Origin of the sequence: Pseudomonas sp. NPDC086112 (assembly GCF_044746425.1) — a bacterium.
GTDB lineage: Bacteria > Pseudomonadota > Gammaproteobacteria > Pseudomonadales > Pseudomonadaceae > Aquipseudomonas.
Window position 1 is genome coordinate 57,946 of record NZ_JBIVCD010000013.1, and the last position, 57,671, is coordinate 115,616.

The 57,671-nt window shown below is 58.7% G+C and carries 44 protein-coding genes and 1 pseudogene (2 of these 45 only partly in view); 22 read left to right on the forward strand and 23 right to left on the reverse strand.

From position 1 onward, the window contains the following. The 3 genes in view from ACIPLA_RS12135 to ACIPLA_RS12145 are tightly spaced (at most 57 nt apart) and all read left to right on the forward strand, a layout consistent with a single transcriptional unit that may run on beyond the window. A protein-coding gene (locus ACIPLA_RS12135; protein ID WP_218398996.1) for a DAHL domain-containing protein crosses the window boundary here: on the forward strand, positions 1-533 show its end. The gene continues 1,279 nt to the left of window position 1, outside the view; only the last 533 of its 1,812 coding nucleotides appear in the window; its start codon lies beyond the left edge, outside the window; it ends in the stop codon at positions 531-533. Then, complete coding sequence (locus tag ACIPLA_RS12140; RefSeq protein WP_401173260.1) at positions 530-1,933, forward strand: ATP-binding protein; 1,404 nt, start codon at positions 530-532, stop codon at positions 1,931-1,933. Before ACIPLA_RS12135 ends, ACIPLA_RS12140 begins: the two co-directional genes overlap by 4 nt. A 57-nt stretch (positions 1,934-1,990) precedes the next feature. Continuing rightward, the gene (locus ACIPLA_RS12145) at positions 1,991-2,275 is read left to right on the forward strand and encodes a putative quinol monooxygenase (protein WP_007905780.1); all 285 of its coding nucleotides are present in this window, start codon (positions 1,991-1,993) and stop codon (positions 2,273-2,275) included. An 8-nt stretch (positions 2,276-2,283) separates the two neighbouring features. Here ACIPLA_RS12145 and ACIPLA_RS12150 read toward each other — a convergent pair whose 3' ends face one another. The 3 genes from ACIPLA_RS12150 to ACIPLA_RS12160 are packed head-to-tail and all read right to left on the reverse strand — an operon-like array spanning position 2,284 to position 6,294. Beyond that, the gene (locus ACIPLA_RS12150) at positions 2,284-3,795 is read right to left on the reverse strand and encodes a glycosyltransferase family 39 protein (RefSeq protein WP_401173261.1); all 1,512 of its coding nucleotides are present in this window, start codon (positions 3,793-3,795) and stop codon (positions 2,284-2,286) included. 47 nt (positions 3,796-3,842) lie between these two features. Further along, entirely contained in the window at positions 3,843-5,351 is a 1,509-nt protein-coding gene (locus ACIPLA_RS12155) for a glucosyltransferase domain-containing protein (protein ID WP_401173262.1), read from the reverse strand. Position 5,352: 1 nt separating this feature from the next. Beyond that, a complete protein-coding gene (locus ACIPLA_RS12160; RefSeq protein ID WP_123500628.1) occupies positions 5,353-6,294 on the reverse strand; it encodes a glycosyltransferase family 2 protein in 942 nt (313 codons plus the stop codon). A gap of 221 nt (positions 6,295-6,515) precedes the next feature. On the opposite strand from ACIPLA_RS12160, the gene ACIPLA_RS12165 reads away from it, so the two are divergent. Beyond that, positions 6,516-7,640, forward strand: a complete 1,125-nt coding sequence (locus ACIPLA_RS12165) for an OpgC family protein (RefSeq protein ID WP_192345579.1) — start codon at positions 6,516-6,518, stop codon at positions 7,638-7,640. Between the two features lie 54 nt (positions 7,641-7,694). Here ACIPLA_RS12165 and ACIPLA_RS12170 read toward each other — a convergent pair whose 3' ends face one another. Next, on the reverse strand, positions 7,695-9,116 hold the full coding sequence (locus tag ACIPLA_RS12170) for an amino acid permease (protein WP_008072301.1): 1,422 nt from the start codon (positions 9,114-9,116) through the stop codon (positions 7,695-7,697). A 644-nt stretch (positions 9,117-9,760) separates the two neighbouring features. Here ACIPLA_RS12170 and ACIPLA_RS12175 point away from each other — a divergent pair. Beyond that, positions 9,761-12,910, forward strand: a complete 3,150-nt coding sequence (locus tag ACIPLA_RS12175; RefSeq protein ID WP_218398991.1) for a transglycosylase domain-containing protein — start codon at positions 9,761-9,763, stop codon at positions 12,908-12,910. A gap of 146 nt (positions 12,911-13,056) precedes the next feature. After that, positions 13,057-14,049 (forward strand): annotated as a pseudogene (locus ACIPLA_RS12180) (dermonecrotic toxin domain-containing protein); the annotation flags it as partial. A gap of 2,175 nt (positions 14,050-16,224) precedes the next feature. On the opposite strand, the gene ACIPLA_RS12185 reads toward ACIPLA_RS12180, so the two are convergent. Beyond that, positions 16,225-16,512, reverse strand: a complete 288-nt coding sequence (locus ACIPLA_RS12185; RefSeq protein ID WP_368731966.1) for a hypothetical protein — start codon at positions 16,510-16,512, stop codon at positions 16,225-16,227. 390 nt (positions 16,513-16,902) lie between these two features. Between ACIPLA_RS12185 and ACIPLA_RS12190 the strand changes: the two genes are divergently transcribed. Further along, the gene (locus ACIPLA_RS12190; protein WP_401173294.1) at positions 16,903-18,171 is read left to right on the forward strand and encodes an NEL-type E3 ubiquitin ligase domain-containing protein; all 1,269 of its coding nucleotides are present in this window, start codon (positions 16,903-16,905) and stop codon (positions 18,169-18,171) included. Between the two features lie 220 nt (positions 18,172-18,391). Here the strand turns inward: ACIPLA_RS12190 and ACIPLA_RS12195 are convergent, their stop codons facing one another. The 6 genes from ACIPLA_RS12195 to ACIPLA_RS12220 form a co-directional block, all read right to left on the reverse strand. After that, the gene (locus tag ACIPLA_RS12195; protein WP_401173263.1) at positions 18,392-19,678 is read right to left on the reverse strand and encodes a hypothetical protein; all 1,287 of its coding nucleotides are present in this window, start codon (positions 19,676-19,678) and stop codon (positions 18,392-18,394) included. Positions 19,679-19,728: 50 nt separating this feature from the next. After that, the gene (locus ACIPLA_RS12200; protein ID WP_218398988.1) at positions 19,729-20,223 is read right to left on the reverse strand and encodes a CS1 type fimbrial major subunit; all 495 of its coding nucleotides are present in this window, start codon (positions 20,221-20,223) and stop codon (positions 19,729-19,731) included. Between the two features lie 47 nt (positions 20,224-20,270). After that, positions 20,271-21,014, reverse strand: coding sequence for a molecular chaperone (locus tag ACIPLA_RS12205; RefSeq protein ID WP_218398987.1), 744 nt, complete (start codon positions 21,012-21,014; stop codon positions 20,271-20,273). 59 nt (positions 21,015-21,073) lie between these two features. Then, positions 21,074-22,336: a hypothetical protein gene (locus ACIPLA_RS12210; protein ID WP_218398986.1), complete on the reverse strand. Its 1,263-nt coding sequence runs from the start codon at positions 22,334-22,336 to the stop codon at positions 21,074-21,076. Positions 22,337-22,341: 5 nt separating this feature from the next. Continuing rightward, positions 22,342-24,864, reverse strand: coding sequence for a CS1-pili formation C-terminal domain-containing protein (locus ACIPLA_RS12215; RefSeq protein ID WP_401173264.1), 2,523 nt, complete (start codon positions 24,862-24,864; stop codon positions 22,342-22,344). Between the two features lie 108 nt (positions 24,865-24,972). Next, positions 24,973-25,464, reverse strand: a complete 492-nt coding sequence (locus ACIPLA_RS12220) for a CS1 type fimbrial major subunit (protein WP_218398984.1) — start codon at positions 25,462-25,464, stop codon at positions 24,973-24,975. Positions 25,465-25,977: 513 nt separating this feature from the next. Here ACIPLA_RS12220 and ACIPLA_RS12225 point away from each other — a divergent pair. Together ACIPLA_RS12225 and ACIPLA_RS12230 are read left to right on the forward strand one after the other, a co-directional pair. Further along, positions 25,978-26,559, forward strand: coding sequence for a PadR family transcriptional regulator (locus ACIPLA_RS12225; protein WP_008072292.1), 582 nt, complete (start codon positions 25,978-25,980; stop codon positions 26,557-26,559). Then, on the forward strand, positions 26,556-27,353 hold the full coding sequence (locus ACIPLA_RS12230) for a siderophore-interacting protein (RefSeq protein ID WP_218398983.1): 798 nt from the start codon (positions 26,556-26,558) through the stop codon (positions 27,351-27,353). The genes ACIPLA_RS12225 and ACIPLA_RS12230 overlap by 4 nt, the downstream gene beginning before the upstream one ends. Before the next feature lie 171 nt (positions 27,354-27,524). Here the strand turns inward: ACIPLA_RS12230 and ACIPLA_RS12235 are convergent, their stop codons facing one another. From ACIPLA_RS12235 to ACIPLA_RS12245, 3 genes are all read right to left on the reverse strand, one after another. Further along, entirely contained in the window at positions 27,525-28,175 is a 651-nt protein-coding gene (locus ACIPLA_RS12235; protein WP_218398982.1) for a Pr6Pr family membrane protein, read from the reverse strand. A gap of 2 nt (positions 28,176-28,177) precedes the next feature. Further along, entirely contained in the window at positions 28,178-28,408 is a 231-nt protein-coding gene (locus ACIPLA_RS12240; protein WP_007941719.1) for a VF530 family DNA-binding protein, read from the reverse strand. A 161-nt stretch (positions 28,409-28,569) separates the two neighbouring features. Then, positions 28,570-29,958 carry a PLP-dependent aminotransferase family protein gene (locus ACIPLA_RS12245; RefSeq protein ID WP_401173265.1) on the reverse strand — a complete coding sequence of 463 codons (1,389 nt, stop codon included), beginning with the start codon at positions 29,956-29,958 and terminating at the stop codon, positions 28,570-28,572. Between the two features lie 348 nt (positions 29,959-30,306). Here ACIPLA_RS12245 and ACIPLA_RS12250 point away from each other — a divergent pair, with 348 nt between their 5' ends. From ACIPLA_RS12250 to cmoB, 11 genes are all read left to right on the forward strand, one after another. Beyond that, on the forward strand, positions 30,307-31,512 hold the full coding sequence (locus ACIPLA_RS12250) for a benzoate/H(+) symporter BenE family transporter (RefSeq protein ID WP_123500600.1): 1,206 nt from the start codon (positions 30,307-30,309) through the stop codon (positions 31,510-31,512). 134 nt (positions 31,513-31,646) lie between these two features. Further along, positions 31,647-32,885: a serine hydroxymethyltransferase gene (gene glyA / locus ACIPLA_RS12255; RefSeq protein WP_401173266.1), complete on the forward strand. Its 1,239-nt coding sequence runs from the start codon at positions 31,647-31,649 to the stop codon at positions 32,883-32,885. Positions 32,886-33,127: 242 nt separating this feature from the next. Then, on the forward strand, positions 33,128-34,510 hold the full coding sequence (locus ACIPLA_RS12260; RefSeq protein WP_401173267.1) for a carbohydrate porin: 1,383 nt from the start codon (positions 33,128-33,130) through the stop codon (positions 34,508-34,510). Positions 34,511-34,727: 217 nt separating this feature from the next. Next, positions 34,728-37,136 carry a glucose/quinate/shikimate family membrane-bound PQQ-dependent dehydrogenase gene (locus tag ACIPLA_RS12265; protein WP_218398978.1) on the forward strand — a complete coding sequence of 803 codons (2,409 nt, stop codon included), beginning with the start codon at positions 34,728-34,730 and terminating at the stop codon, positions 37,134-37,136. Between the two features lie 573 nt (positions 37,137-37,709). After that, entirely contained in the window at positions 37,710-38,087 is a 378-nt protein-coding gene (locus ACIPLA_RS12270) for a DUF6124 family protein (RefSeq protein WP_401173268.1), read from the forward strand. 740 nt (positions 38,088-38,827) lie between these two features. Further along, the gene (gene lon / locus ACIPLA_RS12275) at positions 38,828-41,245 is read left to right on the forward strand and encodes an endopeptidase La (protein WP_401173269.1); all 2,418 of its coding nucleotides are present in this window, start codon (positions 38,828-38,830) and stop codon (positions 41,243-41,245) included. A gap of 217 nt (positions 41,246-41,462) precedes the next feature. Then, positions 41,463-41,855: a protease inhibitor I42 family protein gene (locus tag ACIPLA_RS12280; RefSeq protein WP_401173270.1), complete on the forward strand. Its 393-nt coding sequence runs from the start codon at positions 41,463-41,465 to the stop codon at positions 41,853-41,855. Between the two features lie 2 nt (positions 41,856-41,857). Further along, on the forward strand, positions 41,858-42,499 hold the full coding sequence (locus ACIPLA_RS12285; RefSeq protein ID WP_401173271.1) for a lysoplasmalogenase: 642 nt from the start codon (positions 41,858-41,860) through the stop codon (positions 42,497-42,499). 142 nt (positions 42,500-42,641) lie between these two features. Beyond that, positions 42,642-43,127 (forward strand): hypothetical protein, encoded by a 486-nt coding sequence (locus ACIPLA_RS12290; protein ID WP_401173272.1) that lies wholly within the window; start codon positions 42,642-42,644, stop codon positions 43,125-43,127. A 163-nt stretch (positions 43,128-43,290) separates the two neighbouring features. Continuing rightward, a complete protein-coding gene (gene cmoA, locus ACIPLA_RS12295; RefSeq protein WP_401173273.1) occupies positions 43,291-44,070 on the forward strand; it encodes a carboxy-S-adenosyl-L-methionine synthase CmoA in 780 nt (259 codons plus the stop codon). Continuing rightward, positions 44,067-45,023: a tRNA 5-methoxyuridine(34)/uridine 5-oxyacetic acid(34) synthase CmoB gene (cmoB, locus tag ACIPLA_RS12300; protein WP_401173274.1), complete on the forward strand. Its 957-nt coding sequence runs from the start codon at positions 44,067-44,069 to the stop codon at positions 45,021-45,023. Before cmoA ends, cmoB begins: the two co-directional genes overlap by 4 nt. 135 nt (positions 45,024-45,158) lie before the next feature. Here cmoB and tadA read toward each other — a convergent pair whose 3' ends face one another. Both tadA and ACIPLA_RS12310 read right to left on the reverse strand, forming a co-directional pair. Further along, positions 45,159-45,656, reverse strand: coding sequence for a tRNA adenosine(34) deaminase TadA (gene tadA, locus ACIPLA_RS12305; RefSeq protein ID WP_192345563.1), 498 nt, complete (start codon positions 45,654-45,656; stop codon positions 45,159-45,161). After that, positions 45,656-47,032, reverse strand: coding sequence for a multicopper oxidase family protein (locus ACIPLA_RS12310; protein ID WP_401173275.1), 1,377 nt, complete (start codon positions 47,030-47,032; stop codon positions 45,656-45,658). Before ACIPLA_RS12310 ends, tadA begins: the two co-directional genes overlap by 1 nt. Before the next feature lie 866 nt (positions 47,033-47,898). Between ACIPLA_RS12310 and ACIPLA_RS12315 the strand changes: the two genes are divergently transcribed. Further along, entirely contained in the window at positions 47,899-48,222 is a 324-nt protein-coding gene (locus ACIPLA_RS12315) for a hypothetical protein (protein WP_218398970.1), read from the forward strand. Positions 48,223-48,495: 273 nt separating this feature from the next. On the opposite strand, the gene ACIPLA_RS12320 is transcribed toward ACIPLA_RS12315, so the two are convergent. From ACIPLA_RS12320 to treP, 5 genes are all read right to left on the reverse strand, one after another. Continuing rightward, on the reverse strand, positions 48,496-48,786 hold the full coding sequence (locus tag ACIPLA_RS12320) for a PTS transporter subunit EIIB (RefSeq protein ID WP_218398969.1): 291 nt from the start codon (positions 48,784-48,786) through the stop codon (positions 48,496-48,498). 2 nt (positions 48,787-48,788) lie between these two features. Next, on the reverse strand, positions 48,789-51,323 hold the full coding sequence (gene ptsP / locus ACIPLA_RS12325; protein WP_218398968.1) for a phosphoenolpyruvate--protein phosphotransferase: 2,535 nt from the start codon (positions 51,321-51,323) through the stop codon (positions 48,789-48,791). A 62-nt stretch (positions 51,324-51,385) separates the two neighbouring features. Then, positions 51,386-52,609, reverse strand: coding sequence for a maltoporin (locus tag ACIPLA_RS12330; protein WP_401173276.1), 1,224 nt, complete (start codon positions 52,607-52,609; stop codon positions 51,386-51,388). Between the two features lie 94 nt (positions 52,610-52,703). Next, a complete protein-coding gene (treC, locus tag ACIPLA_RS12335) occupies positions 52,704-54,353 on the reverse strand; it encodes an alpha,alpha-phosphotrehalase (protein WP_401173277.1) in 1,650 nt (549 codons plus the stop codon). A gap of 118 nt (positions 54,354-54,471) precedes the next feature. Continuing rightward, positions 54,472-55,914 (reverse strand): PTS system trehalose-specific EIIBC component, encoded by a 1,443-nt coding sequence (treP, locus tag ACIPLA_RS12340; RefSeq protein WP_401173278.1) that lies wholly within the window; start codon positions 55,912-55,914, stop codon positions 54,472-54,474. Between the two features lie 237 nt (positions 55,915-56,151). Between treP and treR the strand changes: the two genes are divergently transcribed. Then, positions 56,152-56,856, forward strand: a complete 705-nt coding sequence (gene treR / locus ACIPLA_RS12345; protein WP_019647781.1) for a trehalose operon repressor — start codon at positions 56,152-56,154, stop codon at positions 56,854-56,856. 60 nt (positions 56,857-56,916) lie between these two features. On the opposite strand, the gene ACIPLA_RS12350 is transcribed toward treR, so the two are convergent. After that, the gene (locus ACIPLA_RS12350) at positions 56,917-57,213 is read right to left on the reverse strand and encodes a hypothetical protein (protein WP_401173279.1); all 297 of its coding nucleotides are present in this window, start codon (positions 57,211-57,213) and stop codon (positions 56,917-56,919) included. Next, positions 57,180-57,671, reverse strand: partial view of a class I SAM-dependent methyltransferase gene (locus ACIPLA_RS12355; RefSeq protein WP_218398963.1) — the 3' portion only. Its footprint extends 372 nt past the window's final position; only the last 492 of its 864 coding nucleotides appear in the window; its start codon lies beyond the right edge, outside the window — the gene reads right to left on this strand; the stop codon is at positions 57,180-57,182. Before ACIPLA_RS12355 ends, ACIPLA_RS12350 begins: the two co-directional genes overlap by 34 nt.

Sequence of the window (57,671 nt, forward strand, 5' to 3'; positions counted from 1 at the left end):
TCGATCACATCAAGGACATCGTCGCCACCCAGCAATCCTACGCGGGTGCCAACAGCCTGATGGAACCGTTGCACATCAACGAACTGCTGGAAGATGCCCTGCGGATGAACGCCGGCGCCCTGACCCGGCATCACGTCACGGTGGTCAAGGAGTACGGCGACGTACCGCAAGTGATGGGCGACAAACACCGGTTGTTGCTGATCCTGATCAACCTGATCAGCAACGCCAAATACGCCATGACTGACCTCAGCAATCGCCCGCGGCAAATGACCCTTGGGGTGAAAGTCGTCGAGGACACGATCCTGCAAATCAGCGTCAAGGATGACGGCGAAGGCATCGCGCCGGAGAACATGACGCGGATCTTTGCCCATGGCTTTACCACCCGCAAGGAAGGTCACGGCTTCGGCCTGCACAGCTGTGCCCTGGCCGCCATCGAGATGAACGGCCATCTCACCGCCCACAGCGACGGACCGGGCAAAGGTGCACTGTTCACTTTGCAGATCCCGTTGAAACCCGTCATGGAGGAAGCATGAGCGATCTTTCAAACCGACGCATTCTGCTGATCGACGACACACCGTCCATCCATGAAGATTTTCGCAAGATCCTCACCCCGACATCAGCGCAGCATGCAGAGCTGGACGAAATGGAGGCCGCGCTGTTCGGCAGCGAAGCGAAATCCACCAACCTGCTGTTCGAGCTGGATTCGGCCTATGGCGGTCAGGAGGGGCTAGGCAAACTCATCCAGGCATTACAGGAAAACCGCCCCTATGCGCTGGCCTTCGTCGACATGCGCATGCCCGAGGGTTGGGACGGCGCGCAGACCATCGAACACCTGTGGCAGAAAGATCCGTTACTGCAAGTGGTGGTGTGTACCGCCTATTCCGACTATTCCTGGGATGAACTGCTGGAACGCTTGCATGCCCATGATCGCCTGCTGATTCTGAAAAAACCGTTCGACAACATTGAAGTCCAGCAAATGGCCAACACCCTGCTCACCAAATGGGAGATGACCGAGCGGGCGTCTATTCAAATGAGCCATCTGGAGCATCTGGTGGATCAACGCACGGACCAGTTCAAGCAGGCCAGCGAGGCGTTGCAGCGGGAAATCGACGAGCGTAAACAGCTTGAATCCCAATTGGTGCAGTCGGAAAAACTCGCTTCGCTGGGGCAACTGGCGGCGGGCGTCGCCCACGAAATCAATAACCCCATCGGCTTCATTTCCTCCAACCTCGGCGCCCTCGATGGCTACTTCAAACAACTGCAGGACATGCTCGATGCCTATCGGGAGGCGGAAAACGCCATTGGCTCAAGCGAGGTCATCGAGCAACTCAGTCAGTTGCGTGAACGGGTGGAACTGGACTTTCTGCGTGAAGACATTCCCCTGCTGATCAAGGAATCCAAGGATGGCATCGGCCGGGTCGGGCGAATCGTCAAAGACCTGAAGGACTTCTCCCGCGTCGACTCCAATCAGGAATGGCAGTGGGCCAATCTGCAACAGGGCATCGAGTCGACCTTGAACATCGTCGCCAATGAACTCAAGTACAAGGCCGATGTGGTGAAGGAGTTTCAACAGCTGCCCGATATCGAATGCCTGCCGTCGCAAATCAATCAGGTGATCATGAACCTGATTGTCAACGCGTCTCAGGCAATGGGGCCGGAACGGGGCACCATCACGCTACGCACCGGGCTTGAAGGTGAAACGGTATCGATCGAGGTCGCGGACACGGGCATAGGTATCGAGCCGGACAACCTGCAGAAAATATTCGACCCGTTCTACACCACCAAACCGGTGGGCCAGGGGACAGGGCTCGGGTTGTCCCTGTCCTATGGCATCGTGAAAAAACACCAGGGCGATATTTCGGTTCGTAGCGAAGTCGGGGTGGGCAGCACCTTTCGGGTCGAGTTGCCGGTGCGGCAATCCTGGCCAGCATAAACACGTCGGCAGCTCCTACCTGGCTGTTCCAATACCCATGCACCAAGAAAGAACACCATGCTGAAAGTAATCGCTCAAGATTTCATCAAACCCGAATACATTGAAACCGTTCGCCCGTGGTACGCCGAACTGGTCGAGAAGACTCGACTGGAACCTGATTGCATTGCTTACGATCTGTTCATCGATCAAAAAGACCCGGGGCACTTTATCTTTGTCGAACAATGGCCGAATAAGGCGGCGCTGGATGCTCATTGCCAGTCTGAGCATTTTCGGCGTCTGGTGCCGCAGATCAATGGTTACCAGGCGAAGGATTGTATTGTTGTGCTGATGGATGCGTTCTGACGTCAACCTCAAGGGGGGGTTGCCGCTTCCCCCCGGATAAACAAACGGGCTTCGCTATCCCCTTCCTTTAGCACCTGCACCTGCTTCCAGTGCCTGGGAAACAAGGCGTCGTGTTCAGGACGAGCGTCGCCCGTGACCCACCAGATCCGCTTGGCATTCAGCTGCAAGGTTGAAAAATCGTCGAAGAGAATCGAATGCAGGTGACGGGGGATGAGTGCCCAACCACCGTATTCGGCGGCTCCCCAAAGGGTGCCTGTCGGTGGTTTGAAAGCGTATAGCCTCGGCTGAATACCGGTCGAGTTGTAGTACGTAAACGGCAAATACCAATACAGGTTATCCACAACGATCTCGTCACCCGGACGTACTTCGCGGCCAAGCCCTGCGACCACGGCGTCCAGTCTTGCGTCCTTGCGAACGCTCGTCCCGTTCATCTCATCGGTTTGCGCATAGACCGCCGAAAGCCCGTGTACCTCTGCCAATAAAACCAACGCCATGGCGACAGCGGCAAGAACGGCATGGCGTTGGCTGAAGGCGTCCAACGCGAGCGCAACAATAAGGGGCAACGCGGCGACAGCGAACACCAGGTATCTGGCATTGAAAACCGGCACGATCAGCGACACCAGAAACACGGTCAGTACCGGCACAAAGAAATAGCCCACCAGCAAGACGCTGAAAGGCCGCTCATGACGAGCCTTGAGCAGCACTGCAGCGGCGCAAACAACGATCAACACCGAGGGCATCACACGCCATAGGGATGAATAACTGGCCGAATCCCCCATCATCACCAATTGCCAAACGAAGGTCAGCGCTGTTTGCCAGGTGAGCGGCGGTATCCACTCGAGCCCGTCCATTCGCAGCAATTGATCGATGAAATGAGGAATCCACGGCAGGTACAGCACAACGATTGCGCTGTTGGCCACGACCCACGCACGAATCGGTATTGCCCTGGGCCGACCGCCCTCCCGCGCTCGCCACCAACAAAGCCAATGCACCAGCACGCACAGTGCGGCGAAGTAGTGCGTATAGAAAGCAGCCGACATCAGCAGCACGTAAAAAAACGGATAACGCTTTTGATCCGGTGCCTTGATCCAGTACACCAGCGCCACGGTCGCGCCCATCAGCCAAAAGCCGAGCAAGGTGTACATTCGCACTTCCTGGCTATAACGCACCGACATCGGCAGCAACGCCAACAACACGGCGGCTATCCAGGTCGCCTTTCGCGTCGTCACCTGACTCATCAATTTAATGCACAGCAACAGCGTGCCGACATCCGCCAGCGCACTCAGGGATCGCGCAGCCAACACGCCATTGCCGAACAGCAACATCCACAAATGCAGCAAGACATAGTAAAGCGGCGGATGAACATCCGGTGCCGTCGTAGCCCAGATATACGCAGGCGAGCCTTCGGCCAGCAAGATGCTGTAGGCCTCGTCGTACCAGATGACCGGCACGGTGATGGAGTGAAACCTTGCGAGCAACGCGAGGACGATTACCGCCACCAGACCTGCCCTGTCGGCCATCCGGGATGGAAAGCTTTCGGGAGGGATCGAAGAGGTAATCACCAGGCTCACCACTGAAGCGTGGTGATCGGGGTCGGCTCTTTCATGACGATGAACCCGTAATCGCCCAGCAGATAGATGCGATAGAACTTGCTCTCCACCAGTGGTGGGTAACCCTGGTAACCGGCCAGGGTCGCGTTGCGCCGCTCCCTCTCCGCGACCACATTGGTGATGCCCGCCTTCGGCAGGTTTTCGGCCAGCATGAAGAAGTTGATGTTCAGCAGATAATGTAAAACCGGCATCTGCTTGAACGACCCCGCGGCCCCCACCAGCCAGTGATCGGAATAACTCACCGCCAGATAAAGACGCTTGGCCTCGTGCAATTGCCGATGGGCCGCAATGTCATGCCCCAGGGAAAACAACGCGCTGGACGCAAAGGTGTTCTGCACTGTCAGTACGCGGCCATAGGCGTAAGACAACGAAAGCATGGCCAACAGAGGCACCGCCAATAGCAGCGGCAGCCGCTCATGGATGGGCGCCAGCGCCAGATGGCTCAAATAGAACACCAGCACCAGCAACACCGCGAAACCCATCAAGGTTCTGGCGCCTTCATTGAAGTCGCGGAAAAACAGCGCAGCACCCGACACCAGTAAAGTCACGACCGGTACCGTCAGCACGCACGCCAGGCCCATCATGATTTTTCTCAGCCCGGTGTCGTGGCGTTCCATCACGTTCCGGGCCAGCCGCACGCTGCCCGCCAGTGCACACAACAGCAGCGCGGCGAACACCCAAGTGAATCCACCGTGAAAAAGCAGCGCGACTTTTTCCAGCACCCGGCCGATGTTGATTTCAAGTTGCAGCAAGGGCGCCGCCGCCCAGTTCAGCAGCAAGGCGCGATCCTGGTTCATGTACGGATAAGCCGTGACGCTATAGATCAACCCGCCGAGCCCTGCCTGGGCGATTTTCCAGCCGATCAACTCGTACCACTGCCGCCATGCCCATTTGTCATTCGCGCCCCTGAGCAGTTCCAGGCAACACAGGCCCAGAAAAACATTCAGGCTCACCTGATAGAACCCCAGCGCCAGCGCAATCAGGAAGGCCGGCACCAGCCATTGCAGAATGCGCGAGGGATGACGAAAAGTGATCGCGTAGATCACTGCCACCAGACTCAAGGCATTGGCCGGCCCGTCGTATTGATAAGACAGGTTCTGCAGGAAGAACGGGTTGTACCAGAGCGGCAACAGCACCAGGCAGCAGGATATTGTCGGCCGTGGGTAGTAATGGAAGGTCAGGCTGGTCAACGCAAAAGCCATGGCCAGCGTGGCGATCAGCAGCGGCAATGGAAAGATGTTCGGTGCGCCATCGCTGAACGTCAGCAGGTTGTAGAACAGCTCGGTGAACAACCGCCCCTGCCCCGCCCAGGCCGTACCGGCCGACAGCGAACGCCAGTTGTCATCGATGTAGGGATAGTCCGCCAGGATCAGCGGAATGACATACACCAGCGTCGCGATCAAAAAAAACAGCCAGACCCGACGACGCCCGAGCTCTTTGCTGAAAAAGTCGCTCAGCCTGCCCATGCTAAAGCCCGGTCCGGTCTTTGCCGCCAATGACGTCTTTGACCACATAACGGGGTCGATGCTTGGCTTCGATATAGATGCGGCCGACATACTCGCCGAGGATGCCGATACCGATCAATTGGACGCCGCCAAGAAACAGAATGGCCGTCATCAGCGAGGGGTAACCGGGGACATTGTTGCCGAAGAAAATCTTGTCCAGCACCATGTACACCGCATACAGCACCGCGAAGATCGAAATGCCGCCGCCGATGTAAGTCCACAATCGCAACGGCACCGTGCTGAACGAGGTAATGCCTTCCAGCGCCAGGTTCCACAGCTTCCAGCCATTGAACTTGCTGCGTCCTGCCACTCGCCGGGCCCGCTCGTACTCCACCACCGCGGTGGTGAATCCGGCCCAGGACAGAACGCCCTTCATGAACAACTGATGCTCGGGAAGCGCGCGAATGACATTGACCACCTTGCGGTCCATGAGCCGGAAATCCCCGACGTTTTCTTCGATCCGGGTGTAGGAAATCCTGTTCAACAAATGATAGAAGAGCGATGCGCTGTGGCGTTTCAAATAACTGTCACTGTCACGATTTCGGCGTTTGGCGAGCACCACATCGGCGCCCTTTTGCCACTCGGCAATCAACTGCGGGATGACGCTGATCGGATCCTGCAGGTCCACGTCCATGGGGATCACTGCATCGCCGGTGGCGTATTCCAGGCCGGCAAACAACGCCGGTTCCTTGCCGAAATTGCGCGAGAAGTTGATCAGCAACACCTGTTCATCGACCTGTGCCAGCGCCTTGGCCTGCTCAGCCGTCCGGTCAGTACTGCCGTCGTTGATGAACACGATCTCGACCTCACACGGGTCAAGTTTCAATTCGCGACGCACCGCCTGATGGAACAGACTGATCGCCTGCTCTTCGTTGAATACCGGAACAATCAGCGAAACTTTCACGTTTCACACTCCTGAAAATCGAAGTGTAGATGTTCGGCAGACCGCCATCAGGGGGCGTTCTGGTGCGCGAACTGCCCGGCAGACCGACGGACACGCCATCCCGATCGTTCGCTATAGCCCCCTGAGACATTCGGTAATATCCAGCCTTTTGCAATTGGCGGCGAATCACGCCACCCTGCGCGCCGCTCGCTCCTACTCAACCCGTTCAAGAGCCCGCCATCATGACGTTTGAACGCGATCACCGAATCGACTTTTTTCGCGGCCTGGCCTTGATCTTCATCTTCTGGGATCACGTGCCACAGAACCCGCTCGCGCAGTTCACGGTGCGTAATTTCGGGTTCAGCGATGCGGCAGAGATTTTCGTGTTCCTGGCCGGGTACGCGGCCGTGCTGGCCTACGGCAAAATCGCCCGGCGCGACGGTTTCATGGTCGCCACGGTAAAAATCCTGCGACGCGCCTGGGTGCTGTATGTGGTGCATATCTTTTTGCTGGCACTGCTGATGGGTATCGTGTTTTTCGCCAACAGCCATGTTGAAACCCGTGATCTGGTGCAGGAAATGGGCTTGCAGTATTTCCTCAGCAATCCGCAGCAGGCGTTGATGGATGAGTTGTTGCTGCGCTTCAAGCCGAACCTGATGGACCCGCTGCCGCTGTATATTTTGTTGCTGCTCGGCCTGCCGTTGGTGCTGCCGATGCTGCTGCGCAAGCCAGAATACGTGGTGGGGTTGTCGGTGCTGGTGTATCTGCTGGCGCCATGGCTTCAATGGAACCTGGCGGGCACCGACGGTGGCGTGTGGTTTTTCAATCCGATGGCCTGGCAACTGTTGTTCATTCTCGGTGGCGCGACGGCGATTCACGGGCAAAGGCCTCGGGCGCCGCAACCTCGACCGCTGATTCGGCAGCCGGTTTTTATCGCAGCGCTGACCTATTTGCTGCTGACCGGGCTGATCGCGGTGTCGTGGAAGTGGCCGACCGTGCATGAGGTCTTCATGCCCCAGACACTCGGCGAATGGCTCTATCCGATCAGCAAGACCAACCTCTCGCCGGCACGCCTGCTGCATTTCCTCGCCCTCGCCTACGTCACCGCCAGGTTGTTGCCCGACAACGGCTGGACGCAACATTGGCTGGCGCAACAAAGCTGCCGCATGGGTCGTTATTCGTTGGAAGTGTTTTGTTTTGGCGTGTTGCTGGCGCCATTGGCGGACATGCTCAACGCCTTGGGCGCGAATGCACTGGCGATGCAGGTATTCAGCGCAATGTTGGGGGTCGGGCTGATGGTGCTGCTGGGGGCCTGGCTGGATTTCAACAAGCGGTTGAATCGGTCTATGGTGGTGTCGGTAGCTTAAGATCAAAAGCCCCGATCATTCAGACCGGGGCTTTTGCATTTCTGGCGTTACAACTTACGAAGCCGAACGCACCGCACCTTGCGACACATTGGTCGGTTGCAGCTTGAACACGTAGAACAACACCGTCAGCAGCACCAGGAAAGCAGGCCCGACATACAGCGCCACGCGAGTGTCCGGGAAGTACGCCATCAGGCCGACCACCAGCACCAAAAAGGCCAGCGCCAGGTAAGAACTGACCGGGTACAGCCACATGCGGTATTTCAGGCCGGCACGTTCGCTGGCGCTCAGGCCTTGGCGGAACTTGAGCTGGGCCAGCAGGATCATCACCCAGGTCCAGATCGCGCCGAATGTGGCAATCGCGGTGACCCAGACGAAGACTTTCTCTGGCACCAGATAGTTAAGCAACACGCCCAGCAGCAAGGCACCGATCGACAGCAGCAGCGCGCGACGCGGCACGCCGTTGTTCGAGGTCTTGGCGAAACCGGCCGGGGCCTGGCCGTTCTGCGCCAGGCTGTAGAGCATGCGCCCGGTGCTGAAGATGCCGCCGTTGCAGGACGACAGTGCAGCGGTGATCACCACGAAGTTGATGATGCCGGCGGCGGTCTTGATGCCCAGACGCTCGAAGGTCATCACAAACGGGCTGCCCTGGGTGCCGATTTCGTTCCACGGGTAGATCGACAGGATCACGAACAAGGCGCCGACGTAGAACAGCAGAATCCGCCAGAACACCGAGCCGATCGCATTGGGGATGGTCTTCTGCGGGTTCTTGGCTTCACCGGCGGTCAGGCCGATCATCTCGACGCCGAGGTAGGCGAACATCACCATTTGCAGGGACATCAACACGCCTTGCACGCCGTTGGGCATGAAGCCGCCGTGGGCCCAGAGATTGGAAATCCCTAGCGCCACACCGTCGTTGCCGAAACCGAATGCGATCACGCCGATGCCGCCGACCACCATCGCAATGATGGTGACGATCTTGATCAGGGCGAACCAGAACTCGAACTCACCGAAGGCTTTCACCGCGATCAGGTTGATCGAGCCCATGCTGATCAACGCCGCCAATGCCCAGATCCAGCGCGGCACGTCGGGAAACCAGACGCCCATGTACACCGCCACCGCAGTGATTTCCGCGACGCAAGTCACCAGCCACAGGAACCAGTAGTTCCAGCCGGTCAGAAAACCTGCCAACGGGCCGAGATAGTCTTGGGCATAACGGCTGAACGAGCCGGCGACCGGGTTGTGCACCGCCATCTCGCCGAGGGCGCGCATGATCACCAGGATCGCCAGACCGCCAATGATGTAGGAGAGCATGATGGCCGGGCCGGCCATTTCGATGGCCTTGGCCGAACCCAGGAACAGGCCGACACCGATACAGGCACCGAGCGCCATCAAGCGAATATGCCGTTCGCCTAGTTCGCGTTTAAGCGGGCCGCCCTGAGCGGTCTCGCCGTGAGGCAGGTGATTGCCGACTGGCATAGGTACAACCTCGTCTTGTTATTGGATGTGACCACCGAGTGTCGAAGCACCGACCGATAAACCAGTGCCTGTTGAAACCGAGCCTGCTTCATGGGCAGACACGTCTTGCAGGACCAAAACCTGCAAGATCAGCGGGCATGCAGTATAAAAAGCTTCCAGTAGGGTTTTTCACTCTATAAACCACAACATTCAGCCATAACTCTCGGCAAAAGCGGGGTTTACGGAGGGGCATTACCTGACTTATGCAGGATTATTCGCCACTGAAACGGTGCCGAGTATTGCACAGCAATGGTGCATCGTCATGCCCCTACCTAGACAGAGTTTAGCTCTTTGATGCGTCTAGCTCGGCCATTACAGACGACATCACCGTCCCTGTGGCGAGGGAGCTTGCTCCCGCTCGGCTGCGAAGCAGTCGCAAAACCGGCGAATGGTATTTATCAGACAAACCGTGAGGGTAAGGATTGGGGCCGCTTCGCAGCCCAGCGGGAGCAAGCTCCCTCGCCACAAGCCACAAGCCACAAGCCACAAGCCACAAGGAATGGTGCGTACCCGATATTTGGTTATTCACAATTTTTTCACCAACGCCAACCACCGTCTAAGCTTCAAGCAAGTCCGATCAATCTGCGTGAATGGATCAGTCGACTATGGGCGCTTTGTGGCAAACCGATTCGAGTAAAACCGTGGTTCCGACTGAACGAGTGGATGAAGCGCCTTTACCTGAGAAACCCCGTCGCTCCCGGCACGGCTGGGGGGCTTTCTGGTTGCTGTTGCTGATTATCCTGATTGTCCTGGGCCTCGCCGCGGCCAAGGAAATGCGCACCTCCAAGTTTCAGGCCCGGGAAATCAGCAAATACGCAGCCTCGCTGAAGTACGAGCTGCAACCCGGACCCAGCGATGCGATTCGCTACCCTGGCGCAGGCCCGTTCGATCAGCGTTTGGGTTACAGCACCATGGATGAATTTCTACCGCGACTGCTCAAACGCGATTACGTCATAGCGGCACAAACCCGCTTCTCCCCAGCACTGATGAATTACACCGACAAGGGTTTTTTTGTGCCCTATGCCGAAAAAATCCAGGCTGGGCTGTCAATCACCGATTGCCGCGCGGCCCCGCTGTACCAGTTCAAGTACCCCCAGCAACTCTATTCAAGCTTTGCCGCGATCCCGCCGGTCGTGGTCAGCAGCTTGCTGTTTATTGAAAACCGTTTTTTGCTCGATCCCCGTCAGCCTCTGGCCAACCCCGCCGTGGACTGGCCGCGGTTCGGCAAGGCGGCGTGGTCCCAGGTAGCCAAGCTGTTGAGCCTGCCCGGGCAGTCGGCGGGCGGCAGTACGCTGGCCACGCAACTTGAGAAATATCGCCATTCGCCCGATGGATTGACGATGTCGGGCGCGGAAAAAATCCGCCAGATGATTTCCGCCAGCGTGCGCGCTTATCAGGCGGGGCCGGAAACCCTCCAGGCGCGACAAAACGTGATTCGCGACTACCTCAACAGTGTTCCGCTGTCGGCGGTACCGGGCCACGGTGAAGTGCATGGCATGGCCGAAGGCCTGCGAGTCTGGTACGGCGCCGACTTCAACAAGGCCAATGAACAGCTGGCCAGCACCGACACCGATCCGAAAAGTCTGTCGGAAAAAGGCTTGGCCCTGCGCGAAATGCTGTCACTGATGATTGCTCAGCGCCGCCCTTCCCATTACTTGACCAAGGGCCGTGATGAATTGGCCAGCCTCACCGACAGCCATATTCGTCTGCTGTCTCAAAACGGCGTGATCGATGCGCCACTCGCCACGGCGGCATTGGCCAGTAAAGTGACTTACCGCGACTGGGCCACCCAGCCCACCATTCAGCCCATCGAAACCAATAAAGGCATCAGTGTGGCGCGCAGCCGCCTGGCCGGTTTGCTCAATCGTCCGCTGTATGACCTCGACCGCCTCGACCTGTCCGCCACCAGTACCTTGCAAGGCGAGCTGCAAACCCAGGCCACCGCCTACCTCAAGCATCTGGCCGATCCAGCTTATGCAGCGGAAATCGGCCTGATCGGCGAACGCCTGCTCACCCCCACCAACACCGCGCAGGTGCGCTATAGCTTCACCCTGTTCGAATTGACCCCGGACGGTTCGCGCGTGCGGGTGCAAACCGACAGCACCGACCAGCCATTCGATATCAATGAAGGCAGCAAGCTGGAATTGGGCTCCACCGCAAAAATGCGCGTGCTCACCACCTACCTGCAGATCATGGCCGAACTGCACGATCGCTACGCCAGCATGAGCGTCGCCGAACTGAAGAAAACCGAAGTCGCCGACCCGGATCGCCTGACCCGCTGGGCCGTCGATTACATGATTCAGAACACCGACCGCAGCCTGCCGAAAATGCTCGGCGCCGCGCTGGATCGCAAATATTCCGCCAGCCCTGGCGAGGCCTTTTTCACTGGCGGCGGACTGCACACATTCGTCAACTTCCGCAAGGAAGACAACGGCCGCCTGCCGACCCTGCGCGATGCTCTGCGCGAATCGATCAACCTGCCGTTCATTCGGCTGATGCGTGACCTGGTGCGCTACAGCACCTACGCGGGCCCTAACAGCAGCGCCGAATTGCTCAAGGACGATCGCGACCCGCGACGTCAGGAATACCTGGCCTCATTCGCCGACAGAGAAGGCACCTCATTCCTGCTGAAGTTCTGGAAGAAATACCGCAACAAGGACACCCAGGCGCGGCTCGAGACCTTTCTCGACGGCATGCGCCCGACGCCGATTCGCATGGCCGCCGTGCATCGTTATCTATTCCCCCAGGCCGACCAGGAAAGCTTCAACACCTTCGTACGCTCGCACCTCAAAGGCGCCAAGCTTCAAGAAAAACTGACCGATGAACGCCTCGAACGCCTCTACCTGAGTTACGGCCCTGGCAGCTACGACCTGCCGGATCAAGGTTTCATCGCCAAGGTTCACCCGCTGGATCTGTGGCTGATCGGCTACTTGCTGAATAACCCCGACGCCAAGTTCAGCCAGATCGTCAAAGCCAGCCAGTTCGAACGCCAGGAGGTTTACAGCTGGCTGTTCAAAAGCCGTCACAAGGGCGCCCGTGACAGCCGCATCCGCACCATGCTGGAGATTGAAGCGTTCCTCGACATTCACCAGCGCTGGCAGAAAGTCGGCTATCCGTTCGATCACCTGGTGCCATCGCTGGCCACCGCTATCGGCAGCTCGGGCGATCGCCCCGCTGCGTTGGCCGAGTTGATCGGCACCATTCTCAACGATGGTGTGCGGATGCCGACATTGCGGATCGACAGCCTGCACTTCGCGGCAGATACGCCCTATGAAACCCGCCTGATCAACAATCCGGTGGTCGGCAAACGAGTGATGCCTTCGGAAGTGGCCGCCGCGATGCGCGAAGCCCTCTCACAAGTGGTGGACGCCGGCACCGCCAAACGCCTGGCCGGCAGCTTCAAACTGGCCGATGGCAGCCCGTTGGCCATGGGCGGCAAGACCGGCACCGGCGACAACCGCATTGAAGCCATCGGTTCCGGCGGGCGGATTCTCAGTTCCAAATCGATCAACCGCACGGCAACTTTCGTGTTCTTTGTCGGCGACAAGCATTTCGGCACCCTCACCGCCTATGTCCCCGGTCGCTCGGCGGAGAATTTCAAATTCACCTCGGCGTTGCCCGCGCAAGTGCTCAAGGGCATGGCGCCGATCCTGTCGCCTTATCTGCAACCGGGCACCCACACGTTGTGCTATGCCGGGACGGGATTACCGGTCGTCACTCAAGCCGCGGCTGCACTGGGCACATCTGCACGTTAAAGGGTGGTATTCCTGTATTTTTCGCTCTTTGTTTATAGTTGGATTGAGGCGTCTTTCGGGGCAATCCAACCCTGTATTTGAGCTTTTTTCGACCGCAGCACCTGCCTAACCTGAAGAGCCTGATTACAGCTTTAGACGGTTAGCACATGACGAATTTATCAAGGATTGATCAAAGACGCCGCAACACCAAAAAAAACCAGGACGGCATTAATGACACCTGGATCGCGCAGGCGCTGCCCGCCTGGATCACCGACATTTCCCCTGTCAACGCTCGCGCATTAAAGGCTGCCCAGCGCGACTTCGCTCCGTTCAAAACCCATGCCCGCTCAGCTCACCATCAGCTCAAAGAGGCGATATCCGAGCACTGGTCTACCCAGAACGCCGTGGACGCCCTGCTTGATAACCTGACCGATGTTTATGCGTTTGCCGAACCCCTGTTGAAAAATGCGCTCAGCGAGCACTACGGCGACATTGATGTCATGAACACCTACCTGCGGCTTTATGCCGCCGTCGGCCGCCCATGGTGGGTGCACGATTTCAAGGGTGGCACGAAGGTCCGGACGGTCTCGTTGCTGAACGCGGCCCTGCACAATTTCTCGGATGACGAAACATTTTCGGACTTTGCTTTTCTTGACGCGCCGGACCCGCGCGGACAGATGAAAACGCTGCACATCAACCACAGGATCACGGGAGCTCCGCTAACCGCCCAAGCGTTCAAGGCCATCTGCCGAGATCTGGACATCGGCGCCCGCTACCAGCAGGCCCTGCGTCAGGCCCTTGGATTCGGCAGCTCCCGGGTCGCCAACAACGTGCGCACGGCGGTCATTGCCAGCCAAAAAGCCGCGTTGAAAGCAGCGGCACATTTGGCACTGCTGAACAAACACATTGATGCGCACGCCCATCGACTCATCCTCGATCTGGTCCATGGCCGACAGGATTTGAAGCTGGACGGCAAGCCCGTGAGCTACTACAACCTGGCCATGATGGAAACGGTGCTGGCGGGCATTCTGTTGATCACAACCGACCCGGGACCGGGTGGCTCTCCCGGTCGTCTGATCGCCTATGTGCCACACGACAACCAACACCCACTCAAGGAATACCCCTCGCCCGCCGAGTTCATGGCCGAACTGACTCGCCAGTTGCGGGAAGAAAAACCCGCCGACGGACAGTCATCGGGTGGGTTCGTTTATCAACAGTTCTTCAGCCAGTTCGTGCCCCACAAAGAGCGAGGGCATTTCTTCGCCAGTCTCAATCAACGCCTGAGCACGGTGAAATGGCATCAACGTGATCGGCAGGCCGGCGGCCCCGTCTGGAGGGATACGCCGGTGGACAATCCCAACCTGAGTTTCAGCGTCCAGGCGATCACCGATGACTATCAAAACCGCTCGCCCGACCCGGCCCACGACGACCTTTGGCAATACCTGTTCCGGATCAGGCTCAACAAGATCGTCAACGATGCCCGCGACCTCGCGATCTCCACCCAGGATGCCGACCGCATGGCGCGTTGGGCCTGGTGGGATAACCTGGAGAAAATGCTCTCGGACATCTTCAATGTTGCCCTGTTCGTGGTCACGCCGTTCGTGCCGGTGCTCGGCGAGCTGATGCTGGCGTACACCGCTTACCAACTGACGGACGAGATGTTCGAAGGCGTTGTGGACTGGGCTGAAGGACAGACCACCGAAGCGGCCGGGCATGTATTGGGCATTGTCGAAAACCTGGTTCAGTTCGGTATCTTCGCCGGCGCCGCCGAGCTGGGCAAATCCCTCTCCTCACCGTTCATCGACGCGATGAAACCGGTGCAATTGCCTGACGGCAGCCAACGCCTGTGGCATCCCGATCTCACTCCCTATCAACAGCACGACCTGTCATTGCCCGCCGACTCGACACCGGATGCCTGGGGGCTGCACCGGCATCAAGGCAAATCCATTCTGCCCCACGAGGGCAAACTCCTTGAGATCGAGCGAGAACCCTCCGGCCGGATGCGGGTGATTCATCCCCGGCGGCCGGACGCTTATCGGCCACAGGTGACACACAATGGCCTGGGTGCCTTCGTGCATGAAGGCGAACAACCCAGAGCCTGGAGTGAACACCAACTGATGCGCCGGCTCGGGCATTCGGTCGAGCGCTTTAGCGACGGCGAACTGGAGCAAATCCGCACCATCAGCGGCACCGACCACGATGCGTTGCGACGGATGTACGTCGAATCTGAAGCGCCACCGCCGCTGCTGGCCGATGCGCTGAAACGCTTCGAGGCGTATGAAGATGTCGCCCGGCTGGAAGAACAGATTCGCAGTGGTCTGCCGCTGACGCCTGATCCGGCTTCGGCCTGGTTCGAACAAACTGTGACCGAGCTGCCCGGCTGGCCTGAAGAAAAGGCTCTGCGCGTGCTTCATCAAACCAGTGCTTCGGCGCAAGACCGCCTCTATGGCAATCCCGAGGCCTTGTCATCGGACATCCTCAGCATCAGCCTGGCGGACGTCATGGCCGGACAGTTGCCCGAACGCGTGGTGGCGTTTCTGGATGAGCCCGAACTCGCCGTCATGCTCGGCCCCGACGTGCCACCGGTGCATCGGGCACAAGCCTTGCGCGATCAACTGGCCGACTTTGTCGAAGGCGACATGGACAGGTTGGCCAAACGGACGTATCGCGCCCGGGAAAAAACCCGCGATCCGCAAGTGCGGCTGCTTAGAGACGCGTTTCCCGAACTGCCCTCAAGCATCAGCCAAACACTGCTGGCCAACGCCACGGGCGCGGAACGTTTCAAGATGCTCAGCGAAAAACGCCTTCCGTTGCGTATAAAAAATCAGGCCCGCGAACTGAATTTCGAAGTGCGCGCGGTCCGGGCAACCGAGAGCCTTTATGGGCATTCGGGGTTAACAGCGGACACCGAGCGTCTGGTCCTGAATACGCTGAGACTGCACAGCGACGTATTCACCGACCTGCGTGTCGACATCCGCGACGGCTTCCCGCACGGTCGCTTGCGCTGCAGCGTTGGCGCGCAATCTGCCACCCGGGTCAGGACGCTCGTCAGCAGCGGCGTGCGCAACAAATACGAAGTGTTCGACGAGGACAATCGCCTTTACGGAGCCAGCAGCCTCTATGAGTCGTTGCTGCGCGCAATGCCGCAGGATCAGCGCAACGCCTTGGGTTTCCAGCTCGGCCAGGGCAAGGCGCTCAAACACTGGTTCAAGCAAATCCTCGTCACCCCTGAAGTCCGCAGAACCGCGCTCGCCGAAATACCGATTCGCTCGCAGCGTGACCGGATCACCACACTGCTGTTACAGGGTGGGGGGCTGAGCAAGGACGGTTCCGCCTCACTGGATCGGCGGGTTCGCGACCTTTACCCGACCTTCAGCGCTGAGGAGGCCACGAGATTTGTCGAGGCCTTGACCGCGCAAGGTGACCCCCTGACCACCCTTTCGGCGCTTGAGGATGAACTCGACGACCTGCGCGTCACCCTCAATCAGTGGCGCTATCAGCAACCCGACATCTGGGGGCCTGACCCCCAGGGTTTCCGCGACGGCGGCGGGCGCCACATCGCCGAACGGCTGATCGAGTGTTTCGAACGTCGAAGCCTGGTGTTCGACGAACGCAGCCTGCATCCCCACGGCGGTTATCGTCTCGATTTATCGGTGGAACTGAGCAGTGTCAATCTTGAGACCTGGTGGAAACAGAAGCCCGATCTCAAGCGGTTTCTCGACAAGGTCTCGGTATTGAATCTGGACAACACGCGTTTCTCCAGCGAACCGGGCGGTCTGTTGAAGGACTTTGCGCACCTGGACGAATTAAGCGCCAGAGGCTGTCAACTGACTGAAATACCCCAGGGCATCACCGCTATGCACGTTTTGTCGACCCTGCGCCTGAACAACAACCACATCCGCCTGACAGCGCAAAGCGTTGAACAACTCAGCCGCCTGACCTACCTGAAAACCCTCAGGCTGGATCACAACCCCTTGGGCGCGCTACCGGACATCGGACACATGCCCGGCCTGATGATCGTCAGCCTGCGTGACACCGGCATCGACACCTGGCCCCAAGGCACCTTCGGCAAACCTCGACCGCGCGGTTTTTTCCTCGACTTGCAGGACAACCCGCTGGCGCGTATTCCCGATGTGATCCCGGGCTCGAACGATGCCTTTGTGGTCGCGCGCACCCGGCTCAACGCGCAAGCGCTCAGCGACGTGAACCGGTTGGCCTACGAAAACCTCAGGAGGTCCGTGGGGCTCAGCCCCCGACATGCCTATCCACCTGCCACCGACAATGATCTGGTCTTCTGGCCTGTAACTGACGACAGCGAATGGTGGACGCCCTCCCCCGGGCTTGGCCGATACCGTGGCGAGGCCTGGGGTGATCTGGCCGATGAACCGGACTCGGCGGGATTCTTCACGGTGATTCGCGGCCTTACCCAGTCTGCTGATTATCGAGCTGGAGGCGAGTTTCGAACCGATCTGGCCAAGCGTGTATGGCGAATGATCGATGCCGCCGACATGGATGCCGAGCTCAGGAACAGGCTCTTCACCATGGCCAGCTCACCCGTTAACTGCGCCGATGCCGGCGCTCAATTGTTCAACAACATGGGGCTGGAAGTGCTGGCCTCGGAAGCCAGGTCATTGAGCACCTCGCCGCAGATGCTCGAACGTCAACTGGTGACCCTGGCCCGGAGTGCGGCGCGTCTGGATCATGTGAACGAGATTGCCCGTGCGGACATGCAGGAACGGATGGCCAGCGGCCTCACACCGGATGAAGTCGAGGTCTATCTTGCCTACCAGACCGGTCTGGCCCGACGGCTGGACCTGCCCTGGCAATCGCGAAGCATGCTTCACCGGCCGGTTGCCGGCGTGAGTGAGAGCATGATCGATCACGCCTACGGCGCGGTGCTGTCACTGGAGTACGGTGACGGGCTGGTGAACCAGATGCTGGAGCAACGCTTCTGGGTTGAATACCTTCGCGCGACGCACCCGCGAGCATTTGAGGAAAACACCGAGCTGTACGCGGTGGTCAAGGCCGGGTTACTGGCGGACTTGCGGCAGACGCAAAACGAACGGGCTCATACCCGGCACCGCACGGACGAATACAAAAACCAGCTCGCGGAAAAACTCAAAGACCTTGCCCGACAGCTGTCGGTGCCCGAGTCGGTTGTGTTCACTGGCAAGGAAATGACCGATGAGGTGTACAACCGATTGATCAACGACCTTTTCGACGACGAAAAGGAGCTGGCGCGACGCCTGACCCGAATGGCATTGAGAATGGCAGGTCATTGATAACGCCCTGAACGTTTCGACCATTGCCAGATGCTGTACCTGGAGGCAAACAGTCAGCCGGTAAGTCAAGACGCAGAACCTGTGGGAGCGTGGCTTGCCCGCGAAGAACGATGACGCGTAGCACCTGAAAAACCGCGGTGCATTCTTCGCGGGCAAGCCACGCTCCCACAGGATTTTCGTCGCTCAAATGTCTTAACTTACCGGCACTAGCCCAAGGCTTTCATATTTCCGAATCCCAGATCACGACGATGTTCCCGGTATAGCGGGCGGCGACACCAGGTTGCAGCATGTAATCCATGTATTCGCTCGCGACTTCAAAGTGCAGGATGCCCGGCCGATTGTTCACATAATTCAGGGCCTGGTATTTTTGCTCCTCCTCCTGACCTACACGTACCAGACGACGGCGCTTGACCGGTACGCCAGCGAGATCGGTCAAGCCATCGGGCAGGGTGACGTTGAGTTCCACCAGGACGGCACGCTGCGAAACGGGGTCGCGAATCATGCAGTCATACAGGCCGGGGATTTCGCAGTCGATTTGCATCTTGAACCGTGATGACGCCGAGATATTGAAGACCTGGTCGCGGAACAGACGTACCGGTTTTCGTCCGTGTTGCAGCCAGTTTTGCCACCCGCCGGCCGGCTCCAGCACCACTTTGTTACCACCCGGTGGAATATCGACCTTGAGCGTATGTTCAACGTTGAGGGTAAAACTCAATGTCAGGGTAGAGTCGCTGGGGTGCATGATATCGCCCATGTCGAAATCCATGCCCGGGCCGACGCTGTAGGTCAAATCGCCGATAAAAATTCCGGAAGACATATGCAGCGGATCGGGTGTTCTCAATTCATAACCGATTTGCATCTGGTCATACCTGAACGTCTCGATTCGATATCCCGCAATTGCAGCACACTCGCCCGATGTGGGCGTCAGCCAGAAAAAAGTGCGCCAGGTTGGCTGCACGTACATGCCGCCACCAGAGCCCATGCAGGGCGCAGGTGGTGCCCATGTCCAGTCAGTCCCTCCCCATAAACGGCGGTGCCAGACCGAATTATCATTGGATGGTGAGCCTTCACCGACCAGGTTTTGCGCCGTATCGGGAAGAATGTAACGGCCACCGATAGAAACAATACGAACTTCGACCTCCGATGTCTCTGGCTGACCGTCGGCCTTTCTGATCGTGAGCCGTCGCCAATCGGCCGGCACTTTGAACATCGCCCCTTTGCGGCGATCGGCATGCCCGGCCAGGATGGGAGCGATGGACTGAAACTCGATGGGGACAAGCAATGAGAACAACCCCTGCTCCTTGCAGAATTCAGGTTGATGTGCGCAATGTCCGCTCACCGGGGTGTCATTGGTGAACTTGTTTTCATGGGGTTTGGACGGATCCGGCCTGAACGAAGCGCTGATGTCCATGGTCGCGCCGATCACCGATTCAACGGTTAATGCACACAACATCACCCACCCCGCGCTGCCCTGGAGGAGGGTTTTACAAACCTTCACTGATTTCATCTTCGCTCATGACTCCCTGTCATGGGATGGAGGACGTTTTTTTAACGGGCTCAGGGCGCCACGGCACTGAACACCAACAGCACGTTGCCGTAGTAACTGCCCGGTTTATAACCTCCAGTGGGGATTGTCGGCTCGATGTCCAACCGCACCCGACTGCCTGCCATGGCCTCCTGTGCCGAGACCACTTGCCGGGGCTGAGCGTCGTGACTCAGCTCCTGACCGTTGAAGCTGACGCGCAGGTATATATTCTCGGCATCGTTGCCGTTGGAGATATAAGGTTCGGTCTCCAGCCGCGCTTCAATCGCGCTGGTGTCGTGCTTGACGTCGAAATACTTGCGCAAACCGCCCAAGGTTGACGTATGAGGATTCCACGGCAATCTCTGCTCGCGATGAATCCAGTCCGTTTCCGCCGGTATCACGTAAAACGCCAAGGTGGGGATGTTCACCGAAATTTCGAACTCATGTTCTTCCCGCGCCGCGAACACCTGGGAGCTCATCAGCGTCGCGGCACTCAACGATGCCGCGAAGGCCCATTGCTTGATCATGTCTGGTACCTGTTCATCAAAGAAAACCGCAGCAACACGGGTCGGTGCTACCGGCTGGCAATGCGCATGGTCTTTTTGGCCTGGCCTTCAATCAGCTGGAAACGGTACTCACGACCGGGTTTTTTCTCGAACTGAAAACTCTTTCCCGCGAGGATGTGGTGCTTGGTGGTCGGCTCGCATTCGGTCTCGACCTTCAGCGAGCAGTTCTTGAACTCATCGACCACCACCACGGTGTTGCCGTTGTTGCGAATGCTGTAAGTGCCCGGACCATCATCGATCACGCTGTCATAACGGGTGTTTTTCGGCCGCACGAAGAACACCGTGCCAAAACCGGCCATCACGTTGACCCCCGCCGACAGGTTCTTTTTGTAGGTGTCGCGTTCTTCCTCGGAAACGGCGAATTCGTCTTCCTTTTCCGGCACCACGGGCACGAAGCGCACGCGGAAATAGCGTTCGGTGTCACGTTCGCCCATGTACAACAGACGCGAACCTTGCATGCCATTGGCCGGTACGATCAGCCGCGCGGGGCTGGCCATCAATCCGTCGCGGGCGCTGGCGTCGGCCTTGCTCTTGACCGGCACTTCACGGGGCGTGCCATCGGCGTCGTAGATGATTTCCAGAATGTTGACCTTGACGAAAGCCGTGCTGTCGCCGCCATTGAACACCCGTTTCAGGTAGGTACTTTTATCGCCATCCAGATAGTCGTAAACCGTCCCGACATTGATATTGGGTCCCGCCTGAACGGCCAGGGAAAACCCGCCCAGACTTACCAGTGCAAACAGACGCTTCATAACCTTGAACCTCATGACATTGAATACAACGCTGGCTCGATAACTCGATAAACAGCCCATCAGACTTCCGAATCCCAGATCACCGTGACCGTCCCGGAATAGGTGGCCGCACGGCCGCTTTGCAGCATTGAGTTCACGTAAAAGGAATCGATTTCGAAGTGCAAAACGCCGGGAGCCCGATCGACATAGAAGGCAGGTTGAAACTGTTGGGCCCTATGCGAGCCAGGATAAAAACGCCTGCGCTTGACCGGTTCCCCCACAAGGTCCGTCAGACCATTGGGCAAGCTGATTGATATCTGCACCTCCGCGGTACGCCCTGAAACCAGGTCGACAATCATGCAATTGTTAGTTCCGGTGATGAAGCAACTCAGCTCCATCTTGAACCGCGACGACGCGGAGATATTGAAGGTCTGGTCCCGGAACAGCCGCACCGGTTTGCGCCCGTTTTGCAGCCAGTTTTGCCAGCCGCCTTCCGGTACCAGTTCGACCTTGTTGCCGCCGGGAGGAATGTCGACTTTGAGGGTGTGCTGTACGTCGAGATTGAAGTTCAAGGTCAATGTCGAGTCGTCGGGCTGCATGACATCGCCCATGTCGAAATCCTGACCTGGCCCGACGCTGAAGGTGATCGAACCGGTGTATTGACCGCTCTGCATGCTTAACGGATTAGGGGTTATCAGCTGGTAACCGAACACGAAGTACAGGTAGCGAAAGGACAAAGGGATTTCGAGTAGGGCCTGTTTGGCGCAGACGCCCGCGCCCCGGGGGACTTTCCAGAAGCTGTTGTAACCACGAGTCCCGGCGGTGGCCCAACCGACACCCTGACAAGGGGACGGCGCATAAATCCATCCGCCTCCCTGCCACAGACTGTCCCAACCGCGCAACCCATCCTGCCCCGTCAACTCAGAGATCGGCACCGGTATTGCCGATTCGTGACCGATGCCAGCAATCCGGATCTTGACAATATGGGTCTCACCGGACGAATGGGTGACCTGCACGTCCCGCCACTCCGACGGTACTTTGGCCATTCCTCCCTGACGTGGATCCGCATGGTTGGCGCGGATCGGTGCATTGGCCGTAAAGGTAATCGGCGCGATCAGACTGAACAGACCTTCCGGCTCACATGCCTGAGGGACTTGGGTGCAGAAACCTTGAGACGGGGTTTGATTCTTGAATTCATTCCTATGGGGGGCAGCCGAATCCGGGGCGAACGACGCATTGATGTTCAACACCGCCGCACCCGCCGGTAACGAACACAACCCATACAGCACCGTCAGCAATGCCCCGCTACGCAGTTTTTTTTCAAGCCTGTTGAAGACACTCATGTCGATCATCCCGCCTTCTCAGTCATGTGGGTGGCATCCGCCAAGGTGTCCGGGCTGCAGCGCAGGTCACCGATCATCAGCACGTCGTTTTCACTGCGGTACTTGCCGGTATCGAGTCGGAACTGGCACAGCAACTGATCGGCGTAACGCACTTGCAGGGTCGGCGAGCCGGCGTTCATTTCCATGGAGAAGAACCCGTCGACTTCACTCACCCCGCGGCTGGCGTGGTTGATCACGTGATGGCCCTTGAGGGGACGGCCTTGTGGGTCGAGCAATCGACCGAGCACGGTCAGGGTTTTCATCACGCGCACCTTGCGGTACTCCACCCCGCCCTTGTTCAGGTGATAACGGGTACGCGCCGGCTCGATGGTCGCCGCCGGAACGTGATTGCCTTCGAAGTCGAAACTCACCGAGCTGTTTTTGTAGGCGGTGATGGGGATGAAATTGCGCCCCGGGCGCAAGGCGGCGCTGCCGCCGCTGAGGTCGTCTGCACGCAAGGCGATGCCGTCGATATCGGACTCGACATCGACGATCATCCCGGCGCCCCGCCCCTGAGGCTGGCTGGTCATCACCATCTGCTGGGCGCCGATGGCAACCGTGCTGTCCAGGTTCAGGCCACCGGTAAAGTTGCCGTTGTAGGACGAGCGCTGCACAAACCCGTCGCCCCGGATCGTGTCGGTACTAAAGTTCGCCAGGCTCGACACGCCGACGCCATAGGTGTCGGTGAGTGCCGTCACCGAAACGCTCTGCAACACGTGGTCCTGCAGGTCTTTGCGGTAACCCAGGGAGGCGTTGTTGTCCCGGCTGCCGTCGCGCGCGGTGCGCGAACCGATGCTGCCGGATATTTGTTGTCCCGGTGCCCCCAGCGCGACGTTGACGCTCAGGTCGACGCCGCGATTACGATCATTGCCGCTGCTGTAGCTACCGGGACGATCGAACAGCGACAGGCGCCAACTGGCATCGCTGCCGAACAGCTCGCCGCGCTGCGTCCATCCCAGGTCCACGCCAACGCCTTCGACATTGCCTTCGCTGTGGGACACCCGCGCGTTGACCGAGCTTTTGCGACTGATGCGGTGGTTCAGCGCCAGGGATGAATTGCTGGTCTGGCCGGTGAACACGTTGCGTTGGCGCACTCGGGTGCCGTCGGGCAACGTTTCGTAAATGTTGGTGGTATCGAGCCAGCTGCGATTGTGACTGACCACCACGCTGCCGGAGCCATAGTTGTACAGGCCTTGCAGGTCGAGCCCGGTGCCATGGTCTTCAGTCTGATAAATATTGGCGTATACGCTGGTGCTGTTAGCCAGCGTCCAATCGATGGAACTGCCGTATTGCAGTTTCTCGCGTACCTGGCGCAACGACAGCCCGAGAATGGCCCTGGGGTGCAGCAGGTAGTTGATCGACGCGCCCGCCGTGGCATCACCACTGGTCTGTTGATCCCAGTTGCTGAACAGTTTGCGTTCCTGCCCGGCAAACAGGTTGTAGCGCCAACGCTCATCGACGTTGCGCCAGTTGTTCGGCTTGTACACCAGCTCCTGGGTCGTCGAGGTGATTTGACCGTCTTCGATCAGGCGTACTTCCACTTCGTAAATGCCACCGGGCAACGGCCGGGTGTCGAGGGTTTGCAAGCCGGCCGGCACCGATTGGGTATTGATCAGCAAACCGTCGCGGAAAATTTCCACCGAAGCCTGCCGGTTGGCAGTGACGTAGATCGGATAGACGCTCGGTTTCGGGGTATCGATCGCCAGGCTGTCGGAACTGCCGAACATCATGCCCATCGCAGTATCGGGGCTGGTGCCGAAAGTGCGCGGCTGGCGGGTCAGGCCTTCGGAATTGGGGGTAAAGAAGCCCAGGCGAAAGAAGCTGCCTTGCAATTCACGCTGGGTATGGAGTTCATGAATGGCGTGATAAAGCTTGTCATCGGGCCCACCGAGACGGGCCAGCTGCATGTTGAATGTCTGGCTCCAATTGCCCAGGCTGCCACTGGCCTCCAGGCCAAAACGGCCGCCCAGATCCTGTTCCTGCCCACCATTGAGGTTGAGCTGATTGCGCACGATCAAGCCACTGCTGCCGCCCTCGGGCTGGTCGTAGTAGCGCTTGGCTTCGGTGTCGCGTTCGGCGTTTTCAGTACCGATGGACACCAATGAATTTTGCAGGTTGTAGTGGATCGCCTGCAGTTGTTCCGGACACGCACCCGTGCAGGCGCCAAGGGCCACGCCCGACTTCAGGTAAGTTGCCCAGGCATCACGTTCGACGGCACCAATGTTACTGTCACTGGTGTCGGTGAATTCAAGTAAGGTAATGCGATCATCGCGAGACAATATAATCATCGCCTCACCCAATGGCTGTTGATCAAGTTCAACCCGAACCGCTAACGGAACATCAAAGAAGTGTTCTTCGAAGTCCGCCGGCAAACCTTTGGCCTGAGACAACAAACTTCTCGGCGTATTAGCAACAGTGGCGGGCGCTGCAAATGCACTACTACAAAGCAGCAACGCAAGCGCAGCCGCGATGGGCGTCATCGGGAACATGAACACGTACTCTAATTACCAATAGATTAAAGCCCGGCCGGTAAAAAAATATTTACCGACCGGTTGCGTTACTTGGACAAGTAAGCGTTTCAGGGTCTTGCGTGACGCTTAGAGTGCAACAGGCGGAACAGCGTCATAAACGATGGCAACGGCGCCGGTGTAATCGCCCGCCGGGTGGTTGGAGCCCACCGCGCTGATGCGGATCGGTGCGCGATAGTTAACATCCGACTCCTGTTCACCGACAACCATTTGCGGCGTATTGGTGAGGGCAATGCCGTTGAACGCTACGACCAGATCAATCGTGTTGGCCCCACCGTAGAGACGTGGTGTCCCTTCTACACTGGCGTGAACCGAACCGTTGTTGTTGCGCACATCGAAAAAGCCGGTAATTGGCGTCAGAGTATTACCGCCTACGCCTGGGCTCATGTCCTGATCCTTATTGACCAGGTCTGGATCGACAGGAACCACGTAGAAACCGTTTTCCGGAACGGTGGCGATCAGACTGATGGAATGCCGTGCTTCCCCTGCGGCAAAAACCACAGAAGAACTGAGTGCCAGAATGGCCAATGGAGCAGTCATCGCAATTTTCTTGAACATCATCTAATACCTGTCTTTTTATCTAAGGATTGGCTCATTGAAGTCCGAAAGCCTGTGATCGGCCATATAACCGTCAGAGGTTTTGTTGAACTTTCAATGCCGGAAGATCATCAAGCAATCCCTCCCGAAAGTAAGCAGGCAACTTCTGATGAGCGTGTAGCCAAATGGACATGGCTGCAGCGTGAAAAAACCCGACATATTGAAATAATCAAACAGTGACTGTAAGAGACGGACTACAAATCATGCAAAACACGACCTGTTTTACTTGTCCAACACCGTGCAACTTCCGTAAGACAAGGACCACACTCCCTGAAATTAAAGGTTAATGTCCACGTATTAGAGAGTTAACACTAATTCTCTGTAATTAACAGGCGCGAGAATATGAATTCCTTTGTGTTTTTTCCTCGTCGGATTGTTTTTTCGTCCCGAGCACAGAGGCGCCGTTGGTCTGAAGCGCTTGCTCCGGCCTTAAGATATATCTTACGTTGTATCTAAACACGACGAGAGCAAGCAAAAATGAGAGACCATCATTCCCCCCACCGTGAACACGGCGAAGGCCGCGACGGCTTCGAGAAACGCCCCGGCCCTGGCCGCGAACGTGGTGGGCGCGGCCCCCGGGTATTCGCCCCCGGCGACCTGAAATTGCTGCTGCTGGCACTGATCGCCGAGCAGCCGTGCCATGGCTATGACCTTATCCGCCAGATCGAAAGCATGTTCGACGGCGCCTACAGCCCCAGCCCCGGTGTGATCTACCCAACCCTGACCTTCCTTGAAGAAAGCGAAATGATCCTGGGCGATGCCGAAGGCGGAAAAAAACGCTACAGCATCACCGACGCCGGACGTCTGTCTTTAAGTGAACAAGCGATTGCCCTGGACGGCGTGCGCATGCGCATCGAAGTCAGCAAGCGCTCATTGCGCGGCCATGACCGCCCCGCCGAAATTCACGAAGCGGTGCACAACCTGCGCCATGCCTTGCAAATGCACCATGGTCGCTGGAGCCCGGAAGAAATCCTGCGAGTGCGCGACCTGCTCAACAACACCGCCAAGGCCATCGTCGATGGCCCCGCTGTTCAACCTGTTCAGGAGAAAGCCGAATGACTGACGTGATCCTGCAATCCCAATCCCAATCCATTCACCGCGTCATGCATGAGCTCAAACGCCGTCGCCTGAAAGTGTTGCGAGTGGTCGACCTGACGCCGCGTATGCGCAGGATTACGCTGGGTGGTCCTGAGCTGGCAGGCTTCGTCAGCCTCGGAACGGACGACCATGTAAAACTGCTGTTCCCGCAAAATGCCGAGCAAGAGGCAGCGCTGGAAAACCTGGTGCTGGGCGCCGGCAAAGACAACGGCCCGTTGCCCGAAATGCGCGACTACACCCCGCGCCGCTACGACCTCGACACCCTGGAACTGGACATCGACTTCGTGCTGCACGGCGATGGCCCTGCCTCGACGTGGGCCGAGCAGGCCAAACCTGGCCAGTTCCTGCACATCGGCGGGCCGCGGGGCTCGATGATCGTGCCGGACATCTTCGACAGCTACCTGCTGATTGGCGACGAAACCGCCTTGCCCGCCATCGCCCGCCGGCTCGAAGGCCTGGCTGCCAATCGACGTGCGCTGGTGATCGTGGAAGTGGAAAATGGCGCCGAACAACAACGCCTGGAAAGCGCCGCCCAGGTCGATGTGACCTGGGTGCTGCGTGAGGGAGGCAAAAACAACCTGCTGACCACCGTGCAACAGATCAAGGTGCCCGATGGCAATCTATATGCGTGGGTGGCAACTGAGTCCAAAGTGTCGCGGCAGATCCGCCGGGTATTGCTCGATGAGCATGGGCTGGATGAGCAATTCGTCAAAGCGGTCGGCTACTGGCGACTGGATGACAGTGACGAGGAATAACAGCAATTCATATTGTGGCGAGGAGCTCAGTCATCCCGCGATCCGTAGCAGCTGGCGCAGCCTGCGTTCGGCTGCGAAGCAGTCGTAGAACCTGAGCACTCGATTTACCTGATGCTATACGTTGTCTGACTTTACGACTGCTGCGCAGCCGAACGCAGGCTACGCCAGCTGCTACAAAGTGCGTGTAGTGGCTCGCCACCGATCCAACCCAATCACCACCAGCGCAATCAGCACAAACCCCACAAACAATCCCCCTGCATTCACAAACACCTGTGGATAACCCAGCTTGTCCACATCAATGAACGGATAGGGATAAACCGCCAGCAGATGCCCGCGCCATAACGCATAGCCGAAGTACACCAGCGGATAGATCATCCACAGCGCAATGTGCCGCAGGCGCAACGTACCTTTGGGCACACAGAACCACCAATAAACCAGAAACAGCAGCGGCATGACGTCATGCATCAGCTCGTCGGCCAGCCATTGCCAGCCTTCGGGATGCCATAAATGACGCAGTAACAGGCTGTACGCCAAACCGACCACGGCGATGCTCACCGCAATTGCACTGCTAACCCACGGCTGTAAAAACCAGCGGCGCGCAGCGGATTCGCGGGACGTCAGTTCACAGGTCAGCACCACCGCCACCAGCGTGTTGGTCAGCACGGTGAAGAAACTGAAAAAACTCACCAGCCCACCCAGCAGACTGGCCGCGATACTCCAGCGGGCATAGAGAATCAGGTACATCTGAATGCTCAAACCCGCCCAGCCCAGAATCGCCGCCACGGCAACACAACGACGCCTCGCGGTCGAGGGTATGACCATGCTCAGACCGGTCGCTTGGTGCGCATCAGCTTCACGTACAGGCGTTCGACCTTCTCCCGCGCCCATGGGGTTTTGCGCAGGAATGTAAGGCTCGACTTGATGCTCGGGTCACTCTTGAAGCAGCGGATATCGATACGCTCGGCCAGCCCCGACCATTCGTAGTGCTCAACCAGGGCGTTGAGGATTTGCTCCAGCGTCACGCCATGCAGGGGGTTGGTGTTCTGTTCGGTCATGCCGGGCCTTCGAGCGATGAAAGGATGGGAAGCCGCGCACCTTAGCGGAGGCTTTCGCCCGGTGGAAGGGCTCCGGACAGAGGCATTCGTCAGATGCTGAATTAACTGTAGGCGAGTTGGCCATCATCTGAGGGGCAAACGTCAGGAGATACTGCCAGGACTCAGTAATAACGACGCGGGTCCGAATCGATCAGACTGGCCAGCTTGGTCAGGGCAAACCTCAATTCGTCCTGGCTGGTGGGCGACATCAACACCAATCGCACGCAGCGGGTAATGCCGCTACGTTCGGCCTGGAACTGGGTGCCACTGAGGACCAGCACACCGTTGGCACGGGCCAGCATGGTGAATTCGTCACTGGTCCAGGGTTCGGGCAACGTCAACCAGACGTGGTAGGAATACGGCTGGGTCTTGAGCTCGAAATTGGCGAAGATTTCCTGAGCAATCGCCTGCCGCCCGGCGGCTTCGTTGCGCTGAATACGGATCAGCTTTTTATCCAACCCCTGCGTGATCACATTACTGGCCAACTGAGCGGTCAATGGCGACGGCATCCAGACGCTGCTGCGTACCATGGAGGTCAGGCGTGACAGCAGTTTCGGCGGGCTATAGAGATAGCCAATCCGCAAGGCCGGCATGACCGACTTCGACAGACTGGTCAGGTACACCGAACGATCCGGGGCAAACGCCGACAGCGGTTTGATCGACGGGTCTGTGGCCAGAAAACCGTAGATGTCATCGTCCAGAATGATGAAGTCGAACTCCTCGGCCAATGCCGCGATCTGCGCCCGACGTTTTTGCGACATGATTGCGGCCGTCGGGTTCTGACAGGTCGCCACGCAGACCAGCATCGCCGGTTTCTCACGCTGGCACAGTTCGCGTAACGCTTCGGGAATGATCCCTTCATCGTCCATTGGCACGCCACGCAGACGTCGTTCCAGCCCATGGGCAAGGGAAATGATGCCGGGGTAGCACAGCGCCTCGCAGAGCACCAGATCACCGGCGTTGGTCAGCGCACTCATCGCGACCATCAAACCATGCTGTGCGCCGGCGGTGATCACCACTTGCTGCCATTGCGCATCGGGCAACGAATGGCGCAGCCATTGCGCGCCCGCCTCGCGATGAGCCGGATGACCGCCATCGGGTGCGTAATCGAGGGCATGGGCAAAATCCGTGCTTTTGGCCATGTCCACCAATGCTCCGCGCAACCAGTATTCCAGGGTTTCGCTGTAAGGCTTGATGATCGAAAGATCCAGTAATTCAGACTGCCCAAGATTCAGCGAGACGGCACTGTTGCTGGCCGGCAATTCCAACTGCTTCTGGTTGAGTACATAAGTGCCACGCCCCACTTCCCCCTGCACCAGACGCCGCCGATGGGCTTCGCTATAGGCACGGCTGATGGTACCGGGCGTGACATTCAGCGTGTTGGCCAGCTCCCGCAGAGTCGGCAGACGATCACCTTCGTTCAGCACGCCGTTGCTGATATCGCGCGCCAACGCGTCGGCAATCGACAAATACATCGGCTGGCTGAACTCGCTTAGCTGAGGAACCCACATGAATGATCACTACCATCGTAGAAATGATAAATATCCGAGCATATCACATGGTGGTTAGGCAACTAATAAATGGACTCAATCAATAAATTGAGTCGATTGATTCGGCGATTTAATCGAAAATCATTTTTCATAAAAAATATTTTTCAACAGCAATATTTATTTATAAATCAAATAGTTATTTGGAAAAAATCTGACAAATACCCCTTGATAGCAAAAAAACATCTCGTAACAACCTTCTCGCCTATTGAATCAACTCAATTCATTCAAATACACTCATCTCGAATCGAGTCAATCGACTCAATCTCAATTCTGAATCACCGCGTGCCCGCCACGCCAAGTCGAGACATCATGGACACACTCAGAAAGGATCTATCCCTGTCAGCGGTCATTGCAGGCTTCATCGCCGTGATCATTTCCTATGCCGGCCCGCTGATCATCGTGTTTCAGGCGGCCCGGGAGGCACACCTGCCCAATGATCAAGTGTCGTCCTGGATCTGGGCGATTTCCATCGGCAGCGGCATTACCGGTCTGTTATTGAGCTGGCGTTTGCGGGTTCCGGTGATTACGGCTTGGTCGACACCAGGCGCGGCGTTGCTGGTGTCGATGCTGCCCACGGTCTCCCTGCCCGAGGCCATCGGCGCCTATGTGGTGGCTTCGGTGATTATCGCGGTGGTCGGCCTGTCCGGTGCGTTCGACAAACTGATGAGTCGCCTGCCAAAAGCCATCGCCGCCGCCATGCTCGCCGGCATCCTGTTTCGTTTCGGCGCCGAACTCTTCACCTCGATCAAGCTGCAGCCGAGCCTGGTGCTGTCAATGATCGCGGCGTACCTGATCTTCAAACGCTTTTCACCGCGCTACGCCATCCTGTCGGTATTGATTGTCGGCTGCGCCGTGGCCGCCTCGTTCGGTGAACTCAACACAGGTTCGATCACCATCGATGTCGCCCACCCTATCTTTATCGCCCCGCAGTGGAGCTGGCACGCGATCATCAATATCGGCCTGCCGCTGGCCCTCGTCACCCTGACCGGGCAGTACGTGCCGGGCATGGCGGTGTTGCGCACCTCGGGCTACAACACCCCCGCGCGCTCGATCATTTCGGTCACGGCCATCGGTTCAGTTTTGATGGCGCCCTTCGGCTCCCATGGCTTTAACCTTGCGGCCATCACCGCCGCTATCTGCACCGGCCGCGAAGCCCATGAAGATCGCGACAAGCGTTACATCGCCGGGATCGCCTGCGGGGTGTTCTACATTCTGATGGGCACCTTCGGCGCGACCCTGGCTTCGGTGTTTTCTGCCTTGCCCAAAGAGCTGATCGCCTCGCTCGCCGGCCTGGCCCTGTTCGGGGCGATCAGCGCCGGGCTGACCGGCGCCATGGCTGACGAGAAACAACGTGAAGCGGCGCTGATCACCTTCCTGGTCACCGCCTCGGGCATGAGTTTCCTGGGGCTGGCCGCTGCATTCTGGGGGCTGATCTTCGGGCTCGTGGCACATTTCGTACTGACCTACACCCGAGAAAGCAAAGCCAGCACCGTAGCCGAGGGCAGCCGACCATGACCGCTCGTTACGACTTCATCGAGGTCGGCGGCGCAATAGTCTCAAGGACATGCGCGCGGTAACGGCCAGCGAGGGCTGTTGCCGCATCACGCACCAGCCGCCTTGGCCGAAGCACTTATTTGAAGGAAGACTCCATGAGCCTGAAGAATTTAGACCCTACCCTCGCGCGCCTGATCGGCCGCGAACGCAACCGCCAGGAAACCCACCTGGAACTGATCGCCTCGGAAAACTACGTCAGCGAAGAAGTGCTGGAAGCCCAAGGTTCGGTGCTGACCAATAAGTACGCCGAAGGCTACCCAGGCAAGCGCTATTACGGTGGCTGTAAAGTGGTCGACGAGATCGAAAGCCTCGCCATCGAACGTGCCTGCAAACTGTTTGGCAGCGAATATGCCAACGTCCAGCCGCACTCCGGGTCCCAGGCCAATCAGGCCGTGTTTCTCGCTGTGCTCAACCCTGGCGACACGATTCTGGGAATGTCCCTGGCCGATGGCGGCCACTTGACCCATGGCGCCTCGGTAAACTTCTCCGGCAAGTTCTACAACGCGTACTCTTACGGCCTGGAAAAACACAGCGAAACCCTCGACTACGCCGAGATGGAAGCCCTGGCCCGGGAACACCGGCCGAAAATGATCATTGCCGGTGCCTCGGCATATTCCAGGACCATCGACTTCCAGCGTTTTCGCAAAATATGCGATGAAATCGGGGCATACCTGATGGTCGACATGGCGCACTACGCCGGACTCATCGCAGCCGGCCTGTACCCCTCGCCGGTCGGCATTGCCGACTTCGTCACCTCGACCACTCATAAAACGCTGCGCGGCCCACGGGGCGGTCTGATTCTGGCTAAACGCGAACATGCGGCGTTGCTCGACAAGACGATATTCCCGGTCTATCAGGGTGGACCTCTGATGCACGTCATCGCCGCCAAGGCCGTAGCGTTCAACGAAGCCCTCGGTGATGAGTTCAAGCACTATCAGCAACGCGTCATCGACAACGCCAGGACCATGGCGAATATCCTTACTCGACGGGGCCTGAGGGTGGTGTCAGGTGGCACCGACTGCCACATGTTCCTGCTCGATCTGCGCGCGAAGAACATCACCGGAAAAGATGCCGAGGCGTTGCTCGAGAGCGCCCACATCACCTTGAACAAGAACGCGATCCCCGACGATCCGCAAAAACCTGCGATCACCAGCGGCATTCGCATTGGCACACCCGCCCTGACCACGCGAGGCTTCGGCGAAGCCGAATGCGCCGAAGTGGCCAACCTGATTGCCGACCTGCTTGAGCAACCGACCAATGCGGCGTTGCTGGACAATGTCCGTCGACGGGTGATGCATTTGTGTGAGTGTTTCCCGGTCTATCTGTTGAATTAACGGCACTGAAACGTAAGGGGGCGGACGCTTGAGTCCGCCTTTTTTGGCAGCACCTGGCACTGCGGCGACCGGTCGCAACCGACTGTTACGAAATCCGAAATGATCCATGTCAGTAAAAGCCCTTTCTCTATGTGTAACAGAACATTATCCTTACGCCCGTCCAGCTGAAACGCTTCTCCCCTGCTGCATTCCCGCTGCGTTCAGTTCACCCCCTTTAGAAAAAGACCAAGAATTTCTTCTCTATGCCTGATTTTCAAACTCCGCGAGACAGCGCTGTCTTACTCTCTGTGTCCAATCGAAAAGCCCTCATCCTGATGGGCGGATTCACCGCGTTGGGTCTCGCCACCTGCATCCAGGCTGCGCCGGCCTTCGATAGCGATTCACCGTGGATGCTGGGCGACTGGAACGGTACGCGCACCGAACTTTCGGAAAAGGGCTACGACTTCAAGGTCGATTACACCGGTGAAATGGGCAGCAACCTGCACGGTGGCTATGACCATGACCGCACCGCTCGCTACAGCGACCAGTTCGGCTTTGGCACTCATCTGGACTTGCAGAAAATTTTGGGCTGGGACGACGCTGAATTTCAGCTGACCATCACCGAGCGCAACGGCAACAACATCAGCAACGACCGAATCAACGATCCGCGGGTCGGCGGTTTCACCTCGGCTCAGGAAGTCTGGGGTCGCGGCCAGACCTGGCGCCTGACGCAGATGTGGTATCAGCAGAAATTCTTCGATCAGAAGCTCGACATCAAGGTTGGTCGCTTCGGCGAGGGCGAAGACTTCAACAGCTTCCCCTGCGACTTCCAGAACCTGGCGTTCTGCGGTTCCCAGGTCGGCAACTGGGTGGGCGACATCTGGTACAACTGGCCGGTCAGCCAGTGGGCGATGCGCGTCAAATATCACCTGACGCCGGAGTTGTACGCGCAGGTCGGGGCTTACGAGCAAAACCCGTCCAACCTTGATCGCGATAATGGTTTCAAGCTCAGCGGCAGCGGCACACAGGGCGCGATCCTGCCGGTGGAGCTGGTCTGGACTCCGAAATTCAATGGCCTGCCGGGTGAATACCGTGCCGGTTACTACTACAGCAACGCCACGGCCACCGACGTCTACAAGGACAGCAACGGCCAGCCAGCAGCCCTGACTGGCGAGGCTTATCGCAGCGCATCGAGCAAGCACGGCGTATGGCTCGGTATTCAGCAGCAGCTGACCAGCCGCGCCAGTGACCACTCTCGGGGCCTGAGCGTGTTCGCCAATGGCACGATGCACGACAAGAAAACCAACGCCATCGACAACTACGTCCAGGCCGGCGTCGTCTATAAAGGTTTGTTCGATGCCCGCGCCCGGGACGACATCGGTTTTGCCCTGGCCCGTGTCCACGTCAACCCGGCCTTTCGCAAGAACGCCGAGGCTACCAATCAGGCCCGCGCCGTCTTCGACTACGACGACCCATCATTCCTGCCACCGCAAGACACCGAATACAGCAGCGAGCTCTATTACGGCGTGCACGTCACGAACTGGCTGACCGTGCGCCCGAACCTGCAATACATCCGCCACCCCGGTGGCGTGGACAAGGTCGATGACGCGCTGATTGGCGGGATCAAGATCCAGTCGTCGTTCTAAGAATCACCACAAATCCTTGTAGGAGCGAGGCTTGCCCGCGAAGGCGATCTATTAATCAGCATCTTTTGTTGAATGTTAATCCGTCTTCGCGGGCAAGCCTCGCTCCTACAAGGGAATGCGGCGTCCAACCGTTTTTTATATGAACCCTGCCCGCGCCAGATCGTCATCTACAGTGAACTTGCGCGGGCTTACTTAAAACGTCACGGAGAACCACACTATGAGCGCTGATGGTGCTTTCAGTCGAAGCCGTCTGCTGCCGAGCCTGCTCGGTATCGTGCTTCTACTAATGGGCCTGGCCTTGCTGGCCGGGGGGATCAAGCTGAGCATGCTCGGCGGCTCGCTGTATTACCTGCTGGCCGGTATCGGCCTGATGCTGACCGGTGGGCTGCTGCTTGCCGACCGTTATGCGGCGCTGAGCCTGTACGCGGTGGTGCTGTTCGCCAGTACGGTCTGGGCACTGTGGGAAGTCGGCCTGGACTGGTGGCAACTGGTGCCACGTCTGGCGCTGCTCTTTGCCCTCGGTATCGTCATGCTGCTGCCATGGTTCCGTCGCCCGTTGCGTACCGGCGAGTTCAACCCGGTCGGCACCGGCGTGCTGAGCGCTGCCGTGGTCATCGCCGGTATCGCTGCGCTGGCCAGCCTGTTCACCAACCCCGGTGAAATCAAAGGCGAACTGGATCGTGACGCCGTGCCTGGCATGAGCAACACCGCCCCGGCCATGCCCGATGGCGACTGGAACTCCTACGGCCGCAGCGCCCATGGCGATCGCTACTCGCCACTGGCACAGATCACGCCGCAGAACGTCAACAAACTGGTTCCCGCCTGGACCTACCGCACCGGCGACCTGCCTGGCCCGAACGACCCGGGCGAAACCACCGCCGAAAACACCCCGCTCAAAGCCAACGGCATGCTCTATGTCTGCACGCCGCACAGCCAGGTGATCGCGCTGGACCCGGACACCGGCAAGGAACTCTGGCGTTTCGATCCGAAGCTCTCCACGCAAAACGCGGCGAACTTCAAGGGTTGGGCGCACATGACCTGCCGTGGCGTGACCTATCACGATGACGCCGCCTACGCGTCCGAGCAGAGCCCTACCGGCACTGCCAACGCGCCTGTCGCCAGCGTCTGCCCGCGCAGGATCTTCCTGCCGACCGCCGACACCCGCCTGATCGCCCTGAACGCCGACACCGGCAAAATGTGCGAAGACTTCGGCAACGGTGGCCAGGTTGACCTGACGACCAACATCGGTGAATTCACCGCCGGCGGTTATTACTCCACCTCTCCACCGGCGGTCACCAAAGACCTGGTGGTGATTGGCGGCCACGTGACCGACAACGTTTCCATCGACGAGCCAAGCGGCGTGATCCGCGCGTTCGACGTGCACACCGGCAAACTGGTATGGAACTGGGACAGCGGCAACCCGGACGACACCACGCCGATTGCCGAAGGCAAGGTCTACACCCGCAACTCGCCGAACATGTGGTCCATCTTCAGCGTCGACGAAAAACTCGGCATGATCTACCTGCCGATGGGCAACCAGACCCCGGATCAGTTCGGTGGCGCACGCACCCCTGAATCGGAACTGCACGCCGCCGGCCTGACCGCGCTGGACATCGCCACCGGCAAGGTGCGCTGGCACTTCCAGTTCACCCACCATGACCTGTGGGACATGGACGTCGGTGGCCAGCCAACCCTGATGGACCTGAAAACCGCAGACGGTGTGAAACCGGCAGTGCTCGCGTCCACCAAGCAAGGCAGCATCTACGTGCTGGACCGCAGCAATGGTCAGCCGATCGTGCCGATCAAGGAAATCCCGGTGCCGCAAGGCGCAGTGGAAGGCGACTACACTTCGCCGACCCAACCGATGTCCGACCTGAACTTCGTGCCGCCGACCCTCAAGGAACGCGACATGTGGGGCGTGACCCCGTTCGATCAGATGCTGTGCCGGATCGACTTCAAATCCCTGCGCTACGACGGCATGTTCACTCCGCCGTCGCTGCAAGGCTCGATCGTTTATCCCGGTAACTTCGGCGTGTTCGACTGGGGCGGCATCTCGGTTGACCCGGTGCGTCAGATTGCTTTCGTGAATCCGAGCTACATGGCGTTCAAATCGAAACTGATCCCGGCCGCCGAAATCGCCAAACAAGGCCCTCGCGTCAGCGAAACCGAAGGCGTGCAGCCCAACAAAGGCGCGCCTTACGGGGTAATCCTCGAAGCCCTGTTGTCGCCAATGGGCTTGCCGTGCCAGGCACCGGCATGGGGTTACGTGGCGGCGGTCGATTTGACCACCAACAAAACCATCTGGATGCACAAGAACGGCACCGTGCGCGACAGCTCGCCGGTTCCAATTCCTCTGAGCATGGGTGTACCGAGCCTGGGCGGGACCTTCACCACTGCCAGTGGCGTGGCCTTCCTGAGCGGCACCCTCGACCAGTACCTGCGCGCCTACGACGTGAAAAACGGCAAGCAACTGTGGGAAGGCCGCCTGCCAGCAGGCGCGCAAACCACACCGATGACCTACACCGGCAAAGACGGCAAGCAATACGTGCTCGTTGTTGCGGGCGGTCACGGATCGCTGGGCACCAAACAGGGTGACTATGTGATTGCGTACAAACTGTCGGAATAAGCGGTAGCGGCAGTTAAAGCAAAGGCGACGCCTGTGAGGGGGTCGCCTTTTTTTGTGGGCGCTGCAATCCCAACACCCCCAAAATCCCTGTAGGAGCGAACTGTGGCGAGGGGGCTTGCCCCCGTTGGGCTACGAAGTAGCCCCAAAACCGCTGATGAACCAAAGATCTGGTGAGTGCTACGCACTCAAACGGGGGCAAGCCCCCTCGCCACAGTTCGCTCCTACAGCTGATTGTGGTAGTCAGAGATATCCGCGCATGTCCTACAGACGTGGTGATTTTTTGAGAGCTTTCCGACAGGTTTTGACAGTTGTCGCTCGGAAGTGGCATGGATAGGCTTTGGGGGTCGCTGCAAATCAGCGACCGGGCGTCGCGGCCTGAATTAGCTTACTTGGTGCATAATCACCGGCCCCAATCGACGTTCCTGTCGTTTGGTCTCATGGTGGCTGTGCGCGGGATACCTTCGGGTATGCCGAGTTTCCAAGTAGCTCGGTCCGCGAACCTGCGTACAGCTGCCACCCCCCATCGCGTCGCGGCGATCAGTGGCAGCTCCATTACTTACTTGGAGCTTCATCATGTTCAAAGAAACACCGAATCCCCCAGAAACCGACAACGTTTCGCCCTACGAATCCAACGATTCAAAAAAACTCCACGACGCCGCTAACCGCGCGCTCGATCACTACCTCAACCCCTCTGCCCTCAAAGCCCCCGTGACCCGCAAGCCGAGCACGATGTACATGGTTGCGCCGGATATCAAAGACGAAGACCTGTTGGCCCACACCTGTGAATCGTTGGCCCAGGCCAGTGTGATGGCGAGTGATATTGCGGGCTATCTGGAAGGGCCGCACCGGCACACGATGATGGCGATTCAACAGATCGTCATGCTGGCAGAACTGGCGGTGAACCGGATGCTGGATAACGTTGCCATACCAAAACCTGCGCCACACAGCTAATCCCCCTGTAGGAGCGAGGCTTGCCCGCGAAGACGGCCTGATATTCAACATTGATGTCGCCTGACACGCCGCCATCGCGAGCAGGCTCGCTCCCACAATTGAATCGTGTATATCTGCAAGGAATTGGTCGGCTGTCAGGCCGTCTTCGCGGGCAAGCCTCGCTCCTACAAGTGGGTCGGCGTATGTCTGCGAGAGATTGGGCGGCTGTCAGGCCACCTTCGCGAGCAAGCCCGCTCCCACAGTGGAGCGGCGTACACCCGCCCCTCACCACTCAACAGGCCGAGCGTTAGCTCGCCTGCAGCTTTTGATCTTGATCCACCCGCCCCTTCGGGAGGCCTCGTTCCGGTGTTCATCTGGGGATTGGCGCGCAGCGCCGTTCGACGCAGTCGAACCCATCGCATGTAGGTCGTAGCGAAGCAGACCGTAGGGCGATGCCCCCAGATGGATACCAGAACGAAGGAACGCCGAGCCTCAGCGAGGGGCCGGACGCTTGGGGCGAGACCTTTTGGGTACTTTTGGGGCGTTTGCCAAAAGTGCCTCGCCGTAAGGGCGAAACCATAAGCCGCCGTTACCGCAGCAACGGATATGTACACAACCCAACCAAAGCATGGTCGGCCCAAAGGCCGCCAAGTCCAAACACCTGTCAAACCCCTGAACACACAAGCTGAAATATCCAGGCCCATTGAAACCACCCCCCACCTGCCCCATCTAAGACCCATACCCTATTGCGCAGGTGCCCCATGACCGACCAGCAAGAATTCCCCGAAGACACGAGCGAATACACCGAAACAGACAACGTCGAACACCACTCCACCGGCAAAGGCCTCGCCCTGCCTGGTCAGAACCTGCCGGACAAGGTCTACATCATCCCGATCCACAACCGGCCTTTCTTCCCGGCGCAAGTATTGCCGGTGATCGTCAACGAAGAGCCGTGGGCCGAAACCCTCGAACTGGTCAGCCAATCCGACCACCATTCCCTGGCCCTGTTCTTCATGGACACTCCCCAGGAAGACCCGCGCCACTTCGACACCAAAGCCCTGCCGGAATACGGCACCCTGGTCAAAGTCCACCACGCCAGTCGCGAAAACGGCAAACTGCAATTCGTCGCCCAAGGTCTGAGCCGGGTGCGCATCAAAGCTTGGCTCAAACACCATCGCCCACCGTACCTGGTGGAAGTCGAATACCCGCACCAGCCCACTGAGCCGACTGATGAGGTCAAGGCCTACGGCATGGCGCTGATCAACGCGATCAAGGAACTGCTGCCGCTCAACCCCCTGTACAGCGAAGAGCTGAAGAACTACCTCAACCGCTTCAGCCCCAACGACCCGTCACCGCTGACCGACTTCGCCGCCGCCCTGACCTCGGCCACTGGCAGCGAGCTGCAAGAAGTGCTCGACTGCGTGCCGATGCTCAAGCGCATGGAAAAAGTCCTGCCGATGCTGCGCAAGGAAGTCGAAGTCGCGCGCCTGCAGAAAGAAATCTCCGCCGAAGTGAACCGCAAGATCGGCGAGCACCAGCGCGAGTTCTTTCTCAAGGAACAACTCAAGGTCATCCAGCAAGAGCTGGGGCTGACCAAGGATGATCGCAGCGCCGACATCGAGCAGTTCGAGCAACGTCTGACGGGCAAGGTGTTGCCGCCTCAGGCGCAGAAACGCATTGAAGAGGAAATGAACAAGCTGTCGGTCCTCGAGACCGGTTCACCGGAATACGCGGTGACCCGCAACTACCTCGACTGGGCGACCTCAGTGCCGTGGGGCGTGTACGGCGAGGACAAACTCGACCTCAAACACGCGCGCAAGGTGTTGGACAAACACCACGCCGGCCTTGATGACATCAAGGACCGCATCCTCGAATTTCTCGCGGTCGGTGCCTATAAAGGCGAGATCAGCGGCTCTATCGTGTTGCTGGTGGGCCCGCCGGGCGTGGGCAAGACCAGCGTCGGCAAGTCCATCGCCGAAACCCTGGGCCGGCCGTTCTATCGCTTCAGCGTCGGCGGCATGCGCGACGAAGCCGAGATCAAGGGCCACCGCCGCACCTACATCGGCGCGCAACCGGGCAAACTCGTCCACGCGTTGAAAGACGTCGAAGTGATGAACCCGGTGATCATGCTCGACGAGATCGACAAAATGGGCCAGAGCTACCAGGGCGACCCCGCCTCGGCGCTGCTGGAAACCCTCGACCCGGAACAGAACGTTGAATTCCTCGACCACTACCTGGATTTGCGCCTGGACCTGTCGAAAGTGCTGTTCGTCTGCACCGCCAACACCCTGGATTCGATTCCCGGCCCGTTGCTGGACCGGATGGAAGTGATTCGTCTGTCGGGTTACATCACCGAAGAGAAAGTCGCGATCGCCAAGCGTCACCTATGGCCGAAACAGCTTGAGAAAGCGGGTGTGTCCAAGGGTAGCCTGAGCATCAGCGACAACGCGTTGAAAGCCTTGATCGATGGCTACGCCCGTGAAGCCGGGGTGCGGCAGCTGGAAAAAAACCTCGGCAAACTGGTACGCAAAGCCGTAATGAAGCTGCTCGACGAACCGAAAGCGGTGATCAAGCTCGGGCCGAAAGACCTGGAAGCTTCACTCGGCCGCCCGGTGTTCCGCAACGAACAAGTGCTGTCCGGCATCGGCGTCATCACCGGGCTGGCCTGGACCAGCATGGGCGGCGCCACCCTGCCGATCGAAGCCACGCGCATTCACACCCTCAACCGTGGCTTCAAACTCACCGGGCAACTGGGGGAAGTGATGAAAGAGTCGGCAGAAATTGCCTACAGCTACGTCAGCTCCCATCTGAAGCAATTTGGCGGTGATCCGACGTTCTTCGACGAAGCCTTCGTTCACCTCCACGTACCGGAAGGCGCCACGCCGAAAGACGGCCCGAGCGCCGGTGTGACCATGGCCAGCGCCCTGCTGTCCCTGGCCCGCAACCAGCCACCGAAAAAAGGCGTGGCCATGACCGGCGAACTGACGCTGACCGGGCATGTGCTGCCGATTGGCGGGGTGCGCGAGAAGGTGATTGCAGCGCGGCGGCAGAAGATTTTCGAGTTGATCCTGCCCGAGCCTAATCGTGGAAGCTTTGAAGAACTGCCGGATTATCTGAAGGAAGGGATTACCGTGCACTTTGCCAAGCGCTTTGCGGATGTGGCGAAGATATTGTTCTGATAGTTATGTAGTGCCTGTGCGATTGCTTTCGCGGGCAAGCCTCGCTCCTACAGTGTTTTGCGTCGTTCACAAAAAATGCGAACAACGCACAACCCCCGTAGGAGCGAGGCTTGCCCGCGAAGGCGTCAGCCCTGACACCCCCATTCTCGGATTGTCACACTTTGTCTCATCTTCAGTTATGCTCGCCGTTCGTCGTGAATGCCGGAGCCGCTGACTAATGTCCCCCACCCGCCTGTTTATCCCGCTCGCCCTTGCCCTGCTGAGCGCTTGCGCCACGCAACCGAAACACAACGTAACCGTGGAAAAACAAAGCGAATGCCCGGTGCAACTGAACAACGGGCAAAACCTGATCCTGACCCTGCCCAGCAACCCGACTACGGGTTACCGCTGGACGATCCAGGATTCGGCCGGTGGCGTGTTGCGTGCGCTCAGCCCCGAGGTTTACAGCAACCCGGAAGACGCCGGGATCGTCGGCAGCGCGGGAGTTTCGACTTGGCGCTTCCAGGCCTTTGCCGCCGGCACGGGTCGCTTGCGACTGACTTACTCACAACCATGGGCACCCGAAGTACCGGCGGTGAAAACCTTCGACTGCGCCATCGCGGTTAACTGATCGTGGGTTGGCTGATTCTGGCGCTGATGGGCGCGGTGACCTTTCTGTACGGCCTGAGCGTGCATGCCGCGCTGCTGTGCTTGCTGGTCAAACCGTTGCCGGTGCTGGCCCTGCTCGGCTGGTTGCACGACGCGCCGCCCAGTGACTATCGGCGCTGGATCAGCCTGGGTTTGATTTTCTCCCTGATCGGCGACGTGTTGCTGGCATGGCCGGGGGATTTGTTCGTGTTTGGCCTTGGGGCGTTTTTGGTCGCGCATCTGGCGTATCTGAAGGCTTATTTGAGCGATTGCCGGCGTCTGGCGCTGTTGCCGTTGATCCTCGCGTTGAGCGTCGGCGCGGTACTGCTGGGGATTCTGATTTCCAATGGCTTGGGTCCGTTACTGGTCCCGGTAATCGTTTATGGCCTGGCCATCAGCGCGATGCTCTGGCGCGCCCTGGCCCGACTCGGCACCGACGTGCCCAAACGCTCGGCGCTGCTGGCGGCAGCGGGCGCGCTGGCGTTTGTGTTTTCTGACAGCGTGATTGGCATTAACCGTTTCGTATCACCATTTGCCGCCGCGCCATACGTGATCATTCTCAGCTATTGGCTGGGGCAGTGGGGTATCGCCGCATCAGCGTTTACCAGTAAAACAAATAACAATTAAACGAAAACCATTACAGAGAATCGCTTGCTTATTTCAAAAAGTGATAAAAACCTGTCAGATCTGACAGTAGTCGAGTTCTTTCCATCTACTTAATATTTAAGTGGCTTCACCCCACCACGAATATTATCCAAGGAAGAACATCATGAGTTTTTTTAAAAGCCAAAATGCTATTGCTGGTGTAGAACCCATTATTACCGTCAGCGCGAAAACTGTGGCCACAGTTTCCAATCGCGTAGATCTCGAGACCCAAATCGTTGAATTTGAGGCCGATCCGAGCAGCAGTTTGATCGCCTTGGTTAGTCGGGCTAATACTCAAGACTATTCGCACAGAAGTAAAAAAGGGCTAGTGCTTGTATTTGATAAAAACATAACGTCCGGCACCTATTCAGTCGCGGACGCCAACTTCCCTTTTGAAGCATACTACTTTGAAACGGGAACCATCCCGGGCTTCACTACATCTTTCGAATATAAACCCCAAAGTGGATCCTTTACCGTAGAGGCAATCGAAAATACCGGAGAAAAACTGCATTATCAGATCGGATTTGAGTTTAAAGGCGTAAACGAGAGAAATAAAGAACTCAAGATTTCCGGAAAATCTACTTATATCGTATTGATGGAGCCACGCTAAACCATCAATGGCCAAACCTCGTTTTCGGGGTTTGGCCATTCACTTACCAGTCAGCGCCTCATTTCTTTGCTCTGCTCCCTGACTTTCGCAAAATAGAACTCCCGCCACGCCTTCCCCACGCTTTATCAGACAACCCGCGCATCCCCCCGTCAATTTGGCTAAAATGCCAGCCTTTTCCACCCATGCCGCTGGAACCGCCGTGAGCAAAGAATCCGATCGTCTTTTCGCCCAGCCTTTGGCCCAGGTGCCTGACTTCGCCTTTAACGAGGACGTGGTGCGGGTGTTCCCGGACATGATCAAGCGCTCGGTGCCGGGTTATCCGACCATCGTGGAAAACCTCGGCGTGCTTGCCGCGCAGTTCGCCCAGCCCAACAGCGTGCTCTACGACCTGGGCTCGTCGTTGGGCGCAGTAACCCAGGCCCTGCGCCGTCACGTGCGCACCGACGGCTGCCGCGTCATCGCTGTGGATAACTCCGCAGCCATGGTCGAGCGTTGCCGTGAGTACCTCAACGGCCAGGACTCGATGTTCCAGGAGTTGCTGCCGGTGGAAGTGATCGAGGGCGATATCCTTGCCCTGGAATTCCAGCCAGCTTCGGTGGTGGCGCTGAACTTCACCCTGCAATTCATTGCCCCGGACCAGCGCACCGCGCTGCTCTCACGCATTCACCAATCGTTGTTGCCCGGTGGCGCGCTGATTCTCTCGGAGAAGCTGCGCTTCAACGACCCCGAAGAACACGCGCTGCTCACCGACCTGCATGTAGCCTTCAAACGCGCCAACGGCTACAGCGAACTGGAAATCGCCCAGAAGCGCAGCGCCATCGAAAACGTCATGAAGCCCGACAGCCTCGAAGAACACCGCGAACGCCTGCTGGCCGCCGGGTTCTCGAAAGTCGTGCCATGGTTCCAGTGTCTTAACTTTGCCTCGTTGATTGCCTTGCCATGATTGATCTGTCCCCCCTCGCCCGCCGCCTGGCCGGTACTCCGCTGGCCGAATGGGCCAACACTCTGCAAGCACAACTCGACAAGAAAATGGAAAAAGGTCACGGCGACCTGGAACGTTGGCAGAGCGCGCTGGACGCGCTGCCGAAGATTCAGCCGAGCGAAGTCGATTTGTTGAACGGCCTGAAACTGGACACCGATTGCGACGTTGAGACCCGCGCACAAATGCGCACCGCACTGATGGGTTTATCGCCCTGGCGCAAAGGCCCGTTCGACTTGTTCGGCGTGCATGTCGACACCGAATGGCGCTCGGACTGGAAATGGTCGCGAGTCGCGCCACATCTGGATTTGAAAGGCAAACGCATCCTCGATGTCGGTTGCGGCAACGGTTATTACATGTGGCGCATGCTCGGCGCCGGGGCCGACAGCGTGATTGGTGTTGACCCGAACTGGCTGTTCTTCTGCCAGTTCCAGGCCGTGCGGCGTTACCTGTCAGAGCCCAATGCCTGGCACTTGCCGTTTCCCTTTGAGGATCTCCCTCCCAACCTGGAAGGCTTCGACACCGTGTTTTCCATGGGCGTGTTCTACCACCGCCGCTCGCCGATCGAGCATTTGCTGGCGCTGAAGGATTGCCTGGTCAAGGGCGGTGAACTGGTGCTGGAAACGCTGGTGATCGAAGGCGATCAACAGCAGGTGCTGGTGCCGGAAGACCGTTATGCGCAGATGCGTAACGTGTGGTTCCTGCCATCGGTGCCGGCACTGGAACTGTGGCTGCGCCGCGCAGGCTTCAGCGATGTGCGTTGCGTGGATGTGAGCGTGACCACGGTCGAGGAACAACGCGGGACGGAGTGGATGAAGTATCAGTCGTTGAGCGATTTCCTTGATCCGCAGGATCACAGCAAAACCATCGAAGGGCTACCGGCGCCGATGCGCGCCGTCATCGTCGCCCGCAAGTAAAACACCGATCTCCCTCACCATGGAGATCAAAATGTGGGAGCGGGCTTGCTCGCGAATACGGACTAACATTCAACACAGATGTTGACTGACCCACCGCATTCGCGAGCAAGCCCGCTCCCACACTGGATTGGTGTTTTAGTCTGCTGGCTTGGCTCTTCTGGCCTTGAAAAAATCGCTCAACACCGCGCCACACTCCTCCGCCAACACCCCGCCCTCATACAACACCCGGTGATTCAAAAAGCCCTGGGTAAAAAACTGCCCCTGGCTCTGTACAATCCCGGCCTTGGGTTCCAGCGCGCCATACACCACTCGCGCAATCCGCGAGTGCACGATCAGCCCGGCGCACATGCTGCACGGCTCCAGGGTCACGTAGAGCGTACTGCCCGGCAGGCGATAGTTGCTGGCGGCCTGGGCCGCGGCGCGAATCGCGACCATCTCGGCGTGGGCGCTGGGGTCGTTGCCGCTGATCGGGCAATTGAAACCGCGCCCGATGATTTCACCGTCCTGCACCAGCACCGCGCCCACCGGCACTTCACCCAGCGCCGCGCCTTGAGCGGCCAGGGCCAGGGCTTCGCGCATGAAATCACGATCACGGCTGCGGTCGATAATCGCTGCGGGGCGAATCTGACGCATCACGCCACCTCGATGGCGGCCATCAGGCCGGTTTCCATGTGGTCGACCACATGGCAATGGAACATCCAGACCCCAGGGTTATCCGCCACCAACGCCACTTGCGCACGCTCGTTCTTGCCCAACAGGTAGGTGTCGGTGAAGTACGGGATGACCTTGTGCCGGTTCGAGGCAATGACCTTGAAGCTCATGCCATGCAGGTGGATCGGATGTTGATACTGAGTCATGTTCTTCAATTCAAAAATATAGCTTTTGCCCTTTTCGAGCTTGGCAATCGGTCGATCGGCACAGGTCTTGTCGGTGATGTCCCAAGCCTTGCCGTTGATCTGCCACAGGCTGGGCGGCTTGCCATTGTCGACGTTGACCGACACCGAGCCCACCCATTCAAAATTGAAGTTGAGTTTCTCGGCATTGGCCAGGTCCGGCTCGGCCACCGGGTTGGCGGGCAGCGCCGGCGGCCACGCAGTCGGCGCGTCGGTATTGGCCACTGAGCGAAAGGTGCCCAGGCGTACCGGGCCGTTGCGCAGGGACAATTCTTCACCGGCCGGCGGTGCCTTGATCGCCAGGCAAATGCGCATGCCAGGCCCCAGCCAGTATTCCTTGCCCAATGGGCGTGGTTCGATGGGATTGCCATCCAGCGCATAGATCTGCGCTTCGACGCCGGGGATGTTGAGGCGGTACGTCAGCGTATTGTCGAGGTTGAGCAACCGTACGCGAGTGATCTGCCCGGCAGGCAAGTCGATCACCGCTTGCGAGACGCCATTGATGGTCGACAAGCCCCCCGCCGTGCCGCCACGGGCCGCTTCGCGAGGAATGCTGAACGCGACGAAAGCGCCCTCTTCATCGACGTGCCAGCTCTTGAGGCTCAAGGTCTTTTCGTATTTGAAACCGGTGGGCTCGCGCTCTTCAATGATCAGCGGGCCGACCAATCCGCGACCGAGTTCTTCGCTGCTGTTCACGTGCGGGTGATACCAGTAGCTACCGGCGTCGGGCACGCGGAATTTGTAGTCGAAGTACTCGCCCGGCAGCACCGGCAATTGCGAGACGTACGGCACGCCGTCCATTTCCAGCGGCAGGCGGATGCCGTGCCAGTGGATGGTGGTGGCGACTGGCAAATGGTTGATGAAGCGCACCCGCAACCATTCGCCCTGACGAACACGCAACTCGGTGCCCGGCGCCGACGGGCCAAACGCCCAGGCCGGGGTCTTGTGCCCGGCCACCAGTTCGACGTCCAGTGGTGCGGCGATCAGCTCGTAGTCATGGCCGGCGTCTGCATCGGCCATTTTGCCCAGCCAGTAACGCGACGCGCCACCAGCCCCCACGCCAACCACCACAAGACCGGCCAGACCACCGAGTATTTGTCGACGGGTAAAGGACATGAACTCAACTACCTCACGTATCAGCCACAGGCGCGGAGCCTGCAAAAGGCGAATACGATACACCTGCGGTTGAGAAACAGTAAGGGCAGCGCGGCGGATGGTCACAGCCGGTGGTGAACCCTTTAAAAGATCGCAGCCTTCGGCAGCTCACATTTGATCGGCGTACACCCTGTAGGAGCTGCCGAAGGCTGCGATCTTCTGGGGCTCGCGCGATGTGCCTGATGCAATGCGATTACAGAATTTAGGGCCGCTTCGCTGAACGTGACTTAGTCGCCGCCAATCAGCGAATCGCCCTACATCCATTTCCACCTTTCCCGACTTCTTTCCTGCTCGATCCCCCGCAAAGTCCCCGCGCCTTATTTTCTGCGCCAGGTAAGGCCTGTTATCTCTGAGGCAGATAGATTTTATGACCGCTTCGCGCTCAATCGCGGGCAAGCCTCGCTCCTACAGGATTAAAGTCGTTCTCATATTTAGCGGTCTGCCTCGATTCCGTAGGAGCGAGGCTTGCCCGCGAAGGCAGTCTTACAGGACGGTGAAATTTCTGGGCAAGGTCATCGGAAGTTTCCTTCAACTCGTAGCGGTTTCCATGAACTGGTGTGAAATGCGTTCCATCGATAGTCTCTGGTGGTCACTGAAAATTCAGTGGCAGGGTGTAGGAACCCTTCAAGACTAGAGAGGACGCTTTGGCGTCGACACCTGAATTGCGGCCATCAACATGTGTCCGTAAGATCAGTTGCGGCGGCTGTGCGCGGGCACGCTTCGGTGTGGTCGAGTTCTCTGGTCTCGATATTCCTACCCCGCGTATAGCTGCCACCCAAGCCTGTAGGAAGGCCGATGGTAGCTCCACTTCTACCAGAGGTTTAAAAATGAAAAGTCTTCACCCCGATCCACCCTACGAAAACCCAATTCCCCACCCCGACAACCGCTTCATGGCACTCACCGGCAACTGCACCGACATGCCGACCCTATTCGTCGATACCCACGCGCCGCTCGATGTTTTGTATGACGCTGCCGGCTATCGAATTCGTGCCGTCACTCAGGTGCTTGAGAACATGTCGATGCGCGGTTCAGTCGAGTGCGAATCCTTCATTCTCAGCGACTTTGCCTTGCTTTGCGCCATTCCGTTGCGCGATGGCTGTGATGTGCTGGATGTGATTGGGCGGCGGTTGCGGGCTCGGCCTTCGGAGTAGCGTCGCGCGGCTTTTTGTGGCGAGGGGGCTTGCCCCCGTTGGGTTGCGCAGCAGCCCCAAAACCAGCAATCCGGTTTTGTCAGACATACCGCGGTGTTTGGTTTGGCGACTGCTGCGCAGTCGAACGGGGGCGAGCCCCCTCGCCACAAGGGCAAGATCAAAAGATCGCAGCCTTCGGCAGCTCCTACGGGGGCTGCGTCGGAAGAGGGGCCGCGTTGCGACCCAGCGGGGCGATGCGGCGGTCCGACAAGCCCCCTCACCACAAAGGTCCGGTTATGGCTGCAGACCGGCGATCAGATGAACCACTCCATCCTCCAGCATCATCACCCCCGGCACCCCTGCCACCGTCAAAGCCTGCCGGTCCATCCGCGCCACATCCCGCAATTCCACCCGCACACGGGTCAGCGCCACTGGCTGTTGCGATTTGAGATTATCCATTCCGCCAAGCGCGGCGACGATATTCGCGGCCAAACCGCCAACCGGCTGAGCCTCCACTTTCGGCTCATCCACTACCAGGTCCGGCGTCAACGCTTTCCAGAACGCCCGCTGCATTTTCTCGAACATGCTCAGTTCTCCAGAATCAGTGAAGTATCGACCGTCGCCTCATGGTGCAGCCGCAATGCCTCGCGCACTTGCTCGGCACTCTCCAGCCCCAGCACTTGCTGGGCGATGGCTTGGCAGTCCAGCAGGTCCACTTCGCGAACCGCCGCTTTGATCGCTGGAATCAACGGCACGCTCACCGACAACTCATCCACCCCAAGCCCCAGCAACAGCGGCACCGCCAGTTTTTCCGAAGCCAGGGCGCCGCACACCCCGACCCATTTGCCATGGGCATGGGCGGCTTTCACGGTGGTGGCGATCAAGCGCAATACCGAGGGATGAAAACTGTCAGCCTGACTGGCCAGCCGTGGGTGATCACGGTCCATGGCCAGGGTGTACTGGGTCAGGTCGTTGGTGCCGATGGAGAAGAAATCCACTTCGGACGCAAACAGGTCAGCCATCAGCGCCGCAGCGGGTACTTCGATCATGATCCCCAGTTTCGGCAGTTCAGTCAGGCCCAATGCCAACGCCTCTTCTTCCAGCAGTTGGCGAGCCAGCCGCAGTTCCGACAATTGCGTGACCATCGGCAGCATGATGTGCAGGCGAGCCAGCCCGGCGCTGCTCAGGATCGCCTTGAACTGATCACGCAACAGTTGCGGACGCTCCAGGCACAAACGAATCCCGCGCATGCCCAGGAACGGGTTGGTTTCGCGCTCCATCGGCACATAGGCCAAGGGTTTGTCACCGCCGACATCCAGGGTGCGCACTACCAGGTTACGCGCTGGCCCCAATGCGCGGGCAATGGCGCTGTAGATGGATGCCTGTTCGTCATGGCTTGGCGCGTGGTTGCGATCCAGATAAAGAAACTCCGAACGCAATAGACCGACGCCCTCGCCCCCCAGCGCCATGGCCTGTTCGGCTTCGGCCAGGGACGCGATATTGGCGGTGATTTCAACATGATGCCCATCTCGGGTACAGGCGGCCAGTCCTGCATTTTCCAGCTCGTATTGTTGGCGTTTCTTTTGCAGCTGACGATTGGCTTGCAACTGCTCAATGGCAGCCAGCTCGGGATCGAGCTGCAGTTCGCCCTTGTCGGCATCGAGCAACACCCGGGTGCCATTGATCAGTGTCAGCACCTGAACCGGCAAGCCGCAGATCGCCGGCAAACCGAAGGCCCGCGCGAGAATCGCCACGTGGCTGGTGGCGCCACCACCGACCGTGGCGAACCCGAGCACCTTGCGCGTATCCAGGCCAGCCGTTTGGGAGGGCGTCAGTTGCTCGGCAATCAGAATCGCCCCGTCCGGCAACTCCATTGCACGATCTTCTACGCCGAGAATCAGCTTGAGTACCCGTTGACCGACGTCGGCCAAATCCGCTGCCCGTTCGGCCAGCAAGGCATTGCCCAGTTTTTTGAACAAGGTGGCCGTCGACTCGGTGGCCGCACGCCAGGCGAAACCGGCGCTTTTGCCTGCATCGATCAGTGCCAGTGCCTGATCCAGCAGGCCAGGGTCTTCGAGCAGTTCCTGATGAGCCTTGAAGATGTCTGCCTGGGCGTCACCCGTGGCCTTGTCTCGCAACTGCTGCAAGGCCAGAACCGCCTTGGCCAGCGCTCGGGACAGGTGTTCGCGCTCAACCTGAGGGCTGACGCCTGACTCGCTCACCTCCAGGGTCTGCTCGGCAATCTGCACCACCTGGCCAAACGCCGACCCCGGCGATGCACAGACGCCGCGCAGCACCGTTAGCGATGAGGCCTGCGCGGCAACTGTCTCAACCTCTGCCATCACCGTCACGGCTTCTCCACAACCGGCGGCCAACAACTCGGCCAGCGTCTTGATCGCCACTTCGGCATCCGCGCCCGCCGCGCTGACCTGCAGGACGTCACCATGGGCGGTCTGCAACGCCATGATCGCCACCAGGGATTTGGCGTTCGCGCTGTCCTGCTGTTTATGCAGGCAAATGCTCGCCGCAAAGCCTTTCGCTGCCTGGGCAAACACTGCTGCGGGGCGAGCATGCAAACCGTTGGTGTTGGGCAGCGTCACCGGTTTGGAAAACAGCGCTTCGCCCTCCTGCGCAATCCCCTCATCGGCCGCCACTTCGGATGGACGCAGCCTCAGCAGCGGCTGACCACTTTCCACCACACCCGTTTCGGGCGCCAGCCAGGTGAACGGCTCACCGCTGACCACCAGCATCAAGGTCAACAAACTGCGGGCGTTCAAGGCGATGTAATCGGCATCGAACTCGATCAGTGCCTGCCCCACTATTACCCGCTGACCTTCCTCCACCAATCGGGTGAAACCCTTGCCGGCCAGGTTCACGGTATCGAGGCCGATGTGCATCAGCACCTGCACGCCATTGTCGTCGGTGATGCTGACGGCATGCCCACTGACCTGCACATTGCTGATCACGCCGGCCAGCGGTGCGCACAAGGTTTGCGAAGTCGGATCGATGCACAGACCGTCGCCGATCACGCGACTGGAAAACACCTGATCGGGCACCTGATCCAGCGGCATCAGCACGCCGGACAAGGGTGCCAGCAGTTGCAATTGTTGGGGTGTGGCCATGACGTCACCTGCTGTTTTGTTCTTTGAAGTGCTGATGGAGCGCGAGGCTCCGACAGCATCGCTTATTTCCACCAATACTCGACCTGCAATCCGACGTTCGAACCGTGTCGCGCCGTGCCGAAGGCGCCGGTGTCGGACAACGCCGAACCCGCCGCCAGTTCATTGGCCGCCCGTTTGGCCGCCTCGTTCCAGCTGGCATAGGTGTAATACAGACGCACCTCGGGGCGCGCCCAGAAATCCGGGCCCTTGGGCGACCACGTCGGGGCGAAGGTGAACTTGCTCAGCTTGCGCGTCCCACCCGTGGCTTCAACCTGATCGTGACCCAACTCGGTCACCAGTTTGAACTGCTCGGTGATCGCATAGGCCGGGCGAATCCCAAGGGAAATCCAGTTCTGGTCGGCGCCGTCCGGGCGAATGTCTTTCTGGTAGACCGCTTCGACCTGCCCGCCGAAACGTGGCGTCACTTGCCAGTCGAAGAACTCCACCACCCGGTAGCTTTTGCTGCTGTCGTCCAGCCTCACGTTACCGGTATAGCCCAACCCGGTGCCGGAGCCTTCGCCGTACTGAAAGGCCAGTTTATTCTTGCCACCCAGAAAGCCCTTCTGCACATGCTGGGTGGTAATTGCCCAACCGCGGTGAGCGTCGCGGCTGTCGGGTTTGTCGATGTAACTCAGGCCGAATTCCAGCTCACCGCCGGGATTGGTATCGAAGCCGGCGACGTTGAAATCGTGACGGTTGATGTAGTCCTTCTGGTACAGGTTGTCCTTGCGCGAGAAGGCGTAGCTGTACTTCAGATCACCGATCAGCACATCTTCGATACCGCCGCCGGTGGCGCTCTGGTTCCAGTAGTAGAAGTCGGAAATATGGATATCGTTCCGTTTGTAGTAACGCCGACCGGCCCACAGTGAACCGCCATTGAGGCTGGGCATGTTCGACCATTGCGCATACAACTGCGGCATGCGCACCGAGCCGTTGTCGCCGTTGAACGTCAGGCTGCGGTCGTACTGGTTATACAGCGAGGCCATGCCGTCGACACTGAGCACCGAGCCGTCGTCCAGCGTGAACAGATCCTGACGCAACTCCAGCTCCGCATACTGTTCGCATTCGTTGCCGAGGCGGTATTTCGACTGCGCACCCGGCAATTGAAAACATGACTGCGAACTGCTGTTGACCGAGGTGCCGACACCGCTACGCACATAGCCGGCGAAGTCCAGCGCTTGGGCCGACAACGGTAACGCCAGGCACGCGCTCGCGACTGCAAGACTGCGATTTATTGTTGTTTTCAAGAACCACCTCATTATTTTTATTGTGCGAAGCAGCAAAATCAGCGCGCAAAACTCCCCCGCGCAGTGTTCTGCGTGTTTTTTTAATTAGTGTTTTTTAGTGGTCAGTCAGGCGCAGAACGAACGACTCATAGGGCCGTAGAAACACCTGCCGATTGCGCGGCGGGCAGTCCGGGTAGTTGCTGATGACCAGAGATTGCACCATCGATTCGTTGATCACTTCTGGCGGCAGCTCGACTTCGCATGGCGTGCCATAGAAGTTATTCAGCACCAGCAAACGTTCGCCCTGGCCTTCACGCACGTACGCCCAGACTTGTGTGTGCTCAGGCAATAACTGCCGATACACGCCGTCGGACATCAACGTTTCACTGCGACGCAGCGCAATCAACTGTCGATAGTGATGCAGCACCGAATCCGGATCGTCGAGTTGGTGGGCGACGTTAATTTGCGCCACGTTGGCCGGCACGCCGATCCAGGGTTCGACCGTGCTGAAACCGGCATTTGGCTCGGGGCTCCAGTGCATCGGCGTGCGGCCATTGTCCCGGGACTTCTGCATGATCGCCGCCATGTTGTCGACGTCGCTGCTACCTGCCTCGCGCTTGAGCCGGAAGATGTTCAGGGTTTCGACGTCGCGGTACTGATCAATGTGATCGAACCCCGGATTGGTCATACCCAGTTCTTCGCCCTGATACACAAACGGCGTGCCCTGAAGGAAATGCAGGGCCGTGCCGAGCATCTTCGCCGACACCACCCGATGTTCACCGTCATGGCCAAAACGCGAGACCACCCGCGGCTGGTCGTGGTTACACCAGAACAGCGCGTTCCAGCCGCCGCCGGCCTGCATGCCGGTCTGCCAGTCGGAGAGAATGCGCTTGAGTGCGAGGAAGTCGAAATCGGCGCGAACCCACTTCTGCAGGTTCGGGTAATCAACTTTCAAGTGATGGAAATTGAAAGTCATCGACAGCTCTTTCGACTCCGGCCGCGAATAGCGAATGCAGTGTTCCAGACTGGTGGACGACATCTCGCCGACGTTGATCAGGTCATGGCCTTCGAACACTTCGCGGTGCATCTGTTGCAGGTATTCGTGGACGTTCGGGCCGTCGGTGTAGAAGCGCCGACCGTCGCTGTTGTCCTCGGGGAAGTCCGCCGGTTTGGAGATCAGGTTGATCACGTCCAGACGGAAACCGCCCACGCCTTTGTCGCGCCAGAAACGCATCATCTTGAACACTTCGGCACGCACCTGGGGGTTGTCCCAGTTCAGGTCGGCCTGCGTGTGGTCGAACAGGTGCAGGTAGTACTGACCGGTCTGGGCCTCGTACTCCCAGGCCGAACCGCCGAACTTGGATTCCCAATTGTTCGGCTGGTCGCGCCAGATGTAGAAATCGCGGTAAGGGTTATCGAGGCTGCTGCGGGCCTGCTGAAACCAGGTGTGTTCGATCGAGGTGTGATTGACCACGATGTCGAGCATCAATTTGATCCCGCGCTTGCCGGCCTCGGCGATCAGCAACTCGCAGTCGGCCATGGTCCCGTAGCTTGGATCGATGGCGTAGTAGTCGCTGATGTCATAACCGTTGTCGCGCTGGGGCGAACGCAGGAACGGCGTGATCCACAGGCAATCGACACCCAACCAGTGCAGGTAATCGAGCTTGGCCACGACGCCGAGCAAATCACCCGTGGGGTTGCCGGCGTGGCTGTGAAAACTCTTCGGGTAGATCTGGTAGATCACCGAACGTTGCCAGTCTTGCATGGCGGGATTCCTTCAGTAAGTTTTGTACTGGCCTTGGGGGCCTCTTCGCGGGCAAGCCTCGCTCCTACAGGGTTTTGCATTCCAATGTAGGAGCGAGGCTTGCCCGCGAATGGATCTATCAGACAACCCGATATCCAGGCCGGACAATCCTCATGCTCAACCCGCAGGTCAGAACAAACGGCACGACCATGGCAATCACCATCCCGACCACGAACATCGGAATGAACTGGGGGATGATCGAGATGAAACCGGGCAACCCGCCAACGCCGATCGCCGAAGCCTGGACCTTGTTCAGCGACAGGAAAATGCTGCCCAGCGCCGAGCCGATCAGGGCCGCATAGAACGGAAATTTGTAGCGCAGGTTGACCCCGAACATGGCCGGCTCGGTGATGCCGAAGTAAGCGGAAATCGCTGAAGTCGAGGCCATGCTTTTGTCCCGCACACTGCGGGTCATATAGAACACCGCCAGTGCCGCGCTGCCCTGGGCGAGGTTGGACATGACGATCATCGGCCAGATGAAGGTGCCCCCCTGGGTCGAGATCAGTTGCAAATCGACCGCGAGAAACATGTGGTGCATGCCGGTGATCACCAGCGGTGCGTAGAGCAGGCCGAAAATCGCGCCGCCAACCATGGGCGCCAGGTCGAACAGGGTCACCACGCCTTCGGTGATGAGAATCCCCAGATGGCGGGTCACCGGACCAATCACTGCCAGCGCCAGCACACCGGTGACGACAATGGTGGTGATCGGCACTACCAGCAATTGCACCGCATTAGGCACCCGCGCCCGCAGCCACTTTTCGATGACGCTCATCACATAGGCCGCCATCAGGATCGGCAGGATTTGCCCCTGATAACCGACCTTCTCGATCTGAAACATACCAAGGATGTCGAAGTACGGCAGGCTCTGCCCCTCAAGCCCAGCCACCGCTTTGCCGTAGTTCCAGGCATTGAGCAGATCCGGGTGCACCAGCATCAGGCCGAGCACGATGCCAAGGATTTCGCTGCCGCCAAAGCGCTTGGCCGCCGACCAGCCCACCAACGCAGGGAGAAACACGAACGAGGTGTTGGCCATCAGGTTGATCAGGCTCCAAAGCCCGTCAAGCTTGGGGTAGGCGTCCAGCAGGGTCTTGCCCTCGATGAACATGCCCTTGGCGCCAATCAGGTTGTTGATGCCCATCAGCAGGCCGGCAATGATCAGCGCCGGAAGGATCGGCATGAACACGTCGGAAAACACCCGCACCAATCGCTGCATGGGGTGGATCTTGTCGGCGCTTTTCTGTTTGACGTCGGCGATGGTCGAGGCGGCGAGGCCGGTTTGCCGGCGTAGCTCGGCGTAGACCTTTTCCACTTCGCCGGGGCCGATGACCACCTGGAACAGGCCACCGGTAAAGAACGAACCTTTGACCAGATCGATCTGGTTCAGCGTGGCGCTATTGACCAGGCTCGGGTCCTTGAGGGCCAGGCGCAGCCGTGTGACGCAATGCGCGGCCTGCTCGAGGTTATCGCTGCCACCGAGGCTGTGCAGCAGCTCAGTGACGATATTCGGATAGTCGTGGCTCATGCTTGTTCTTCCACTGTAGTTTTTTGTTATTGGCAGCACGCCGAAGCGAAAAGTACTCGTCTGTACGAGTTATTGCAACAACTCGTACAGACGAGTTTGGTTTTGTTTATCCTGAACCCGACAAGCGGCGATATTTCCTACCTCAAAAGTCAAAGAAACCTAAACCCGCATGGACAAACCCCTACCCTGCCCTTAAGGTTCAAAACCTTGAGCACAGCGCGGCACAGAGCCATCCCCATGAGTAAATACAACCAGATCTACAGCGATCTGCTTGCCAGCATCACGACCGAACGTCTGGAACGCGGCGCCCGATTGCCGTCCGAAACCGAACTGATGGACAGCTATCAGGCCAGCCGCGGCACCGTGCGCAAGGCCATCGAGCAATTGCAGGAGCGCGGCTTTGCCCAGAAAGTCCACGGCAAAGGCACCTTCGTGCTGTCGACCAACCCGATCGAATTCCAGCTCGGCGGTATCGTCAGCTTCCAGGAAACCTACCCTCGACTGGGCAATGACGTCAGCACCGAGGTGGTCGAATTCACCCAGATCCCCCTCGAAGGCCCACTGCTCGAACACATCAAGGCCGAAGAAGGCAGCCTGATCACGCGGATCAAACGCGTGCGGCGGATTGATGGCAAACGGGTGATCCTCGACATCAACCATTTCGTCAGCGACGTGATTCCCGGCTTGTCCCGCGACATCGCCGAGCATTCGATCTACGCCTTCATCGAGCAGACCCTGCAACTGCAAATCGCCTACGCCCAGCGCACCATCGAAGCGGTGCCCCGTAGCAAAGATGACCAGCAACACCTGGATCTCGACGGTCAGAGCCATGTGATCGTGGTCAGTAACCAGACGTTTTTGCAGGATGGCCGGCAATTCGAGTACACCGAGTCGCGGCATACGCTGGATAAGTTCTACTTCTCAGACGTCGCCCGGCGCTGAAACGCAAAAGGCCCCGTGAACTCGCGTTCACGGGGCCTTTCAGGTGTCAGGGACGATCAGTTACAGTCGAGATTGCTCGAAATTTCCCGCCTGCTCCTGCCTGCCATTGTGCCCTTTGCAGTAGGCGTGAAATGCCGTATCCGCGCAAGGAGGTAATGCATCGAGCTGACGCAAAACATTTTGGGCTATCTCCTTGTCCTTCGACGTTGCATGATCGACGCGGGCAGTGGCCACAGAATGGAAATAGCGGAAGGTCGACTTGTCCTTCATGTCCGTCGGCGTGACAAGCATCCGAGCGGGGGCATCTCCCCTATTAATCCCTGTCAGCTTGCCGGATTGCGTGCCATGACGATCCACGCCGCGCCGTCGATCATCACCGACCGCTCGCCGGGGAAGCCCGCGAAGGCGGCACGAACCGCGGCCCAGGCACGGGCGCGGATGTCGTCGGGCTGATCCGCGAGCACAAGCGACAGCGGGCCGCCCTCGAACGCCATCTTCACCGCGTCGTCGATCGCCGCGTCCCGCGTCCCGCCCTCGCCGAACGGGATAGAAGCATCGAAGGGCGCGATAGCGATATCGGTGAAGCCGGCCGCTGTCAGGATGCGTGCCACGCGCCCCCGATCGCCGAACGAGAATGGGCCGGGTGCTTCGGGATCGGGCGGTGCGGTCGGCGGGACGATGCCCTTGATCGCGCCCATCGGCAGGCGCACCCAATCGTTCTCGGCCACGCCGCGCCAGCAGACGAAAGCGACCCGCCCGCCCGGCCGGAGCGCGCGTCGCATATGGGCGAACGCCCCTGTCGGATCGTCGAAGAA

Excerpts from the sequence above, each read along its gene's own strand:
- ACIPLA_RS12140 (WP_401173260.1), top strand. The coding sequence starts at position 530 with ATGAGCGATCTTTCAAACCGACGCATTCTGCTGATCGACGACACACCG.
- ACIPLA_RS12145 (WP_007905780.1), top strand. The coding sequence starts at position 1,991 with ATGCTGAAAGTAATCGCTCAAGATTTCATCAAACCCGAATACATTGAA.
- ACIPLA_RS12150 (WP_401173261.1), bottom strand. The coding sequence starts at position 3,795 with ATGGCCGACAGGGCAGGTCTGGTGGCGGTAATCGTCCTCGCGTTGCTC.
- ACIPLA_RS12155 (WP_401173262.1), bottom strand. The coding sequence starts at position 5,351 with ATGGGCAGGCTGAGCGACTTTTTCAGCAAAGAGCTCGGGCGTCGTCGG.
- ACIPLA_RS12165 (WP_192345579.1), top strand. The coding sequence starts at position 6,516 with ATGACGTTTGAACGCGATCACCGAATCGACTTTTTTCGCGGCCTGGCC.
- ACIPLA_RS12170 (WP_008072301.1), bottom strand. The coding sequence starts at position 9,116 with ATGCCAGTCGGCAATCACCTGCCTCACGGCGAGACCGCTCAGGGCGGC.
- ACIPLA_RS12175 (WP_218398991.1), top strand. The coding sequence starts at position 9,761 with ATGGGCGCTTTGTGGCAAACCGATTCGAGTAAAACCGTGGTTCCGACT.
- ACIPLA_RS12185 (WP_368731966.1), bottom strand. The coding sequence starts at position 16,512 with ATGCAGGCTGCGTTCGTCGAACACCAGGCTTCGACGTTCGAAACACTC.
- ACIPLA_RS12190 (WP_401173294.1), top strand. The coding sequence starts at position 16,903 with ATGATCGTCAGCCTGCGTGACACCGGCATCGACACCTGGCCCCAAGGC.
- ACIPLA_RS12195 (WP_401173263.1), bottom strand. The coding sequence starts at position 19,678 with ATGAAATCAGTGAAGGTTTGTAAAACCCTCCTCCAGGGCAGCGCGGGG.
- ACIPLA_RS12200 (WP_218398988.1), bottom strand. The coding sequence starts at position 20,223 with ATGATCAAGCAATGGGCCTTCGCGGCATCGTTGAGTGCCGCGACGCTG.
- ACIPLA_RS12205 (WP_218398987.1), bottom strand. The coding sequence starts at position 21,014 with ATGAAGCGTCTGTTTGCACTGGTAAGTCTGGGCGGGTTTTCCCTGGCC.
- ACIPLA_RS12210 (WP_218398986.1), bottom strand. The coding sequence starts at position 22,336 with ATGAGTGTCTTCAACAGGCTTGAAAAAAAACTGCGTAGCGGGGCATTG.
- ACIPLA_RS12215 (WP_401173264.1), bottom strand. The coding sequence starts at position 24,864 with ATGTTCCCGATGACGCCCATCGCGGCTGCGCTTGCGTTGCTGCTTTGT.
- ACIPLA_RS12220 (WP_218398984.1), bottom strand. The coding sequence starts at position 25,464 with ATGATGTTCAAGAAAATTGCGATGACTGCTCCATTGGCCATTCTGGCA.
- ACIPLA_RS12225 (WP_008072292.1), top strand. The coding sequence starts at position 25,978 with ATGAGAGACCATCATTCCCCCCACCGTGAACACGGCGAAGGCCGCGAC.
- ACIPLA_RS12230 (WP_218398983.1), top strand. The coding sequence starts at position 26,556 with ATGACTGACGTGATCCTGCAATCCCAATCCCAATCCATTCACCGCGTC.
- ACIPLA_RS12235 (WP_218398982.1), bottom strand. The coding sequence starts at position 28,175 with ATGGTCATACCCTCGACCGCGAGGCGTCGTTGTGTTGCCGTGGCGGCG.
- ACIPLA_RS12240 (WP_007941719.1), bottom strand. The coding sequence starts at position 28,408 with ATGACCGAACAGAACACCAACCCCCTGCATGGCGTGACGCTGGAGCAA.
- ACIPLA_RS12245 (WP_401173265.1), bottom strand. The coding sequence starts at position 29,958 with ATGTGGGTTCCTCAGCTAAGCGAGTTCAGCCAGCCGATGTATTTGTCG.
- ACIPLA_RS12250 (WP_123500600.1), top strand. The coding sequence starts at position 30,307 with ATGGACACACTCAGAAAGGATCTATCCCTGTCAGCGGTCATTGCAGGC.
- glyA (WP_401173266.1), top strand. The coding sequence starts at position 31,647 with ATGAGCCTGAAGAATTTAGACCCTACCCTCGCGCGCCTGATCGGCCGC.
- ACIPLA_RS12260 (WP_401173267.1), top strand. The coding sequence starts at position 33,128 with ATGCCTGATTTTCAAACTCCGCGAGACAGCGCTGTCTTACTCTCTGTG.
- ACIPLA_RS12265 (WP_218398978.1), top strand. The coding sequence starts at position 34,728 with ATGAGCGCTGATGGTGCTTTCAGTCGAAGCCGTCTGCTGCCGAGCCTG.
- ACIPLA_RS12270 (WP_401173268.1), top strand. The coding sequence starts at position 37,710 with ATGTTCAAAGAAACACCGAATCCCCCAGAAACCGACAACGTTTCGCCC.
- lon (WP_401173269.1), top strand. The coding sequence starts at position 38,828 with ATGACCGACCAGCAAGAATTCCCCGAAGACACGAGCGAATACACCGAA.
- ACIPLA_RS12280 (WP_401173270.1), top strand. The coding sequence starts at position 41,463 with ATGTCCCCCACCCGCCTGTTTATCCCGCTCGCCCTTGCCCTGCTGAGC.
- ACIPLA_RS12290 (WP_401173272.1), top strand. The coding sequence starts at position 42,642 with ATGAGTTTTTTTAAAAGCCAAAATGCTATTGCTGGTGTAGAACCCATT.
- cmoA (WP_401173273.1), top strand. The coding sequence starts at position 43,291 with ATGCCAGCCTTTTCCACCCATGCCGCTGGAACCGCCGTGAGCAAAGAA.
- cmoB (WP_401173274.1), top strand. The coding sequence starts at position 44,067 with ATGATTGATCTGTCCCCCCTCGCCCGCCGCCTGGCCGGTACTCCGCTG.
- tadA (WP_192345563.1), bottom strand. The coding sequence starts at position 45,656 with ATGCGTCAGATTCGCCCCGCAGCGATTATCGACCGCAGCCGTGATCGT.
- ACIPLA_RS12310 (WP_401173275.1), bottom strand. The coding sequence starts at position 47,032 with ATGTCCTTTACCCGTCGACAAATACTCGGTGGTCTGGCCGGTCTTGTG.
- ACIPLA_RS12315 (WP_218398970.1), top strand. The coding sequence starts at position 47,899 with ATGAAAAGTCTTCACCCCGATCCACCCTACGAAAACCCAATTCCCCAC.
- ACIPLA_RS12320 (WP_218398969.1), bottom strand. The coding sequence starts at position 48,786 with ATGTTCGAGAAAATGCAGCGGGCGTTCTGGAAAGCGTTGACGCCGGAC.
- ptsP (WP_218398968.1), bottom strand. The coding sequence starts at position 51,323 with ATGGCCACACCCCAACAATTGCAACTGCTGGCACCCTTGTCCGGCGTG.
- treC (WP_401173277.1), bottom strand. The coding sequence starts at position 54,353 with ATGCAAGACTGGCAACGTTCGGTGATCTACCAGATCTACCCGAAGAGT.
- treP (WP_401173278.1), bottom strand. The coding sequence starts at position 55,914 with ATGAGCCACGACTATCCGAATATCGTCACTGAGCTGCTGCACAGCCTC.
- treR (WP_019647781.1), top strand. The coding sequence starts at position 56,152 with ATGAGTAAATACAACCAGATCTACAGCGATCTGCTTGCCAGCATCACG.